The organism is Paracoccus sp. S-4012, from assembly GCF_009674885.1.
In the GTDB taxonomy this organism is placed as follows: Bacteria; Pseudomonadota; Alphaproteobacteria; order Rhodobacterales; family Rhodobacteraceae; genus Paracoccus.
The window spans coordinates 1-57,671 of the sequence record NZ_WKKA01000001.1; the positions used below are offsets into that span (position 1 = coordinate 1).

The 57,671-nt window shown below is 65.0% G+C and carries 49 protein-coding genes and 1 pseudogene (1 of these 50 running past the window's edge); 27 read left to right on the forward strand and 23 right to left on the reverse strand.

The features are described from left to right. Both GI374_RS19730 and GI374_RS00010 read right to left on the reverse strand, forming a co-directional pair. On the reverse strand, positions 1-1,668 hold a 1,668-nt coding region (locus GI374_RS19730), incomplete at its 3' end, for a recombinase family protein (RefSeq protein ID WP_370515063.1). A gap of 767 nt (positions 1,669-2,435) precedes the next feature. Further along, on the reverse strand, positions 2,436-3,296 hold the full coding sequence (locus tag GI374_RS00010; RefSeq protein ID WP_195759781.1) for a DUF3320 domain-containing protein: 861 nt from the start codon (positions 3,294-3,296) through the stop codon (positions 2,436-2,438). A gap of 468 nt (positions 3,297-3,764) precedes the next feature. Between GI374_RS00010 and GI374_RS00015 the strand changes: the two genes are divergently transcribed. Then, complete coding sequence (locus GI374_RS00015; RefSeq protein WP_154334977.1) at positions 3,765-4,064, forward strand: hypothetical protein; 300 nt, start codon at positions 3,765-3,767, stop codon at positions 4,062-4,064. A 221-nt stretch (positions 4,065-4,285) separates the two neighbouring features. Here the strand turns inward: GI374_RS00015 and GI374_RS00020 are convergent, their stop codons facing one another. Both GI374_RS00020 and GI374_RS00025 read right to left on the reverse strand, forming a co-directional pair. Then, a complete protein-coding gene (locus GI374_RS00020; RefSeq protein WP_154334978.1) occupies positions 4,286-4,717 on the reverse strand; it encodes a hypothetical protein in 432 nt (143 codons plus the stop codon). A gap of 108 nt (positions 4,718-4,825) precedes the next feature. After that, on the reverse strand, positions 4,826-5,167 hold the full coding sequence (locus GI374_RS00025; RefSeq protein ID WP_154334979.1) for a hypothetical protein: 342 nt from the start codon (positions 5,165-5,167) through the stop codon (positions 4,826-4,828). Between the two features lie 46 nt (positions 5,168-5,213). Between GI374_RS00025 and GI374_RS00030 the strand changes: the two genes are divergently transcribed. The 11 genes and pseudogenes from GI374_RS00030 to GI374_RS00070 all read left to right on the forward strand — a co-directional run bounded on the left by GI374_RS00030 (position 5,214) and on the right by GI374_RS00070 (position 19,256). Continuing rightward, positions 5,214-5,396, forward strand: coding sequence for a hypothetical protein (locus GI374_RS00030; RefSeq protein WP_154334980.1), 183 nt, complete (start codon positions 5,214-5,216; stop codon positions 5,394-5,396). A 129-nt stretch (positions 5,397-5,525) separates the two neighbouring features. Further along, positions 5,526-5,861, forward strand: coding sequence for a hypothetical protein (locus GI374_RS00035; RefSeq protein ID WP_154334981.1), 336 nt, complete (start codon positions 5,526-5,528; stop codon positions 5,859-5,861). A gap of 35 nt (positions 5,862-5,896) precedes the next feature. Then, positions 5,897-6,139, forward strand: a complete 243-nt coding sequence (locus GI374_RS00040) for a hypothetical protein (RefSeq protein WP_154334982.1) — start codon at positions 5,897-5,899, stop codon at positions 6,137-6,139. Between the two features lie 114 nt (positions 6,140-6,253). Then, positions 6,254-6,853 carry a site-specific DNA-methyltransferase gene (locus GI374_RS18965; RefSeq protein ID WP_229582397.1) on the forward strand — a complete coding sequence of 200 codons (600 nt, stop codon included), beginning with the start codon at positions 6,254-6,256 and terminating at the stop codon, positions 6,851-6,853. A 48-nt stretch (positions 6,854-6,901) separates the two neighbouring features. Next, positions 6,902-7,282 (forward strand): site-specific DNA-methyltransferase, encoded by a 381-nt coding sequence (locus tag GI374_RS18970; protein WP_229582399.1) that lies wholly within the window; start codon positions 6,902-6,904, stop codon positions 7,280-7,282. Between the two features lie 27 nt (positions 7,283-7,309). Further along, positions 7,310-7,885, forward strand: a complete 576-nt coding sequence (locus GI374_RS18975) for a hypothetical protein (protein WP_229582401.1) — start codon at positions 7,310-7,312, stop codon at positions 7,883-7,885. Continuing rightward, positions 7,885-10,590, forward strand: coding sequence for a DEAD/DEAH box helicase (locus GI374_RS00050; protein ID WP_154334983.1), 2,706 nt, complete (start codon positions 7,885-7,887; stop codon positions 10,588-10,590). The genes GI374_RS18975 and GI374_RS00050 overlap by 1 nt, the downstream gene beginning before the upstream one ends. A 508-nt stretch (positions 10,591-11,098) precedes the next feature. Continuing rightward, on the forward strand, positions 11,099-12,208 hold the full coding sequence (locus GI374_RS00055) for a hypothetical protein (RefSeq protein ID WP_195759783.1): 1,110 nt from the start codon (positions 11,099-11,101) through the stop codon (positions 12,206-12,208). 457 nt (positions 12,209-12,665) lie between these two features. Beyond that, a complete protein-coding gene (locus GI374_RS00060) occupies positions 12,666-17,831 on the forward strand; it encodes a RecQ family ATP-dependent DNA helicase (RefSeq protein ID WP_154334985.1) in 5,166 nt (1,721 codons plus the stop codon). A gap of 88 nt (positions 17,832-17,919) precedes the next feature. Further along, positions 17,920-18,472, forward strand: a pseudogene (locus tag GI374_RS00065) (IS110 family transposase); the annotation flags it as partial. Between the two features lie 34 nt (positions 18,473-18,506). Next, positions 18,507-19,256 carry an SDR family oxidoreductase gene (locus GI374_RS00070; protein WP_154334986.1) on the forward strand — a complete coding sequence of 250 codons (750 nt, stop codon included), beginning with the start codon at positions 18,507-18,509 and terminating at the stop codon, positions 19,254-19,256. A 301-nt stretch (positions 19,257-19,557) separates the two neighbouring features. On the opposite strand, the gene GI374_RS00075 is transcribed toward GI374_RS00070, so the two are convergent. The 4 genes from GI374_RS00075 to GI374_RS00090 form a co-directional block, all read right to left on the reverse strand. After that, the gene (locus tag GI374_RS00075; protein WP_154334987.1) at positions 19,558-20,190 is read right to left on the reverse strand and encodes a tyrosine-type recombinase/integrase; all 633 of its coding nucleotides are present in this window, start codon (positions 20,188-20,190) and stop codon (positions 19,558-19,560) included. 312 nt (positions 20,191-20,502) lie between these two features. Continuing rightward, complete coding sequence (locus tag GI374_RS00080; protein WP_370515064.1) at positions 20,503-21,927, reverse strand: UvrD-helicase domain-containing protein; 1,425 nt, start codon at positions 21,925-21,927, stop codon at positions 20,503-20,505. Then, the gene (locus GI374_RS00085) at positions 21,917-23,635 is read right to left on the reverse strand and encodes an ATP-dependent endonuclease (protein WP_154334988.1); all 1,719 of its coding nucleotides are present in this window, start codon (positions 23,633-23,635) and stop codon (positions 21,917-21,919) included. The genes GI374_RS00080 and GI374_RS00085 overlap by 11 nt, the downstream gene beginning before the upstream one ends. Positions 23,636-23,912: 277 nt before the next feature. Continuing rightward, on the reverse strand, positions 23,913-24,545 hold the full coding sequence (locus GI374_RS00090; RefSeq protein ID WP_154334989.1) for a tyrosine-type recombinase/integrase: 633 nt from the start codon (positions 24,543-24,545) through the stop codon (positions 23,913-23,915). Between the two features lie 441 nt (positions 24,546-24,986). Here GI374_RS00090 and GI374_RS00095 point away from each other — a divergent pair, with 441 nt between their 5' ends. Continuing rightward, complete coding sequence (locus GI374_RS00095) at positions 24,987-26,618, forward strand: AAA family ATPase (RefSeq protein WP_154334990.1); 1,632 nt, start codon at positions 24,987-24,989, stop codon at positions 26,616-26,618. A 252-nt stretch (positions 26,619-26,870) separates the two neighbouring features. Here GI374_RS00095 and GI374_RS00100 read toward each other — a convergent pair whose 3' ends face one another. From GI374_RS00100 to GI374_RS00115, 4 genes are all read right to left on the reverse strand, one after another. Next, positions 26,871-27,782 (reverse strand): helix-turn-helix transcriptional regulator, encoded by a 912-nt coding sequence (locus GI374_RS00100; protein ID WP_154334991.1) that lies wholly within the window; start codon positions 27,780-27,782, stop codon positions 26,871-26,873. A gap of 135 nt (positions 27,783-27,917) precedes the next feature. Next, on the reverse strand, positions 27,918-30,110 hold the full coding sequence (locus tag GI374_RS00105) for an AAA family ATPase (RefSeq protein ID WP_154334992.1): 2,193 nt from the start codon (positions 30,108-30,110) through the stop codon (positions 27,918-27,920). A 166-nt stretch (positions 30,111-30,276) separates the two neighbouring features. Further along, a complete protein-coding gene (locus GI374_RS00110) occupies positions 30,277-31,221 on the reverse strand; it encodes a GIY-YIG nuclease family protein (protein WP_154334993.1) in 945 nt (314 codons plus the stop codon). Between the two features lie 167 nt (positions 31,222-31,388). Beyond that, entirely contained in the window at positions 31,389-31,916 is a 528-nt protein-coding gene (locus tag GI374_RS00115; RefSeq protein ID WP_154334994.1) for a hypothetical protein, read from the reverse strand. Between the two features lie 588 nt (positions 31,917-32,504). Between GI374_RS00115 and GI374_RS00120 the strand changes: the two genes are divergently transcribed. Further along, the gene (locus GI374_RS00120; protein WP_154334995.1) at positions 32,505-33,455 is read left to right on the forward strand and encodes a hydroxymethylglutaryl-CoA lyase; all 951 of its coding nucleotides are present in this window, start codon (positions 32,505-32,507) and stop codon (positions 33,453-33,455) included. 49 nt (positions 33,456-33,504) lie between these two features. Here GI374_RS00120 and GI374_RS00125 read toward each other — a convergent pair whose 3' ends face one another. The 5 genes from GI374_RS00125 to GI374_RS00145 are packed head-to-tail and all read right to left on the reverse strand — an operon-like array spanning position 33,505 to position 38,239. Next, on the reverse strand, positions 33,505-34,164 hold the full coding sequence (locus tag GI374_RS00125; RefSeq protein ID WP_370515065.1) for a TetR/AcrR family transcriptional regulator: 660 nt from the start codon (positions 34,162-34,164) through the stop codon (positions 33,505-33,507). Beyond that, positions 34,155-34,922, reverse strand: a complete 768-nt coding sequence (locus tag GI374_RS00130) for an SDR family NAD(P)-dependent oxidoreductase (protein WP_154334997.1) — start codon at positions 34,920-34,922, stop codon at positions 34,155-34,157. Before GI374_RS00130 ends, GI374_RS00125 begins: the two co-directional genes overlap by 10 nt. Then, positions 34,919-36,445 (reverse strand): class I adenylate-forming enzyme family protein, encoded by a 1,527-nt coding sequence (locus GI374_RS00135; RefSeq protein ID WP_229582403.1) that lies wholly within the window; start codon positions 36,443-36,445, stop codon positions 34,919-34,921. The genes GI374_RS00130 and GI374_RS00135 overlap by 4 nt, the downstream gene beginning before the upstream one ends. Positions 36,446-36,470: 25 nt before the next feature. Next, a complete protein-coding gene (locus GI374_RS00140; RefSeq protein WP_154334998.1) occupies positions 36,471-36,686 on the reverse strand; it encodes an acetyl-CoA carboxylase biotin carboxyl carrier protein subunit in 216 nt (71 codons plus the stop codon). A gap of 11 nt (positions 36,687-36,697) precedes the next feature. After that, a complete protein-coding gene (locus GI374_RS00145; protein ID WP_154334999.1) occupies positions 36,698-38,239 on the reverse strand; it encodes an acyl-CoA carboxylase subunit beta in 1,542 nt (513 codons plus the stop codon). Positions 38,240-38,367: 128 nt separating this feature from the next. Here GI374_RS00145 and GI374_RS00150 point away from each other — a divergent pair, with 128 nt between their 5' ends. After that, the gene (locus tag GI374_RS00150) at positions 38,368-39,168 is read left to right on the forward strand and encodes an enoyl-CoA hydratase-related protein (protein WP_154335000.1); all 801 of its coding nucleotides are present in this window, start codon (positions 38,368-38,370) and stop codon (positions 39,166-39,168) included. A gap of 46 nt (positions 39,169-39,214) precedes the next feature. On the opposite strand, the gene GI374_RS00155 is transcribed toward GI374_RS00150, so the two are convergent. From GI374_RS00155 to GI374_RS00170, 4 genes are all read right to left on the reverse strand, one after another. Continuing rightward, entirely contained in the window at positions 39,215-39,715 is a 501-nt protein-coding gene (locus GI374_RS00155) for an isochorismatase family protein (protein WP_370515066.1), read from the reverse strand. A gap of 19 nt (positions 39,716-39,734) precedes the next feature. Next, positions 39,735-41,006: a TRAP transporter large permease gene (locus GI374_RS00160; RefSeq protein ID WP_154335001.1), complete on the reverse strand. Its 1,272-nt coding sequence runs from the start codon at positions 41,004-41,006 to the stop codon at positions 39,735-39,737. Positions 41,007-41,032: 26 nt separating this feature from the next. Beyond that, entirely contained in the window at positions 41,033-41,542 is a 510-nt protein-coding gene (locus GI374_RS00165) for a TRAP transporter small permease (protein ID WP_154335002.1), read from the reverse strand. Between the two features lie 63 nt (positions 41,543-41,605). Next, positions 41,606-42,685, reverse strand: a complete 1,080-nt coding sequence (locus GI374_RS00170; protein ID WP_154335003.1) for a TRAP transporter substrate-binding protein — start codon at positions 42,683-42,685, stop codon at positions 41,606-41,608. Between the two features lie 516 nt (positions 42,686-43,201). Here GI374_RS00170 and GI374_RS00175 point away from each other — a divergent pair. The 5 genes from GI374_RS00175 to GI374_RS00195 are packed head-to-tail and all read left to right on the forward strand — an operon-like array spanning position 43,202 to position 49,188. Then, entirely contained in the window at positions 43,202-44,839 is a 1,638-nt protein-coding gene (locus tag GI374_RS00175; RefSeq protein WP_229582405.1) for a GMC family oxidoreductase, read from the forward strand. Continuing rightward, complete coding sequence (locus GI374_RS00180; protein ID WP_154335005.1) at positions 44,836-46,059, forward strand: CoA transferase; 1,224 nt, start codon at positions 44,836-44,838, stop codon at positions 46,057-46,059. The genes GI374_RS00175 and GI374_RS00180 overlap by 4 nt, the downstream gene beginning before the upstream one ends. 24 nt (positions 46,060-46,083) lie before the next feature. Beyond that, a complete protein-coding gene (locus GI374_RS00185) occupies positions 46,084-47,724 on the forward strand; it encodes a thiamine pyrophosphate-binding protein (protein WP_195759784.1) in 1,641 nt (546 codons plus the stop codon). Between the two features lie 9 nt (positions 47,725-47,733). Then, complete coding sequence (locus GI374_RS00190) at positions 47,734-48,399, forward strand: nitroreductase (protein WP_229582407.1); 666 nt, start codon at positions 47,734-47,736, stop codon at positions 48,397-48,399. A gap of 18 nt (positions 48,400-48,417) precedes the next feature. After that, complete coding sequence (locus GI374_RS00195) at positions 48,418-49,188, forward strand: enoyl-CoA hydratase/isomerase family protein (protein ID WP_154335008.1); 771 nt, start codon at positions 48,418-48,420, stop codon at positions 49,186-49,188. Positions 49,189-49,333: 145 nt separating this feature from the next. Here the strand turns inward: GI374_RS00195 and GI374_RS00200 are convergent, their stop codons facing one another. Together GI374_RS00200 and GI374_RS00205 are read right to left on the reverse strand one after the other, a co-directional pair. Then, the gene (locus GI374_RS00200) at positions 49,334-50,695 is read right to left on the reverse strand and encodes an acetyl/propionyl/methylcrotonyl-CoA carboxylase subunit alpha (RefSeq protein ID WP_154335009.1); all 1,362 of its coding nucleotides are present in this window, start codon (positions 50,693-50,695) and stop codon (positions 49,334-49,336) included. A 9-nt stretch (positions 50,696-50,704) separates the two neighbouring features. Then, positions 50,705-51,865 (reverse strand): acyl-CoA dehydrogenase family protein, encoded by a 1,161-nt coding sequence (locus tag GI374_RS00205; protein ID WP_195759785.1) that lies wholly within the window; start codon positions 51,863-51,865, stop codon positions 50,705-50,707. A gap of 76 nt (positions 51,866-51,941) precedes the next feature. On the opposite strand from GI374_RS00205, the gene GI374_RS00210 reads away from it, so the two are divergent. The 7 genes from GI374_RS00210 to GI374_RS00240 form a co-directional block, all read left to right on the forward strand. Beyond that, positions 51,942-52,337, forward strand: coding sequence for an EthD domain-containing protein (locus GI374_RS00210; RefSeq protein ID WP_195759786.1), 396 nt, complete (start codon positions 51,942-51,944; stop codon positions 52,335-52,337). Further along, a complete protein-coding gene (locus GI374_RS00215) occupies positions 52,334-53,452 on the forward strand; it encodes an alkene reductase (RefSeq protein WP_154335012.1) in 1,119 nt (372 codons plus the stop codon). Before GI374_RS00210 ends, GI374_RS00215 begins: the two co-directional genes overlap by 4 nt. A gap of 16 nt (positions 53,453-53,468) precedes the next feature. Next, the gene (locus GI374_RS00220) at positions 53,469-53,900 is read left to right on the forward strand and encodes a cupin domain-containing protein (protein ID WP_154335013.1); all 432 of its coding nucleotides are present in this window, start codon (positions 53,469-53,471) and stop codon (positions 53,898-53,900) included. A 27-nt stretch (positions 53,901-53,927) separates the two neighbouring features. Then, a complete protein-coding gene (locus GI374_RS00225; RefSeq protein ID WP_154335014.1) occupies positions 53,928-54,515 on the forward strand; it encodes a biotin transporter BioY in 588 nt (195 codons plus the stop codon). Positions 54,516-54,612: 97 nt separating this feature from the next. Beyond that, positions 54,613-56,097: an aldehyde dehydrogenase gene (locus GI374_RS00230; protein WP_154335015.1), complete on the forward strand. Its 1,485-nt coding sequence runs from the start codon at positions 54,613-54,615 to the stop codon at positions 56,095-56,097. Between the two features lie 35 nt (positions 56,098-56,132). Beyond that, positions 56,133-57,239, forward strand: a complete 1,107-nt coding sequence (locus tag GI374_RS00235) for a CaiB/BaiF CoA-transferase family protein (RefSeq protein WP_304611168.1) — start codon at positions 56,133-56,135, stop codon at positions 57,237-57,239. Beyond that, positions 57,236-57,671: the 5' portion of an MBL fold metallo-hydrolase gene (locus tag GI374_RS00240; protein ID WP_154335017.1), read on the forward strand. The gene runs 599 nt beyond the window's last position; 436 of the gene's 1,035 nt are visible here — the first part of the coding sequence; it begins with the start codon at positions 57,236-57,238; the stop codon falls past the right edge of the window. Before GI374_RS00235 ends, GI374_RS00240 begins: the two co-directional genes overlap by 4 nt.

The following is a 57,671-nucleotide window of genomic DNA, read 5'->3' on the forward strand; positions in this document are numbered from 1 at the left end:
AACCACCGTTCCCGACCACGCACCAGCCCCGGCCGCTAGCCGGGGCTTTCTGCCGTCCGGCTCGCCCAGCGCGAGGATGCCCGCGAGCGCGCCCGAGATCTCGATCCGGTGTCCGCCGGGTTCATCCGCGTCTGGCAGCATCCGGATGTCGGAGATGAGCCCGCGCAGCGCCTCGGATGCTTCCAGCCGGAGGCTGGGATCCTGCAGGGATTCGGCCAGATCCTCGATGCGCTCGCGATAGAGCGCGCTCAGACTCGGGTGCAGCCGAAGCGCAGGGGACTCCGGCGCCTCTTCGAGCGCGCGCGTCAGCCTTTCCTTCTCATCTTCGAGCCCGGCCATCTTCGCCTTCATCGACGAGTGATACATGCCGTCCTCGATCGCCGAGAGCATGGCCGCGATCTTCTTCTCGATCTGGGCGAGCTCACGCGTTTGCCTGTCCCGATCCTTGGAGGTATCGGCCGCCGCTTCGTTGAAGGCTCGCCGGTATTCCTCGGCGAAGGCGGCGATGAGGTCCGGATGCAGCAGCCGGTCCTTGAGTCCGGAAAGGACCCGGGCCTCGACCTCCTCGCGGCGGATCGTGGCACCATTCGTGCAGAAGGCCTTACCCTTGTTGCGCATGCCGGCGCAGCCATAGCGGGTCTTGTTGATGAGCGTATAGCTCGCGCCGCAGCAGCCGCACGTCACCAACCCTGACAACAGGTAGCTTGGCCGGCGGGCGCGCTCCGGCCGGTTCGGGCCATCGAGCACGCCGGCAGGGTTGATCTCGGCACGGATCGCGCCCTGGCGGACCTTCACCTCCTGCCAGAGGTCCTCGTCGATGATCCTAAGGTGAGGCACGTCCTCGGTCAGCCATGCCGAGGAGGGATTGAGTCGGGCCTGCCGCTTCTGGGTGACCGGGTCCTTGATGAAGGTCTGCCGGTTCCAGACCAGTTGTCCGATATAGAGCTGGTTGTTCAGGATCCCGGTGCCGCGTTTCCAGTTCCCGGAGATCGTCGAGGGACCCCATGTTCCGTCGCCCTTGCCGCTGTCGGGGCTGGAGATGCCTTCCGCGTTAAGGGCGGCGGCGATGGTTCGCGCGCTCTGGCCGGCGGCGTAGGCGCGGAAGATGCGCTCGACGATCGCCGCCTGCTCCTGCTCGATCTCGCGCTCGCCGGTCGTGACGCTGCCGTCCGCCCTGACGTCACGCCGGACCCGGTATCCGTAGCTCTTTCCACCGGCCGATTTCCCTTCGCGAACCCGTCCTTCCAGACCACGATGGGTCTTCTGCGCCAGGTCCTTCAGGAAAAGCGCCGACATGGTCCCCTTCAAGCCGATATGCAGCTCAGAGATCTCGCCCTCGGCGACCGTGACGATCGGCAGTCCGAGGAAGGTCATGCGCTTGTGGAAGGCAGCAATATGCTCCTGATCGCGGCTGAGCCGGTCCAGACCTTCCGAAACGACGACGTCGAAGCGCCCGCGGCCGGCGTCCTGTTGCAGTTGCTGGAAGCTCGGGCGGAGCAGGAGCGAGCCGGACACGCCCTTGTCAGCGTAGACCTCGGCAATCTCCCAGCCACGGTCCGCGATCAGGCGACGGCAGACGTGCAGCTGGTCCTCGATCGAGGCCTCCCGCTGGAGTTCGGTCGAGTAGCGTGCGTAGATCGCTGCCCGGAGCCGGGTGGTTGCTGTCACGGATCACTCCTCCCGAGCGTTCGACATCTTCTGCGCCGCGACATGCTCGCGCGCGGCTTCGCGTGCCAGAAGCCGGACCAACTGCAGGAGGGAAGGATGGGGGGTCGCGGCGTCTTCGACAAGAGCAGACCCGACGGAGACATGCCGGGCCAGCGACGCCGGCTCGTCCGCTGCCCTCCTCCTGGCATGTGCATTTCCGCCCCGTGCCACTGGCCGAGTTCCTCCGTTCCGCGCAGAGGAGTTCCCCCGGCGGTTGATGATGATCTCGCAATGCTGTGGGGAAGATCCCCCGGCGCTGTCCTGGCCAGTATAGAGGATGACGCGGCATTCGGTTTGGACCGCCCCACGGAAATCCGGTAATCGGGCTCCGAACCTGTGGATTACCACCCCTGCGGGCCTTCGAGAGGCGTATTGCCGCGCCGCCTGCGCCCTGCGACCGGGTGCGGTCATCCGGCCGATAGCCATTCCGGGGCATGAAGACCCCGGAGACCGCCCCGTTGGTTGCGAAAAAGAATATGGCAAACCGCAATACCCGGGTCCGGCCATCAGCCGGCTAGGCAATCGGTGACGTTATCGACGCACGCCCGGCGACGTTCCGGTAGCCAAAGCTCACACTCGGACCATGACCGCTCATCCGAGGCTGACGTCCAGTTGCGTTCCATGCGACCTTCGAGATGAGGGCGCGCGTAATCGGAGGGAACCTTGGCGGTGTCCTTCCACGGGGAAGCGCGTGAGCAACGGAAATCTTTGTCGGCCCCGGATGCAGATCATGAAGGATTGGCGCGCCACCAGGCGAGGCATCCTTCGAGATACTCGCGAATGGCGGGGGTAAGGCGTCCGACACCGGCGAGCCGGGCGCATTCCCGAAGCGGGTCCGCCGCACGGATCAGCGCGGCGGCGTGCTGGTCAAGGAGGTCGGCGAACTCATGTCGAGAGATCTCGCGGATGTCGCGCTCCGGCCTGACGCGATACGGGACACGACTGGTGTAGGCACCTGGCTCCCACACGAAAGCGGTGCCGTCCTCCTCGTGGATCTCGGCGGCACCGAGGCACGCATCGATGCGCGCCGCGATCAGCCCGCCTGCCCGGTGCCAGCCATGGAGCCGAGCCACCTTCCGCCGCAGGAGGTCGAGGGGAAGCGGCGCATCTGTCCGGATGATCTCCGCGATGATCGAGTTGAGCCTGATCGAATAGCCGTCGGAGAAGAAGACCTCCTGAGACCCCGCGAGTTCCGCCTGGTCCCGGCCCGGTTCAGCGCGGTGCGGTGCCGGAGGACTGTTTTCGGCAGGACCGGCACGACCGTTGGACCGGGCATCGAACTGGGAATATCCGTTGGCCGCTGCCGCCAGCACGGCGCTGCCATCCAGCGCCGGCATCGGCACACGCGTGACCTGCAGGGCGTCGCCGGTGCGTCGGGCCGCGACATAGAGCTCGATCAGCAGGCGCAGATCAGGACGGTGTTCCGGTCGGACATCGACCTCCATGCGGACGAGGCCCGCGTGTCTCTTGCGCTCCCGAGAGCGCTGGTTCGCGTCCCGCCGCCGATTCTTCGTGGCCAACCCATATCGGGCGAGGCTCTCCTTCTCCTGCCGGGAGAGGCTGTTCCAGATCAGGTTGTCATCGTTCAATGCGAAATCCCTCGTGCCGCTCCTCCTGACATCAGCAGCGGGCGCCCGGATCGCCAGCCTTGGTCCGGCGATATCCACAGTCTCGCGCCGGCTGCACGCCATGTCGGCCCGGTCGTAGCTCGTCCGAGCTGCACAACGAGCAGCACGGTCAGGGTGGAGGTGAGACCTGTGGGGGTTGCTGGATATCCCGCGTGCTGGTCAGCGTTCCCGACACTGGAGGGTCTGACGGAGTGACTTCGGAAGATGTTCCGGGGCGTCTCCGGAGGCCTGTGACAGCAAGTCTCCGCGACTGGTCACCAGAAAACGCCTGCGGCCGAGACGGGGTCGATCTCGCTGGTTTGGTTTTTTCATCGGGACATCGGAGCCTCTGGGGGCCGAGGCAATCCAGCCGGGCGCGAAATCGTGGAACAGATGGCACGGCCGCGGAAGAACCCAGACGAGAAGCGCCAGCGGTGGGCGGTCCTGAACGTGACCGACGCCGAGCGGTGCGTGATCGAGAAGGCTGCCGCCGCAGCGCGCCAGCCCGTCAACCGGTTCATTCTCGCCCGCACGCTTTCCGGTGCCTCTGTGGTCCGGGCCGATTGGCAGCAGAACGTCGCCAGGCTCGGCACCGCAGTTGGGCTGCTCGAGGAGATCGCCGCCGAGGTCAGGAAGCAGGCGGCTCCCATGGATGCGCTGCGCATCGCGCTTGAGTTGCGCCGCGTCGACGCGGCGCTGATGGAACCGACGCTGTCCTCCTCGGCCGGCGCGGTCAGCTCGGAATGCTGATATCGTTCTCGAAGCATACCGGCGCCGGGGAGGGGGCGCAGGCCGGTCGAGCTCTGACGGACTATATGGACGCGCCCGCGGTCGTGAAGAGTTCCCCGGCCGGTGCTCGCCTTCTCGTGGCTCGCGACCCTGTTCCCGAGATCCTGCTGGGACGCGCTGACCTGCTGCGCGCGTCAATCCGCAGCCTCGCGTTCGTTCATCGCTACAGCTCGGCGGTGATGTCATTCGCCCGCGACGACATCGACATGGCTGCGTTCAACGCGGGTGCCCCCGAGCTCCGCTGGCAGGTCGATGTCGCGCTCCGCCTCCTCTTCATGGTGGCGTTTGCCGGGATCCCCGAACATCGCCGGCCGCCGGCTTATGTCACAACGCACACCCATACCGGCCGGCTCGAGGTGAACCTTGCCGTTTCGCGCGGCCTTCTGATGCCCCGAGGCGCCCTCCGCAGCATCAACCCGCATCCGCCGCGGCGCGGGAGCGCCGAGCTCTGGGCGGCGCTGCAGGACGCTCTGAATCATCGCTTCGGCTGGGCCGACCCCGGTGATCCGTCGCGGGCCCGCCAGCTGATCCTGCCAGACTGGGAACTGAAGCATGCGGCCGAGGCGGCACGCGCCGGACGTCCTCCCCAGCCGGACATCCGGCAGGTGTTTCATGAGCGGGTCCAGAGGATGATCGGCGACACGGCTGTCGGCAGCCGCGAAGCGCTGCTCGAGATCCTTGCCGAGAAGCGCACCGAGCTTGGGTTCTCCGTTGTCCGGATCTCAAGGCGCGCGTTCACGGTGGCCCCACCGGGCTTCGGTCCGGAACATCATGTCCGACTTGAGGGACTGCTCTATGGCGCCACCCCCCGCCCAGCCTTCTTCGAACCGGGCGGGCGAGATATCGACCAACTGAGGGCCGAGCGGCTCCAGCAGATGCGCACCGCGCTGCCGCGGCTTCAACGCGCATGGGAGCGCCGCGCCCTGGAGAACCAGGCTCGCTTCGGCATCGAGGATGACGCCGAGGTATCCGGTGATTTTGAGGGGCTGCTCGGCGCCGTTCCGGCTCGGCCTGCTCTCATTCCCCTCCGACACCACCGCCTTGCGGCCGCCAAGGCGAGGCATCGCACCGAAAGGACGTCAACCTATGAAATCGATGAGATTGTCCCCCATGGACCAGCTCCTGCTCGACACGATCCATCGGATCGAGTCCGACTGGCAGGTCCGCGAGGTCAGGCTTCGCAGGGAGATGGACGCGCTGCGCCAGGAGGTGGCGGCGCGGGACGAAGCCATCGCGAACTTGACCACCTCGCTGGCCGCCTGGCTGGACCCGGCGGCGCCGCCGCAATCCTGAGGTCCCTGGCGCGACGCCTGACATCCCTGGGCGAGCATCTGGCCGAGGTCATGCATGACGCCTGGTTCGGTCTGGTCCTCGAGCGCCCGCAGACATCAACACCCGCGTCCATGTCGCAAGGAGACCAGCATGACGGACGACACGAGCCTGCAGGAGATCAACCGGTGTCTCCGCTCCTTGATCGCGGCCTTCCAGTCCCTCGAAGAGATGCTCAGGGCAGGGACGGATGGCGCGCAGGACCGCAGGGAGGCGTTTCTGCAGATCCTGGGCGGGCTGGCGAACCGGACCGACCGCGCCGTCGAGGTGCTGGAGCGCCAGACAGCGGGAGAGGAGCGGCTGGCCAGGTGCGAGAAGATGCTCGGGATCATCATGGCCCGGCAACTCCACGACCGGGAGCGCGAAGCCCTGCTCCACGACGTGGTCGAGAACCTGATCTCCCGTCTCGACGAACCGCTGGGCGACTGACTCTGATCGACATCATTCGCGAGGTTGCCGCAGCGGTGGATGCGGTCGCGCCCGACGCCCGGTTCAGGGTCAGGAGACAGGGTCGTGGCGCCGAGGTGAGCGTCAACGGCATCCGCCTGCAGCTCCGCGACGGCCAGCTGATGGTTCTCGGCGATGGCGGGCAGCCGGATATCGCCGCGGCGCTGACGGAGAGCCTGTCCGTGCGGCTCCGCCTCAGCACTGGCGAGCCGCGCCCCATGGAAGCGGGAACCTCGTTGACGGATGGGTTGGAACTGTGAGGGCGGGCTCGGCCATGCTCCTCATTGCCTGACAACGCGAGGCATTGTTCGGGCTGGTGGTTCCCTTCCCCTGAATGGCTCGGCTACACCCGACGCAGGACGACGGGGGACGAGATGCCGATATTGCACTGGCTGACGCGGGACGCGGATCTGCGGACGGCCGCGCAGGTGCCGTTCCGGCTGCTGACCGAGGAACCCGCGCTGTCCCACGACGCGGATGGTTCCGGTGGCGCGGACGGGCTGCTGGTGCAGGGCGACAATCTGGAGGCGCTGAAGGCGCTGCTGCCGTTCTATGCGGGGCGGGTGAAATGCATCTATATCGACCCGCCCTATAACACCCGGTCGGCCTTCGAGCATTACGACGACAATCTGGAACATGCGCAATGGCTGGGGATGATCGTGCCCCGGTTGATGCTGCTGCGGGAGTTCTTGTCCGAGGACGGCAGCATCTGGGTCAGCATAGACGACAACGAGGGGCATTACCTCAAGGTCGTGATGGATGAGGTGTTTGGACGGCGGAACTTTGTGACTACCTTCATTTGGCAGAAGGTCGATAGTCCGAACGATAACAAAGTTCCTATTACACCCGATCACGAATTTATTCTTTGCTACGAGCGGAACGCAGAGCAGGCCGGTTTCCGGCAAAAATCTGACGAGAGTCTCTTGGATGCTTACCGCGTCTCAGCGGAGGAGCCGCGCCCACATCGGGACTGACTGATTAAGAAGAACGGAAAGAACTCGCTTCGCGCTGACCGACCCACAATGTTCTTTCCGATCAACGCTCCCGATGGAACTCAGGTATTTCCGATACACGACGATGGACGAGAAGCGAACTGGGCTTTCAGCGAGCGCGGGATTTCTCAGCTTCGGGGTGAAGGTCGCTTAATCTGGAAGAAGCGCACCCGCGATGGGGAGCCTGTATGGGTTCCCTATAGCCGGGAGTTCGCTAAGGATGATCCCACTCGCCCCCACCCGACGATCCTGCTGGATGTAAAAACTACGAGGCAAGCCAAGGCCCATGCACGGGAATTGGACCCGACAGGGGCACCGATAGATACGATCAAACCCGAACAGGTGATCGCACGCGTTTTGGACATCGCCACCAATCCCGGCGATTTGGTTCTCGACAGCTTCCTCGGCTAGGGGACCACCGCCGCCGTCGCCCACAAGATGGGCCGACGCTGGATCGGGGTCGAGATGGGCGAGCATGCCCGCAGCCATTGCGCCACCCGCCTTCGCCGCGTGATCGAGGGCGAACAGGGCGGCATCAGCAAGGATGTGGGCTGGCAAGGCGGCGGGGCTTTCCGCTTCGTGACGCTCGGGCCCCGCGTCTATGACGAGAACGGCGTGATCGCGCCCGAGGTGCGCTTTGCCGACCTCGGCCGCCATGTCTGGTTCTCGGAAACCCGCCGCCCGCTGGACGGGGTGCCCGACAAGCCCCTGCTGGGCATCGTCAGCCCTCCGCCCCGCGTTGAGGTGCCGGAGGATGAGGGCGGGGCGCCTCCGCCCGCGCCCGACCGCGCCGTGGCGCTGCTGTTCAACGGCATCCTCAAGGACCGCAGCCCCCAGGGTGGCAATGTGCTGACCCGCGCCACGCTGGCCCTGATCCGCGAGGCCCTGCCGCAGGGCTTCACCGGCACGCTGACCGTCTATGCCACCGCCTGCCGCCTGTCGCCGGCGACGCTCAAGCGCGAGCGGGTGCAGTTCCGCCAGACCCCCTATGACCTGAACGCGGGGGGTCTGTGATGGAGCTGAAACGCTATCAGCAGGCGACGCTGGACGCGCTTGACCGCTTCCTTACCCGCGTCCCGGCCTCTGGCCCCGCCGAGGCCTTCGTCCACGAGGTCGCGCATCAGGAACGCGCGGCGCGGCTGTCGGGCGAGCCTCTGCCAGCGCGCAAGCCCTATCAGCCGCTGACCGGGCTGCCCCAGGTTCCCTATGTCTGCCTGCGCCTGCCCACCGGCGGCGGCAAGACGCTGCTGGCGGCGGAGTCGGTGCGGCTGTGGTCGCAGGTCGCGGCGCGTCCGCAGCCGCTGGTGCTGTGGTCCGTGTCCTCAACCGCGATCAAGGACCAGACGCTGGATGCGCTGAGTGACCGCACCCACGCCTATCGCCGTCGTCTGGACGCGGCCTTCGGCGGGCGGGTGCGGGTGTTTGATATCGAAGCCTTCGACATGCTGACGCCGGCGGATCTGGCGCAGAACGCCTGCGTGATCGTCTCGACCATCCAGGCGTTCCGGGTCGGCAACACCTCGGGCCGCCGCGTCTATGCCCATCACGAGGCGCTGGAGCCGTTCTTTTCCGCCCTGCCGACCGAAGGGATGGAGCGGGTGTCGCAGGATGAAGCGGCCGAAAGCCCGCTGCTGACCGAAGGCACGGTGAAGTTCAGCCTTGCCAACCTGCTCTATCACCATCGCCCGCTGATGCTGGTGGACGAGGCGCATAACGCCGTCACCGGCCTGTCGCGCGACGTGCAGGCCCGTGTGCGGCCTGCTGCGGTGATCGAGTTCACCGCGACGCCCAAGGACCGCAACAACATCCTGTTCAGCGTGACCGCGACGGCGCTGAAGGACGAGGAGATGATAAAGCTGCCGATCCGCCTGCGCCCGCATGGAGACTGGCGATCCGCCGTCGATGGCGCGCTGCGCACGCGGCGGATGCTGGAAGAAAACGCCAAACGTGACAAGGGCCACATCCGCCCGGTGGTGCTGTATCAGGCGCAGCCGAAGGGTCGAGAACCCACGGTCGAGCAGATCCGCGACTATCTGGTCGGGCGGCTGGTCCCGCCCGGCTGGATCAAGATCGCCACCGGCGACCGGCGCGAGTTGGACGGCGTGAACCTGCGCGACCCATCCGAGCCCACGCGCCATGTCATCACCGTGCAGGCGCTGCGCGAGGGATGGGACTGCCCCTCGGCCTATGTGCTCTGCGCGACGCAGAAGCTGCGCAGCGCCACGGCGGTCGAGCAGCTTCTGGGCCGCGTGCTGCGGATGCCCTATGCCGAGCGGCGCAAGGATCCGGCGCTGAATATGGCCTATGCGCATGTTTCGGAGCCCGAGTTCAACGAGACCGCGCAGGCGCTGACCGACAAGCTGATCGGCATGGGCTTCACCGACGAAGAGGTGAAGGGTTCAGTCCAGCCCGACGGCTTGGCGGCGGAGCAGGGGATGCTGTTCGACCCGACTCCGGTCCGCCCGCAACCGGTGTGGCAGGTGCCGCTGGCGGACAGCGACGAAGTTCGTGCGGTCCTGACGGAGATGGCCGAGGCAGGCGTGGAATGGACCCCTGCGACCGATGGCAGCCTGACCGCAGGGATCAAGGGCGAGGTCGTCGAGGCAGTGGCCGAACGGCTGATTACCATGTCTCCGGAAACAAACCGCCCCACGCTGCGCGCCGCGCTGGAAAAGCACCGCGAGAAGGTCGAGCAGCGCCGCTCGCCCGCCGAAAAGGGCGCGGTGATCGAGGTGCCGCTGCTGTTCGCGTTGGTCGATGGCGAGTTGATCCCCGCTGACACCGATAGCCTGATGGAACTGTCGGACTGGTCGCTGAGCGAGGCCTCGGCTTGTCTGGACGAGGCCGACTTGAAGTTCCGGCGCAGCGACGAGGTGATGGAGATCGACCTCGACGGTGAGAAGCTGGTTTATTCCCGCACGACCGTGACGCAGCCCGCGTTACAGGGGCTGGGCAAGGTCGATGACGACAGCCTGGCGGGGACGCTGGTGCAATGGCTGGAACGCGCCTGCCGGGCTCCGGATCTGCCGCAGGACCACTTGCGCGCCTGGATCAGCGCCGCCGTGGCGCATCTGCGCAGCCGCCGCGGCATCCCGGTCCAGACGCTGGCGGACTGGCAGGACGCGCTGTCCGCCAAGCTGCGCCAGCGCATCGCCGGACAACGCGACGCCGCGCGCCACGCGATCCGCCAGGCAGCGCTGTTCGATGAAGGCGCGGCGCCGACGATATCGCCGCACGGCACGATCCGCTTCGACGCATCGACCTACGCCGATGTCGCCTTGACGCCGTTGAACCGGCTCCGCTTCCAGAAGCACCTGCTGGGCAACGATGCAGTCCCGGCCTTCGATGGCGACGAGACCGGCGAGGAGTTCGCCTGCGCCCAGGCGCTCGACGCGCTGGAGCAGGTCGAGGTCTGGCTGCGCAACATCCCCCGCCACCGTGACAGCTTCTCGCTGCCGCTGCTGAAAGATAACTTTTACCCCGACTTCGTGGCGAAGCTGACCGACGGGCGGCTGTTCATTGTCGAATACAAGGGCGCAGACCGGGCGACCAACGAGGACACCCGCAACAAGACCCAAATCGGCACCTGCTGGGCGCGGGCGTCAGGACATGTCTATGCCACGATAGAGAAGGCGAAGCACGGTCTGGGCATGGCCGAGCAGATGCGGACTGCGCTCAAGCTGGACTCCAGGGAAACCATACTGAGCGGCGAGGGCTGAACCCTGTGCTGCGATGATGTCTGTATGCAACACTTGGCAACCTGTCGCCGTTCGGCGAACTTTTGCGGCCGATAGTGCGGCACGACTATCTACTCGGGGCCAGGCGCTTTTCTGCTCACCTTGGGGAGAGGGCCTCCCTGTGGCCGCCTGCTTCGGGCGGAAAGCGGACGGTTGCAGGCGTCGAGGACCACACATGGCACAATGCGGGAAGCGGTCGTTCCGATGCCGCTCTACTGTGGGAGGACCTAGCCGCGCGTCACGACGAGCCCCAAGCGGACGTTCGAACAACAGCAGCCATTTTAGCGTTTAGAGTAGCGGACTGCAGTCGTGACCGGGACTGCTGCGTGTGCCAGTGCCAGCCCATCCTTGATCTGACCTCGCGTTCTCCTCGCAACAGCGGAGCAGGAACTGTTAGGGAGAGCTCGCTCGCGTCAAGCAGTATTCGGGGGGGTTCATTGTGGGGCTGTCGTCCATCTCTCATCTGATTGCCGGGGCAGCAGCCCTGGGCTTGCCAGCCCTGCCTTCCTCTGCGGCTGATTTTCAGTTCTTCCCGGGCAATGTCGAGATACCGGCGGTGATCCACATCAAGGGTGAAGTCGTCCCGGGCGACTCTGAGAAGTTCTACGATCTCGTCGAGCACGAGGACCGCGCGATCGTCACTCTAGACTCACCCGGCGGCATGGTTCAGGACGGACTATCCATCGCTTCCGAGATTGCTATGCGTGGCTACACTACCACGGTGGCAGGGGGCGACGAATGCTACTCGGTCTGCGCCGTGATGTGGGTGAGCGGTAAGAACCGCGTCATGGACAGGACCTCGTCCATCGGTGTGCATGCAGCGTGGCGGGATATTGCGATGGATGACGGCACGTCCTTGGCGACGGAGTCTGGCGTCGCCAATGCGGACATCGGTTCCTTTCTCACCCATGTCGGGCTCAGCCGGGAAGCGATCCTCTATTTCACGGCGGCCGGCCCCGACGAGTTGCTCCCGATCACTCCCGAGATTGCTCAGCGGCTCGACATCGACACGATGGTCTTTGACGGGGATGACATTCATAGACCCGAAGACCGGCCCACGCCGCGGCGCATCATGCGACAGGTCACCGAATATCTTGGCATTGGGGCCCAGTGCTCCGAGATATTCGGTGTCGATTCCGAGTGGCTGAACGAGCAGGGCGGAAACAGGCTGACGCTGGGCCATGACCTGTTCGGCCCCGAGATCTTCGTCGATCTTGTCGTCGAGTTCACGGCAGTGCAGAAAAACAGGATCTCCACCGTGGGGCTGAGACCCTGGTGCACGGAGGCCGAGCGCAACCTCCGGCTCGACAACCTGCCAACAGGGGTGACTGGGCCAGGGTTCGACTGCTCGAAAGCAACGACGCCTACTGAGCGCGCGATCTGCGACACTCCTGACCTGTGGACGACAGATCGAACCATGGGCACGCTCTTCGGTATTTTCCAGGAGAAGGCCTCTCCAGAGGAGAAGCGCATTCTCAGTGAGAGGCAGCGAGGCTGGATTGGTCGCCGGGACGGTTGCGGTGCAGATGCCGCGTGCATCTCCGACCGCTACAAGGCGTGGTTCCTCGATATCACGAGCCTTACCGCCGACCTGAACTGAGGCCCTCCCGCCGGGGCGGCCCATGTCATCCCTGCCGCTACCCGCCGAGCGGGATCGATCTCCCCGCTGCTGGAAACAGCCGAGGGTAGTAATTTTCCAAAATCTAGAACCCGCACGCGTCGACGTGCTCGTTAGAAGCACGCGCACGCCATCCTGGAGGTCGATTTCCGACCTGAAGCCGAAGAGCTCACCGCCGCACTGCTCGATCTAGAAGATGCCTTGAGTGCGTGGCGCCTCGGTCCGCTTTCCCAACGCTGCGGCAACGACCGCGCACACCACTTCGATCCACCCGATCCTGAACGCAAACATGCGGCGTCCCGAGCGGCGACCGCGGAGAGAACCCAAGAGCCCGGCACGCAGGACGAACGCGGAAGATCAGCGCTTGACCAAGGCGATTAGAGAACCTCATGGGACAGCATCTTGCGCGCTGCGGCCGAACCGTATTTTCTCGTGACAAATGAGTGGACAAGTTAATCGAATCGACGTCGGAAGCCGCCATCGTTCCCTTCTTGATCGGTGTCTCTCGATCGATCTGGAGGTCAACCCCCGGACCGCCGAGACGTTTTCTTTTGCGGCTGTCAGACACGGCGCAGCCGCTGCGCTCCGTTGCCGGGACGGGCACCTTCACGACGGCTTGAACCGGCTCGAAGCGGCGCTCGATGGTGTCGAGCACCCGATCGGGCACAACTTCCTGCGCCATGATTTCGCTCACCTCGTCGCAAACCGGCCACGTCTGTCGCGTATCATGCAGGCGCCGATCGACACGCTATGGCTGAACCCGCTCGCGTTTCCGCGGAACCCATACCACCATCTCGTGAAGCACTACCACGACGCGCGGCTCCATGCGGGGCACGTGAATGATCCCGAGCTCGATGCGAAACTGGTGTTCCAGGTGCTCACCAACCAGCTGGAGGCATTTGAGGAACTCGTCTCTGAGTCGCCGGACGCGGCGGCAGCCTATCACTGGCTGACCACCCGAAGCGACCTCTCGGCCGGGTTCGACGCGGTGTTTCGCCACGTGCGCGGAGCCGGGGCCCCGATGCAGGCCGATGCCTTCGGCGCCATCCGGCGGCTCGTCCAGGAAAAGGTCTGCAGGACGCAGCTCGAGCGCACGCTGGAGCGGCTTTCGGACCCTACGATCGGCTGGCCCATGGCCTACGCGTTGTCGTGGATTCGCGTCGCCGGCGGGGAGTCCGTCATGCCACCTTGGGTTCGGGCGCAGTTCAAAGAGGCATCGCTGATCGTCGGGCATTTGCGGGACACCTCCTGCGACGATCCCTCATGCGGATGGTGCGCGGAGGTGAACGATCCGGTGAAGGCGCTTCAGCGCTGGTTCGGCTTCGACGCCTTCCGGCCACTGCCGGTCGACGAGGTGGGGCGCTCCCTTCAGGAGCGGATCGTCGACGAGGCGATGCACGGGCAGAGCGTGTTGGGCATCCTTCCCACAGGAACCGGCAAGTCCGTTTGTTATCAGATCCCGGCACTGTCGAAGTTCGACAAGACAGGCGCTCTGTCGGTGGTCATTTCACCCCTCGTCGCCCTGATGGCGGACCAGGTCCTGGGAATGGAGCGGGCCGGGATCGCGTCGGCGGTGACGATCAATGGCATGATGTCGATGCCGGAACGCCAAGACGCGCTCGAGAAGGTGCGCATGGGCGATGCCTCGATGCTGATCATCTCTCCGGAGCAGCTTCGCAGCACATCGATCAGGACGACCCTGAAGCAGAGAGAGGTCGGTCTCTGGATACTGGACGAGGCGCACTGCGTCTCTAAGTGGGGTCACGACTTCAGGCCCGACTACCGATATGTCTCGCGCTTCATCAAGGAGTCTTCAGACGACGAGCCGCCGCCGCTCATCTGTCTGACGGCCACGGCGAAGCCCGAGGTAGTGCGTGACATCCGCGAGCACTTCGAGAGCCGCGTCGGGACTAAGTTGATGCTGCTGGATGGAGGCGCGTCCCGGAGCAACCTCGTGTTCGAGGTGCGCCCCACCCGCAAGGAAACGAAGCTGTCGGATGTCTTCGACGTGGTCACGGAGTTGCTCCCGCGAGAAGGTCGTTCCGGCGCTGTGGTTTATTGCGCGTCCAGAAGCACAACCGAGCGCGTGGCCGAGTTCCTGAAGCAGCAGGATCTGTCCGCAGAGCACTTCCACGCCGGGTTGAGTGCAGATGACAAGAAGATCGTTCAGGAGAGATTCCGGACAGGCGAGTTGCGGGTCATCGCGGCTACGAACGCCTTTGGCATGGGGATCGACAAACCCGATATCCGCCTCGTCGTGCATTGCGATATCCCCGGCTCGCTCGAGAATTATCTGCAGGAAGCCGGTCGCGCCGGGCGCGACCGGGCTGACGCGAACTGCGTGCTCCTTTATGCCGTTGACGACGTGGAGCGGCAGTTTCAGCTATCGGCGCGGTCACGTCTGGCCCGGCACGAGATCGGCGCGATCCTCAAGGCGATCCGCCGGATTGACGAACGCACTCGGAAGTCCGGCAAGGTCGTCGCCACATCCGGAGAGATCGTCCGTGAGGAGAGAGATCAGGACTTCCAGCGCGACAGCGCCACTGACGACACGCGGGTGAAGACGGCCGTTTCCTGGCTCGAAGAAGCAACCCTGTTGACGCGTGAGGAGAACCGCGTTCAGGTTTTTCCCTCGTCTCTGACGATCCGCATGATCGAGGAGGCAGAGGCTCGGTTGAAGGCAGCGCAGATCACCGGCTCACGGCGCATGGCCCTCCTGGCCATCGTCCGGCAGCTGATGAATGCTCCCCCCGATCAGGGCATCTCCACTGACGAGCTTTGTAGCGCCAGCGGCCTTGCGCCCGGTCATCTGACCAAGGCGATGGCGGATCTCGAGATCCTGGGAATCGCGCGCAATGACCTGGCCATCACGGTCTTCGTTCATGTCGGCGTCGAGGGCAGCTCCGCCGCTCGGCTCTCAAGGGCGTCCGAGTTGGAGAGGGCCCTTATCGCGGCCATGCGCGAAGCAGCCCCGGACGCCGATCCCGGCGCGGCCGTCCCGCTGCACCTTTCGGAGACCTGCCAGCTCCTGCGCGACCGCGGTCATCTCGAGGCACGCCCGGACGTGGTTGAGAAACTGCTGCGCGGTATGGGCCGGGATGGCCGCGATCAGGAAGGGGGACGCGGCAACATTTTTCTGCGCAAGGCGTCGCGCAACACGCTCGGAGTCACTCTCCAGCGATCCTGGCGGATCGTCGAGCAGACCGCAGAAGTCCGCTGGAAAGCGGCCGCGCGGCTGCTCGACCATCTCGGCGGCAAGGTCGTCAGAGGGACGCGGGGCAAGGACATCCAGGTCGAGACCACCATCGGAGGCCTGTTGAGCGCGTTGGCCCAAGACCTCGAGATCAAGGGGAGTGGTGTCCGCGACATGACCAAGCTGATGGAACGCTCGCTCCTGTGGTTGCACGAACAGGATGTTGCGACGCTCGGCAAGGGGCTGACGGTATTCCGGCCCGCCATGACCGTCCACCTCAACCCTGGAGGCGGACACTTCACGCAGAACCATTTTCTACCGCTCGAGGAACACTACATCGAGCAGACCCTCCAGACCCATGTCATGGCGGCCTATGCCGAGCGTGGGCTGGTTGCCATCGACGAGGCAACGCGCCTGTCTGAGGACTACTTCGTGCTGGAGAAGGATAGCTTCCTGCGGCGATGGATGCCGGGAAAGGGGCAGGAAATCCGGCGACAAACGACGAGCACGTCCTGGAGCGCGATTGTCGACGCACTCGCCAACCCGGTGCAGCAACAGATTGTCAGGGATACGCGCGAGCAGACGAACGTGCTGGTGCTTGCTGGCCCCGGATCGGGCAAAACTCGGGTGCTCGTCCATCGCATCGCATTCCTGCTGCGCATCAGGCGAGAGGATGCGCGCGGCATTCTGGTTCTGACCTACAATCGCCATGCCGCCACCGAGGTTCGGGCGCGCCTGCGCCACCTTGTGGGAGAGGATGCCAACGGGGTCACCGTCTCGACCTGCCATGCATTGGCCATGCGCCTCGTCGGGGCCAGCTTCGCCGGCCAGAAATCCGACGCACATGATTTCGACGGCATCGTCATGGATGCGGTCCGCCAGCTGAACGGGGAGGGCCTGAGCCGGGCTGAAGCCGAGGCGCAGCGGGACGCACTGATCCAAGGCTATCGCTGGATCCTCGTCGATGAATACCAGGACATCGGGCCTGAGGAATATGCGCTGATCTCTGCAGTCGCCGGACGGTCACTCGAAGACCCGGATCTCCGGCTTAGCCTGTTCGCAGTCGGCGATGACGACCAGAACATCTATGCCTTCGCGGGCGCCTCAATCGACTATATCCGCAAGTTCGAGGCCGACTACCGGGCCCGTCCCGAATTTCTGACCGAGAACTATCGCTCCACGCGGAGCATCATCGAGGCGGCGAACAGCGTCATCAAGCCTGCGCGGGACCGTATGAAGGCGGATCAAGACATCACCGTCAACTGCGACAGGACGTTGGAGGCCGCGGGCGGCGACATGGCCCGTCATGATCCGGTCGCACAGGGACGTGTTCAGCTTTTGGACTGCCCGGCCGGTGAGGTTGCACACGCCATGGCAGCCTTAGACGAGTTGGTCCGGCTGTCTCAACTGGACCCGAATTTCCGCTGGAACCGAACAGCGATCATCGCGCGCGAATGGAGGAGGTTGAACCCGGTCCGCGCCTATGCCGAAAGCCTGGGGATCACAGTCGAGCTGGCGAACGAGGACCTTCCCAGCATCTGGCGGTTGCGGGAAATGCAGACGCTCGTCGCCGCCCTGCGAAGCGATCCCGGCCGGCTGCTGTCGATCGCGGATATGGTCGATCTATTGAACACGCAGGTGCCGAACCGATGGGTCGACCTCATCGCCGAAGGTATCGCGGCATTGGCCCGGGAGTTGGGAGCGAGTTTCATGCCAGCTCTCGATGTCGTCGAGTGGCTGGCAGAGTGGTCGCGGGACACCCGGGGTGAACAGCGAGCGTTGCTGTTGCTGACAGCGCATCGCGCCAAGGGACTGGAGTTCGACCACGTCGTAATCCTAGATGGTGGCTGGGAAGCCATTTCTCGAGGGGAAGACGGAGATGCTCCTCGGCGGCTCTTCTACGTGGCCGTCACGCGCGCGAGGAAGTCACTCGCGGTAACCAGCACCGGAGCGCACCGGTTCCTGGCAACGGACGAAAGCGGTGTTATCAGGCGCAAGATCAGCATTGACGAGCCGATTTTCATGGGAGACAGGCGGCACTATGAGTTGCCGACCCTCAGCTCTGTCGATTTGTCGTTCTCCGGTCGCTTGGGGCCCAGCCATCCCGCGCATGTGGCGATCGCCTCTGCCAAGGTGGGAGATGCGCTCCGATTGGTTCGGGACAGCGATCGCTGGGGCCTGCGAGACCGCTTCGGTAGGCCGCTCGGTCGGATGTCCAGTTCTTGGAATTTCCCGGTCGGTATGACTCTGGTCAAGGGAAGCGTGGGAGCCGTCGTTCGTTGGCGAAGAGTGGATGGCGACGAGCGCTACAGGGACTGGATGAAGAGGGACGAGTGGGAGACCGTTCTCCCGGAGTTGGAGTTCGCCAGCGTGGGCGGGCAATTATCGGCCCAGAGCGGACCTCCGATTTAACTAGAACATGGCTTTGATGATGTGACCGCCCCCCGACGGCATCGCTGTGCCAGGGTGGGTCTTTGAGGATCCACAAAGGAGGACGGTCATGTCGGAGATTACCACGTCGGGCTCGATCTGGCGAAGAATGTGTTTCAGGCGCACGGAGCCGACCCCTCGGGACGGGCGGTGCTGCGCAAGAAGCTGCGGCGAGACCAGGTGCTGGCGTTCTTCAGCCAGTTGCCACGCTATGTGATTGCGATGGAAGCCTGCGGCGGTGCCCACTTCTGGAGTCGCGAGATCGGGAAGCTGGGGCACGAGGTTCGGCTGATCCCGCCCGCCTATGTGAAGCCGTTCGGAAGCGACAAAAGAATGATGCCACCGATGCGGAAGCAATCTGTAAAGCTGCGCTGCGCTGGACGATGCGGTTTGTGCCGGTGAAGAGCGAGGAGACCCAGGCGGCGGCAATGGTCTTCCGGGTGCGCGAGCTTCTGATCCGGCAGCGGACGCAGGCGATCAATGCTCTGCGAGGACGACATCTGGCCGAGTTCGGGCAGGTCGTGCCCCAGGGTGCGGCCAACGCTGCGCGGCTGATCGCCATCGTCGAGGATCCCGACAGCGGCCTGCCTGGCAATGCCATCGCCACGCTGAAGGTGCTGGTCACCGCTGGCGGAGGTTTGTTATACGGAGACCGAGATGATCAACATGGAAGGCAAAGTGGTCCTGATCACCGGCGCGAGCCGCGGCATCGGTGCCGCCGCCGTGCGCGTCTTTGCCGAAGCGGGGGCGGTGGTCGGGCTGATGGCGCGGGACGAAGCCGGTGTAACGGCCCTCGCCGCCGAAGTCGGTGGCCTCGCCCTCGCCGGCGACGTCGCCCGGGCAGCCGACATGGACCGGGCGGTGGCGCGGCTGCTCGAGCGCTCGGGACGGCTCGACGTTCTGGTGAACAATGCCGGCGTGATAGGCCCGATTGCGGATCTCTCCGCGGCCGATCCCGCCGAGTGGAGCCAGGCGATCGACATCAACCTCAAGGGCGTCTTTCACGGGATGCGCGCCGCGGTGCCGGTGATGACCGCCCGTGGCGGCGGGACGATCCTGACGGTCGGATCCGGAGCCGCCCACGCCCCGCTGGAGGGCTGGAGTGCCTATTGCGCCAGCAAGGCCGGCGCGCTCATGCTGACTCGCGCGCTCGACCTCGAGGCACGCGCTGCAGGTATCCGCGCGATCAGCCTGTCGCCGGGCACGGTGGCCACCGAGATGCAGGACAGGATCCGGCGCAGCGGGGTCAATCCCGTCAGCCAGCTCGCCTGGTCGACGCATGTTCCGCCCGACTGGCCCGCGCGAGCGCTGCTGTGGCTCTGCGGTCCGGACGGGGACGCCTATCTGGGCGGCGAAGTGTCGCTCCGCGACGAGGCGGTCCGACGGCGCATGGGGCTCGCTGCCTGAAAGAATGCTGCGCGGTGATCCAGTGGTGTTCGCACCGCATCTGCAAGGGCCCACGATCGCGGCGCTCAGCGCACAGTGCCGCGGGCCAATTCTGGCCACCTGTCCATCGTTGCGCGGCTGTCGGCAATCCGGGCGGCCGCATTGGCCTGGATGTCGGTGTCGCCCGCGTTCGTCAGGGCGGGGCACAAAGCTGCCGCGCGCGGTCAGCGTCCGCTTCTGGGAATCTGCCACGCGGCACCGGCGCCAGCCCGGGCGTCTGGTTCGGGCCGACCGGCACGCTGGGAGCCGGTCGGCGGAGCGGCTACAGGTCGATCCCCTCCGAGAGGGACAACGCATCGTCGATGTCGACGCCAAGGTAGCGCACCGTGCTGTCCATCTTCGTATGTCCCAGCAGCAGCTGGACTGCGCGGAGGTTCCCTGTCTTCTTGTAGATCTGCGCTACCTTGGTCCGGCGCATGGAATGCGTGCCGTAGGCGCTCGGCTCCAGGCCAATCGACGAGACCCAGCCCCTTACGATCCTGGCATACTGCCGGGTCGAAAGGTTCCGGCTGCCATGGATGCGGCTCGGCCAAAGGAACTCGAGGCCGATCATCTCGGGGTCGCGGATCCAGCGCTCGAGGGACAGCCTGGTGGACTCGGTGATCTCGAACCGGACCGGCCTGCCCGTTTTGCTCTGGATCATTGACGCGCGTTCCTTCACACGCCCGGCGGCGAAGACATCCCGGACGCGGAGGCCGACCAGGTCGCAACCGCGGAGTTTGCTGTCGACGGCCATATTGAACAGCGCGAGGTCACGGGCATTGCCTGCCATCTCGAGGCGGACCCTGATGGACCAGACGTGCCGCGGCATGAGTGGGCGCTTCTGGCCGATGATGCGGCCCTTGTTCCAGGCTAAGATCGGTTGGCGCGCGGCAGGGAGAAGATCGGTGGACATGGGTATACCTCCTGTCCACCGGGCCCGCCCGTCTTCGGCCACGCCGACCACGACAGGATAGCACGCGGGGAGGCGAGATGTCCTCGCGTCGGGCGGGAAGCGGCCTGACGGCGGTGCGGCAAGGAACTGTGGCATCAGCCCACAGCGGACACTCACTTTGCCCGAGGCCAAGTGAGCGCCGTCCGTGACACGACGAGGGCTTCGCAGCTTCGACATTAGGGGAACCCGGCATGCTCTTCCGCCCCAACGCGCCCTCAGGGCGCTTTTCATACGAATAGTCAGGTCTCCTCACCTGGAATGCTGCCGGCGATATCATCCCACGAGGTGCGTCGGTGAGCAGACCACCAGTTTCCTCGAGCCCCGCGTCATCGCGACGTAGAGGTTCTTCCTGTTCTTTGCTGCATCACGGTCGAAGTCGCTCGCATCCAGGATGACCGCAACATCGCCCTCGAGACCCTTGAGCAGAAGCGGACTTCCCACGGCTTTCGTTGGCAGGAGCCGGCCAAGGACGCGCTGCTGTTCGCGGATGCGCTTTGCGGCCTCCAGAAAGCTGACATCGGGGCGGGACAACCGGAGGGCTTTGATGCAGGCACGCAGGATTTCCGGCCGGAATGTCCGGGCACCCTGCGCGGCCTCAAGCGCATCGAACAGGGCAATGAGGGAGGCGGCATCCCCAACTTCCCGGTATCGGATGGCCGCAAGTTCGTGCGCCTCGGGCGGTGACCGGTGCCGACCCGCGGCGATTGTTGCCGCCCGGACAGCAATGCCCTCCCGATCAACGCCCGTCATTACAGCAAAGGCGAAGTCGAGAGCGGCTTCGAGGTTTCCCGGGGCAACGAGGTCGACCTCGCGTGCGAAGTCCGTGACCTCCGTCAGATCGACGGCTTCGACCGTCACGGCACCAGGTGTCTGCTTTGCCAGCTTCCGCTGCAGATCCTTCTGAGTCCCACCTGTCATGATCAGAACTTCTCCTCCGGCCCGGGGAGATCGAGTGAGGCAGGCAAGTCGCTGGATCTCGTGATCGGTCACACCGTCCAGATGAACCCAGGTGACGTCGGGGGGAGCGGTTCGCAGGTCGATCCGGCCACCCGCCTTCAGCGTGCGACGCGCCTCGAGCAGCCAGGCCCCGAGCTCATGGGCGCCGGCATTTTCCCATCGCCAGGGTCGGGTTAGTTCCGCGACCAATGGAAAATTGCGAACCACGTCGTTGTCCCAATCCGGGTGGTGGCCCCGCCAGTTGAAGATTTCTTGCATCGGATCGCCGAGAACGACGGTCGGCAGAATGGTCGCGAGATGACAGACCACGGCATGCTGACCGGGGTCGCAGTCCTGATACTCGTCGACGATGACCCGGCTGTAGCTTGCGAAAAGCACATCGTCGATATGCCGACCGGCGAGAAAACGCGCGATCGCCGCCTTGATGGCCGGGTAATCCCGTCTTGCATCCTCGAGGTCGAGGTGAGCGGGAGCGATCCCGGATTGCGCAGGGAAGGTCTTCAGGATGCGAAGGGCCCAGCCGTCGATCGTCGACAGCCGGTAACGATCTTGCGGCACCCGATGTCGCGACAACCGATGCCTGAGCGCGGCGACACCCGCGTTGGTGTGGGTCAGGACGAGGGCGGGTTTCGGATCGGAATGGCCTCGGAGAGCGGAGACGATGAGTTCTGTCTTCCCGCAGCCAGCAGGCGCTTCGACCGCACCCATAGCCACTTGAAGCAGATCGACGTCATTTTCCACCGAGACACCATTTTCGAATGGTGTTGATTGATCTGCGAAAGTCCTCGTCCAATGTCTTAGCCCTCGGGGCTATGACATCCCTAGCGACGCGCTCCATGGTCGATATGTTCTTGAACCAACCCTTACCGGATGCTTCTCCGAGCGCGTGACGAGAGGCATGGCTGAGTTCGCTTGCCGCAACTTCGGCTAGGACTGTGGCCAACGTAACTTTGTTTTCGGAGGCCGTTTTCAACTGATCGTTGATCGACCGCTCCTCACGATCTTCCAAGGCGATGTCCAGGAGCGGTCTCACGGCGTCCGGTGGAATTGAGTCGAAGATTTCCACCTCGATCTTCTTGCCATCCCGCCATTTGAAGACGCGCCCCCCGTCCATTTGGAAATTGCCTTCCTTCTCTTCAGGTGGGCGCTTGTCGTCGTCCCGTAAAAGGGCAGATCGGTAGCCGAGGGTGCGGAAGGCCTGCGCTCGGCTGAGCATCTGATCACCACCACCACCGCCATCGACAAGGCATGCCCCGGCCGCGTGCAACGAGCCCTTTCCGTGGCCATCACACCACTGGTCTATACCTCGCACAAACCCGACTTCCGTCGCCCCTTCACAGACCAAGACAGACTTGGCGAGGAACGCCTCCGGGAAGAGCCGTGCCGTTCCCTGCAACTCAGGATGGTCTCTGGCTCGTCTCAGGTCTGGACCATGATTGCCCCGCCGTGCGATTGTCAGAGGCGGCAGCCCGAGCTCCCGAACGACCACAGGACTGTGACTGGTCATGAATACCTGGAGGGAAGGTTCGGGATCCTTCGCGCCGAGCGCGTTCAGGAACTGGATGATCCGGTGCGGCTCGAGCCCGTGCTCGACTTCGTCGACAAGCACGATCGCCGATCCCGCCGCCGCTTCCTTCTGCAGGCCGGCGATCAGGAGGCGCGTCGATCCGATACCCATTCCCTTCAGAGGAATGCCGCCCGCATTGTGGAGGGAGATCGTGCCCGCCGACACGGACACCGAGTGGGCATCCAGTTCGGCGTGAAGATCGTTCCCGTCTCCAATGCCCAACCCGTCTGCGACTTCCTTGACCTTCGCCAGCGCTTCCGAAAGCTGCTCGTCCGCCGTGTCGCCGAATTGTGCCCGGGCGTCACGCGCCGCAGCGAGAAGGATTGCGGATGCGTCGGCCTTCTCTTTGGAGAGCTTGTTCAGGACGGAGCCACGCCTCCAGGAGAGGTTCACGTCCGAAAAGGAGCCGATCCGCGCCGGGGCGATGTCCTGCCGGTCGGACCAAGCGAGGTAACGCTCGCTCCCGAGCGCAGCCGCGCGATCGGAGACGAGCGTCCAGACCGGTTCGAGATCCGCACCCACCGTCAACCTGAGGCACAAAACCGTTTCGAAACTGGCCTGCGGCTCGTCCTCGATCTCCCCGCTCGCGGCATCAAAGCCGCGCAGAAAGAGGCCGTAGGCGTCGAGGGTCTTCAATCGGTCGGACAATGCGCCGAGCGTGATGGTTATCTCGATCGGCGCGTCGACGGCGAGATCGGTGAAGTCGGCGTCGGTGAACTGGATCGTGCGCCTGGCCCCCATGCAGAGATCGATGGCGTCGAGGATGGTCGACTTGCCGCTGTCGCCAGGGCCCACTAGGCAGTTGATGCCCGGCGTCGGGAACCAGGACAGGGTCCTGATGCTCCTGAAATTCAGAACTTCGAGTTTTCGTATCTGGGCCATGCTCGTCCGCGGGTTGTCTCGACTCCTTCTACCGTCCGGATCGAGCCAGTCAATTTTTTCGGTTCTCCACAGGCGATTGCAATCAGCACATGCCTGGACTGATCCACCGGACGTCGTATCAAATGAGGGCACAGATCCCGGGAGGAGACGCTGCCCCCTCAGTTTCGCTGCGGCCTGTCGCAAGGTCCGCTTTTAGGAGGCGGCACTGCAGTGCCGATTTGGGGCTGACCGGCAGTTATGGGCCGACCGGCACGCTGGGAGCCGGCCGGCGGGGCGGCTACAGGTCGATCCCCTCCGAGAGGGACAGCGCATCCTCGATGTCGACGCCAAGGTAGCGGACCGTGCTGTCCATCTTCGTATGTCCCAGCAGCAACTGGACTGCACGGAGGTTCCCTGTCTTCTTGTAGATCTGCGCCACCTTGGTCCGGCGCATGGAGTGCGTGCCGTAGGCACTCGGGTCCAGGCCAATCGACGAGACCCAGCCCCTTACGATCCTGGCATACTGCCGGGTCGAAAGGTGCGGGCTGCCACGGAGTCGGCTCGGCCAAAGGAACTCGAGGCCGATCATCTCGGGGTCGTGGATCCAGCGCTCGAGGGACCGCCTGGTGGACTCGGTGATCTCGAACCGGACCGGCTTGCCCGTCTTGCTCTGGATCATTGACGCGCGTTCCTTCGCACGACCGGCGGCGAAGACATCGCGGACGCGGAGGCCGACCAGGTCGCAACCGCGGAGTTTGCTGTCGACGGCCATATTGAACAGCGCGAGGTCACGGGCGTTGCCTGCCATCTCGAGGCGGACCCTGATGGACCAGACGTGCCGCGGCATGAGTGGGCGCTTCTGGCCGATGATGCGGCCCTTGTTCCAGGCTAAGATTGGTTGGCGCGCGGCAGGGAGTAGATCGTTGGACATGGATATACCTCCTGCCCACCGGGCCCCCCCCCGTCTTCGGCCAAGCCGACCGCGACAGGATACCACGCGGGGAGGCAAGATGTCCTCGCGTTGGGCGGACAGCCGACCTTCGCCGCAGGAGTGAGCCATCCAGGCTGGCAGGTAGGAAGCAGACATTCAGACCACGCCGAACTCGGGCTTGGCGTTGCACCGCCGCAAGGCGGCTTCGAGCTGTATGCGGACCCTGAGACGCGCACGGCGGAAGTGAATTGCCGCACGATCTGCATGTTCGCGGACGACGAGTAAGAGACAATCGCTTGCTGCCGGTTGTCGCTGGATTGGCTGGTCGCTGCACTGGCATCGTCAAACAGTGGTGCGCCGGTATAACAAGGCAACAGCGCCAGTTGTGAAGGCTTCAAGCCCGCGGTAGCATCGCCAGAATATAGCAAATCGCAGAGCACTATGACCTTCAATTTTACTATTCCCACCCCGGGTGAAGCTCTCGCAGTAGAGTTCGACCCGGGCGAGACTGTCATATTCGTCGGCGCGAACGGTGGCGGAAAAACGCGTCTCACAGTTCATATCGAAAATGACCTGCAAGATGCGGCACACCGCGTATCTGCACATCGTGCACTCTTGATGAACCCTGAGGTTCAAAAAATCAGCGAAAGGCAAGCGCTCTCCGGGTTGCGATTTGGATACACCGGCGACGCGTCAAACGATGCTACCGTGCGACATAGGCACGGGCACAGGTGGGGCAATAAAAATGCGACCCATCTGCTGAATGATTTTGATTATCTCATCCAAGCGCTTTTTGCCGATCAGTCCAACACCTCTTTGAAAGCCTATCATCGGCATAAGCCAGGCGCAGATGAAAGCGAAGACAGCTTCGAAATCACCAAGTTCGACAAGCTGCTCGAAATCTGGAACCGCCTTCTCCCTCATCGTCAACTTCACATCTCCGGGGATAACATCACGGTTTCAGCCGGTGGCGTTGGTGGAACCTACCCCGCTTCCGATATGAGTGATGGGGAGAGAGCAATCTTCTACATGATAGGTCAAGCACTGGTTGCAGCGGAAGGAACGGTCTTGATCGTCGATGAACCAGAGCTTCACGTTCATCGTTCGATAATGGCGAAGCTTTGGGACGAAATAGAGGCCACTCGAGGGGATTGTGGATTTATATATATTACTCACGATCTTGATTTTGCGGCAGCACGATCCGCAAAAAAATATGTGATTCGAGATTTTTCACCTCAGCCCCATTGGGTGATTGAAGAGATTCCGGATAACACCGGATTTCCAGAAGAGTTGGTCACACTCATCCTGGGCAGCAGGCGCCCTATCCTCTTTGTTGAAGGCACGCATGATAGCCTTGACTACGCAATATACCGCGCATGCTATCCAGGATGGACAGTTGTTCCAAAGTCTTCTTGCTCCGAAGTAATCCATTCAGTGGTTTCAATGCGGGCCAATTCGAGTTTGACCCGGATAACATGTTCCGGCATCGTGGACGGTGATGACTACAGCGACGAGGATATAGCTTATTTTGAAGGCTTGGGTATCAAGATCATTCCTGTATCGGAGATCGAGAATCTTATCGCACTTCCAGTTGTTTGCTCCGCGATTGCTGAATCTGATGGCTTCACTGGAGCTGACTTGCAAAAAAAGCTCGATGATGTCTCCGACGGAATATTCGGCTTACTCGATAGCGATGAAAATATTGATAAGGTGGTCGCCCGTCATTGCCAAAGGCGTATTGATCGAATGCTGAAGCAGCTCGATTTCTCAGGCTCAACATCGAGCGAAGAGCTGATTCGCGATTACAATGCTCGCACTGCAAATCTGGATATTACTGGAATCGTGGAAACTCGAACACGAGAGATTAAGGCTGCTATAGAGCAGAAAGACTTGGCGGCACTTCTACGCTATTATGACAATAAAAGAGGAATCACCGCAACCTTGGCGTCAGTTTTGAAAGGGACCAGAAGGGAAAACTTTGAATCGTGGGTTATCAGAGTTCTTGCGGCAAATAGCTCAAGCGGCATAGCAAACGCTGTGAAGAGCATCCTTCCAGTTATCGAGCCTCGGTAGCTCGAGTCCGTTCTTTCCGCACAGCTTACTGCCGACGGCACCCGCAGGACGCATGCGCAGCGAAAGTCCGGTTCGACGGGCCGCGCCGCCGCATCCCGGGTATCGCTTCAACGGCAGCTCTGGGCCCGCAAGCTCCCTACCGCGGGCGTCGCCCCGAACGACCGCTTAGGGCCGAAAGCGGCAGGATCAACGATGTGTTGGAGCATTGCCGAGGACGTGGCGGCGCCGGGTGCGCCGTGCCGATACTCCATGTCAGGCAGCGCGTAACCACGAGTTCGAGGCGCTGGCCTCGAGACTCGTGAATCGGCACGCTCCCGCGTGGCCACGCCTGATCCAGGCGGCGACGAGCTGAAATCCCGATTGCGGCCATTCCCGTGGTGTTTCGAACTGCAGCAGCTCGGCGATCCCGAAGCCGGCCTTGTGGATCGTCCGCAGCCGGGCCTTTGTGGTGAGATTGGGAAGGGGCGCCACGAACACGATATTGTCCGCGCAGTTCATCGCCTTCACCATGAAATCGGCCAGCCGTGACCACGGCGGATTGGTGACGATCCAGTCGGCCTGGCCTTGCCAGGCCAGGAAATCGCTCCCATCCGTGATCTCGCACCAGTCTTTGGCGAGGTGACTGGGGAAATGGTCGTAGAACGCGCCATCGCCTCTGGCGGGGTCCAGGATCAGCCCGTGCATATGCGGCGCGAAGTGCTCGCAGATGGCGCGCGCGAGGGCAGGGGGAGTCATGACGCGGTCGCGTTCCGGGGCGTTGGAGGCAGGGATCAGCCGGCGCTTCGAACTGATCGAGGCAATCGGCGCAGCCATGCCGAGAAGCTGGGTGTAAGCCAGGAGCGAAGCCAGTTCGCCGCGCATGCGCTTCTCGATGCCGATGATGACTGGCCGGCTCAGTGATATACGATCGGATACCTGGGCTTGCGTCAGCCCTCTCCGCCGACGCAGCTCCGCCAGCGCAGCGCCGGGATGTATGCTGCCCGGCGGACACCACGCCCAGGTGCAGGCGAGAGGCGGTAGCACCTGGGCGAGACTGGAGATGGTGCCTTTTCCGTTCATGATCTGCCGCAGGGTGGGCCGTGAGAGCCCACTTCTCGCGGCGAGAGATGATTTGTTGAGGCCGAGACGTCGCATGCGATCTTCGATAAGTCGTTCAAGCGGCATGCAGGACTCGTGCAAAGGGATGCTTACAGTTGCGGCAAGCTTCCGTGACATGCCGCGGGGGGGAGATGCAACCTATAGGTGCGTCTTGAGGCGCATACACGGCGCGGAGGGGCGAGCGTGTTTGCCTTGCCGGCCTCAGGCTCCAGTTCTCGGCTCACTCCTCACAGCGGACACCTCGCCATGGTCCACCCGCCGGGTCCATGCGTCTAGCTCCTCGCCTTCAAGCGAGCCGACGGCGGTCAGCGCCTCCGCCATCGCCTCCAGCAGCGCGCGGTTGCGCTGCAGAGTCGCGAGGGCCCGCTCCTCCGCCTGCTCGATACGCAACCGAACACGCGCGCGGCGCTCCGCGTCTTCCAGGTAGCCGTCCAGGTTGCGACCCAGCCATAGCGGGCCCTCGGCGCCGAGCCCCTGGCGCATGTCAATCGATGCGGCAATGCGTGTTGCCTCGGCCAGATCAGAATTCGGCGGACCGCCTGCGCCTGAAGAGATGCCGCCACAGACAAGCCGTTCGGCCGCGCGGCCGGCCATGCAGCGGTCTAGGTCGGCTTCAACCTCGAAGAGAAGTCCGCTCCGGGGACGGGGTTCCGACAATGTCTCCCCTCCGGCGGGGCCAAGCGCCACGCGCAGGACGCGGCTGACGCCCAGCGCGGTCGCGACGATCGCGTGCCCGCATTCGTGAATCGCGGTGCGGTGATAGATCGCGGCATCGGCTTCGTGTCGATTGCCAAGCGCCGCCAAGACGTCGGTGAGTTGAACGGGCCGCCGCTCGGCACGAGCCGCTGCACGCGCCGCACGCAATCCGCCGTCGATCGCCGCGGCGGTGTGTCCCGAGGCTGCACGCGCCAGACGAGCGAGATCCCGGCTGGAGAGCTGACCCGGGTAGCCCTCGCGCAGCATTCGCGAAATTGCGACCTTTCCCGGGAGTGGCACCTCGACGATGGCGTCGATCCGGCCCGGACGCAGAAGGGCTGGATCGATCGTTTCGGGAGCGTTGCATGTGCCGACGACGAGCACGCCCTCCATCCGCTGCAAGCCGTCGAATTCCTCAAGCACCGCGTTGATCACCTGCCGGCGGTAGGACTCGTTGTGCTGATCTTGGCTGGTCCGGCTTCCCACAGAGTCGATCTCGTCGATCACGAGGACGGCTGGCGCCGAGTCCCGAGCTTCAGCGAAACTGGCCCGCATTGCCGCCAGCATCCGGCCCAAATGCCCTGCGGCTTGCCACTGAGCGAGGCTCCCTCGCACCAGCGCAATGCCGGCGCTATTGGCCATTGCGGCGGCGAGAAAGCTCTTGCCGGTTCCCGGCGGGCCAAAGAGCAGCAGCGCCCGCAGGACCTCCGACCACGCGACCTCGCCCGCTTGCCAGGCGAGGAGGTCGGCGACCATACGGCGCGCAATTCTCTCGGCTTCCCCATAGCCTTCGATGTCGTCGAGCGTAGGATGCCTAGGCCGCGCCCGATCGGTCACCTCGTCGGCCGAGACCATGGCTCGAAGGCGCTCGACGACCCTTTCGGCCGAGGGTTCTCGCAGCGCGAGGAGGAGTGCCGGTGTGCTCAGCTTTTCCAGCTCAGCATCGGCCGGAAGGCGTCGAATGAACTCGCCGCGATCGCCGGGCAGATCGTCGCCGTTGTGCGTGATGCCGAGCAGGAACTGCAGGATGTCCCGGTTCACCGGCGGCACGGTGATCGCGGGGGGCAGGGCGGAGCGGAGCTCGACGGCGATGTCTTCCGGATCGGTGACCAGCAGCAGGACCGGGCTCGCGCGGCCCAGCAACGCCGTCAGCTGGCTGTCCGTGCTACCGCGATAGTAACGCTCGGTCGGGCTCCTAAGCGAGAAGACGTTCAGCCCGTCTCCGGGGGCATGGGGCCGCAGGAGATTGTTCGGCGAGCTGACACTCCCCTCCGGCAGCAGGCCATCGACCAGCAGTTCCCGCACGAGCTCGTGTGGGATGTCGCGGTGATCGAGAACCGTGACCGCGTGCGGCTGAATCGTCGCATCCAGCCTTGCGGCGCTGCCGAAGGCTGCACAAAGCCGAAGCAGGACGAGCATCCTGTCGATCGGGATTGCCGGTTGCGGTCGAGCAGGATGGCTTGCGACCAGAACGGCATCGTCCTGCAGTGGGGTGGTGGGGTTACGCTCGTCGCCGGACGTGGCTGCCGGGAGCGTTCGCGCGGGCGCAAGTTGCGGAGGTTGCCGCGGTTGCATCCAGTCAGCCTCGTCGAACCAGTCGGGCGGGCCAGGGTCATCAGTGCTGCGATCGTTGGCCATGCGGGCCTTGACCCGAGCGAGGGCGTCTGCAGCGAGTTCGGTCCAGTTCGGAGTGGTCATGCGGCGGCCTCACCATTTGGAGGGAGGGCCCACCAGCCGAGGTGCCGGTGGGCTGGATGTTCGACAGCGGCTGGATCGAGGGGGACGTGCCTAGCGTCCTCTGTCCGAGGAGACCTCCGGGACGCGACGAACTAAGGCCGCCACGCCCCGGTCTCACGCTGACCGTTCAGCCGCCCTCGTCATCGGAGTCGTCTTCGATGCCGTCGAGCAGCTGCTGAATTTCGGCCTCCAGCCACTCGGCGTAAACCTCCGTCACGACTGTCAGAGCGCCCGCGAAATCCTTCGCGTCGATGACAGCCTCGGGGAAGCGGCGACGGAGGCTAGCGTGAAGCTTCTTCTCGGTGCGGATGGCGTCGTGCCCGCTTGGCATCGCGACGACGCGCAGGACATGGCAAGCGAGATCGCGATCGCCGAGTAGCTGATGCTGCAAGCGGGACCTGGGGTTCTTGGAAAAGCCGAGCTTCAGAACCCTCATCCCGTTGGGCAGGAGCACCCGGAAGAGGTAGATGAAGCTCGGCGCGCTGACCCAGGTGACCCCGCACCCGCCACAGTCAAAGCGCTGAGTCTTGACGTTACCGCGGGCGATGCGCTGCCGGTGGCCACACGAGACATGTCTGTATTCGCGGTAGTTCGTGTCACCCCCCGGATCCGGGCCAACGAGCTCCCAGCCAACGGCTTGGGCCTCGGCTGCCTCGACGGCCTCGTGACACGTCGCGCAGCGCAGTCCCGTCTCGCCCGCGGCGACACGCGTGATCAGCCCAATTTGGCGCCGAGCTTCATGCCCGCAGGGGAGCCGATACCACGCATAAACGGTGCTGTCCGAATCTCGGCGCAGGAAGGCGATGCCGGCGTTCTCGGCTTCCTGCCGCCGCGCCGCTTCGATGCAGTACGAGCAACGCGGCTGATGGTTCATCAGCACGAACAGGCGGGTGCGCGAGAGCTCGCCGCACAGACGGCAAGTGAGCGCGAGAGCGTAGCGGTCGGCAACGCGCGCGGTGATGTCGAAGCCACGCCGGTCAGCCGCGTCGCGCCAGCGAGCGTGGATCGGCATGTCGATGATCGGCAGGGCCTCGCCGGCAATGATGATGCTGTTGTCATGAGCGTGGGGCATGCGCGTGCCTCCCTGGAATGGGTGAAAGCATGAGGGCAGGGGGCTGCCGTCCTGGCAGCGACGACCTGACCCTCAGTTCGGATTTTCGGGTGCGAGCAGCTTCGGGCTGGCCGCGGCCGACCCAGCCCCCGAAGGTGTGCCGGGCCGCTCGCGCCAGCCGTCGGGGCTCAGCTCAGCGCCGGCAGCAGTTCGCCGTCGCGGGGGAGGTCACCCGGATCATCCTCGGGAGAGGAGCCGCGGTAGAGATCCAGCCCCGCGAGTTCGTCGACCAGCGCAAGGCCAGCGACCAGCATGTTGTCGACCCGGCGTGCCGTCGTGCTGCTGCCAGCACACCGGAACAGGGCGGCGTTCGAAGAGGTCAGCCGGTGCAGGCGATCGAAGTCGCGGCGATCGTCGGCGCCCATCAAGCCGTCGAGGACGAGGGCGAGCCACCGCATCGGGACATCTTCGGGCCGCTCCACCCCGGCATCGTGGACGCTGCGCAGAGCATCGACGACCTTGTCCTGTGCAGACTCGGCGTCATGCCGCCAGCGCGAAAAGGCGGGATCCCAGTAATCCACATCGATCAGGTCGCTCTCGGCGCTGACGAAGTTTGCAAGGGCGGTCAGCAAAGCGGAGAAGCAAGACGCGAGCGGGGTCGTGAAGCCGGCCACTTCAGCGGCGTGCAGAGGCATGTTAGGCATGTTGTTAGCCATGGGGATCTCCTACGGATCACTGTGGTCAGAGCCGGCGCGAGGGGTGCAAGCCTTGCGTCGGCTTGCCCATACTGTTACCGTGTAGGCATGAAGTCAACCCCTCAGGATGAGGAATTTCGTGCCGATGCAAAAAAGATGGGCCGACCAGTAGCCGACACTGAGCCCGTGACGATCCGGATGTCTCGAGAGATGATCCGCGAGATCGACGCATATCGCCGCACGCTCGAAGATCTCCCCACGCGCCCCGAGGTCATCCGCCGGGTCATGGCCGACTTCCTCGAGGCTGCGCGGCGCAGAGAGGGTTGAGGCGCGGTGTTCCTAGACCTGAACGGCCCGCGCGGTTCTACGCCCATGGCAGAGGGCAGGCGAGGGCGGTGCATGTCACGTCGGGAACGCGGATTGAGATGCGCAAGCTCTGCTCGTTAGCTGGAGTCAGGGCGGGAGCGTGCCTGCCAGCCCGTGAAGCCCTGCGACCCGCTGCTGACCATCGATGCAGGAAGATGCAGACCGATCCTCCGCCAATCTTGTTTAGGGAGGCTGGGCATGGCATAACAAACGAACGTTAGTTACGCTAGGTGAGGACCGAAGATGTCAGACTATCCCAGCTTCGTCTATCTCCACGAAGAAGGCCCGCGCGAGGGTATCCAGATCGAGCCGCGCCAGCTGACGGTCGCCCAGAAGACCGGCTTCATCGAATCGCTCGCCGAGACCGGGCTGCGACAGATCGACTGCGTGTCCTTCGTGAACCCCAAGCGCGTCCCCAGCATGGCCGACGCCGACGAGGTGGCCCGCACGCTGAAGCGCAAGCCGGGGGTGCGCTACACGGGGCTGTGGTTGAACCACCAAGGCCTGCTGCGTGCGCTGTCATTGCCGCTCGACGTCGTGGGATCGTTGCGCGTGACGGCGTCGGAGCTGTTCTCGATCCGGAACACGAATCGGACCATCGCCCAGACCTTGGACGAGCAGCAGCTCTGGCTCGAGACCTATCGCGAGCACGGGATCGAGCTGGAATGGGGCTATGTGATGACGGCCTTCGGCTGCAGCTACCAGGGCCATGTCCCGCTGGAGCAGGTGCTCACCATGGTGCAGCACGTCGTCGATCTCGCGGCGGAGTTCGAGCAGCCGCTGAAAGGCGTCTACCTGTGCGACACCGTCGGCTTCGCCACTCCCCGCGACATTGAGGAGCGGGTGGGGGCAGTCCGGGAGCGCTACCCGCATCTGCGCATCGGGCTGCATCTGCACGACACGCGTGGCACCGGAATGCCTAACGTTTATGCCGCCCTGCGCATGGGCGTGGATGAGTTCGACAGTTCCGTTGCGGGCCTTGGCGGTTGTCCCTTCGCCAGCCACAAGGGCGCCGCCGGCAATGTCTGCACCGAGGACATCGTCTTCATGTGCCACGAGATGGGGATCGAGACCGGGATCGACCTCGAGGCGCTGATCGACTGCGCCCGTTCGGCCGAGGATCTGTTCGGTCATCCGCTTCCCGGCAAGGTCATGCACGCCGGCAGCCTCGCGCGGTTCCGCAACGCTGCCTAAAGCGAAGCCGCGCGGCTGAGAGCCACGCGGCTTTCCGCAAATCACCGGTTCAGATGTTCGAAAAATTCTCCGGCGGCTCGGCCTGCAGCATGGCGAACGCGAGATACGTGTATTCCTGCGTCAGCTCGGCAATTGTGTTCGGCCCGCGCTTGTCATACCAGTTGGCGACCTGCGTCAGCATGGCGAGCATTGCCAAGCGTGTAATCTTGGGGTTGCGGCAGTGGAAGACTCCGGCGGCGATCCCCTCGTCGAGGATAGCCGCCAGCTGGCGCTCGTAGGCACGCCGCAAGGCTATGATCGCTTTGAGGTTATCGGGGTCGAGACTGCGCAACTCCATGTTGCCGACGAAGACCTCGTCCTTGCGACGGGTGTGGAAGTCGATATGGACGCGGACGAAGACGCACAACTTCTCCCGCGGATCGGTCAGATCGTCCATGGCGGTCGCCATTTCGACGTTCAGATCCTCGATGACCGCCGACATCAGCGTGAAGAGGAATTCCTGCTTGTTGCTGATGTAATTGTAGAGCGAACCAGCCTGAATGCCGACTTCCTTGGCCAGCATCCGCAGGCTCATGGCTTCGAAGCCGTGCTCCGAGATCAACTTGATGCCCCGCGAACGCAGCAGCCGTTCGGTACCTTCGCCCTTAGAACCAAGTGTTCTCAAATCCGACGTCCCGTTCCTTCTGATGCGCCCTTTACTTATATGCAAAGGTATCCGCCGTCCACCGGAAGCATCACACCGGTAACGTAACTCGCCAGTGGTGACGCCAGAAAGATGGCGGCTCCGGCAAGTTCTTCCGGCTCGCCCGGGCGCTTCATCGGGATATGACGGAGCAAGCCGCGCCTGAGTCTCTCGTCCGACAGGGACGCCTCGGTCATGGGGGTGCGCATGACGCCGGGCGCGATGCCGTTCACGCGGATCCCGAAGTCGGCGAGTTCAGCCGCCAGCGCCCGCGTCAACTGCAGCACCGCGCCCTTCGATGCGGTATAGGCGGCGGAGTTGGGTGCCGAGACGAACGACTGGATTGATCCTACATTGATCACCGAACCGTGCGTCGTTTTCAACTGCGGTAGAAAGGCGTGGATCACGTTGTAGGTGCCGTTGACGTTCACACCCATGATCCGGTCCCAGTTGTCGGCCGAATCCGGCGCATCGAAGCCGCCCCGCAGCAAGATCCCCGCGTTGTTCACGACGCAGCTCACCGGCCCCGCCTCGGCCAGAACACGGTCGGCTGCCGAGCGGACGGCCTCGCGATCGGCAATATCCATGTGCAGGGCAAAAGCGCCGTTGCCGCAGGACGACGCCACGGCTTCGGCCGCCTGGAGGTTTACATCGGCAACGATCACCCGGGCACCCGCGCGCGCCATTCCAAGCGCCATGGCGCGACCGTTACCTTGCCCCGCCCCGGTCACTAGAACCAGGCGGCCGGAGAGCAGCTCCGGCACCGCCTCGAGCAGGTCCGTCATTGGACAGCCTCCTGCTCCTCGAACCGCTTGCGCAGCTCCTTCTTGGCAATCTTGCCGCTGTAGTTGATCGGCATCTCGGCATAGTCGATGAAGAAGATCCGCTTCGGGACCTTGTAGCCGGCGAGCTCCCGGCGCGCATGGGCGGTGATGGAGTCCGCATCGCCGGTCACACCCTCGCGGCAGACGATGACGGCGATCACTTCCTCGCCCCATTTCTCGCTCGGCAGACCGAGGATGGCGACCTCGCGCACGTCGGGGTGGCGCAGGATGACCTGTTCGACCTCTTGCGAATAGACGTTCAGGCCGCCGGTCTTGACCATGTCCTTCTTGCGGTCGTGGAACTGCAGGAAGCCGTTCTCATCCAGCGAGCCCATGTCGCCGGTGCGCAGCCAGCCATCGTGGAACGTTGCGCGGGTCGCTTCGGGGTTGTTGAAGTAGCCCTGCATCACGCTCGGGCCGCGCACGGCGATCTCGCCCACCTCGTTAGGGTCGGCATCCGTCAGGTCGTCGCGCAGGATCTTGATGTCGAAGTTGAGGAAGGCCCGGCCGATGGAACCCGGCGGCGCGGCCTCATAATCCTTTTCCTTCAGCACCGAGACGATGACCCCGGCCTCGGAAAGGCCATACTGGAAGAAGATTTCCACACCCGGGATCAGCGCGTGCATCCGGTCGCGGTCGCTGCGCGACAGGGTCGCCCCGCCGACATACCAGCGCTGGAACGAACTCAGGTCGGCCGTTCTGGCTGCGGGATGGTTGAAGATATCGCGCGCCATCGATGGCGGCGTGAAGGCGTTCGTCACCTTGTGCGTCTCGATCGCGCGAATCGCCGCGGCGGTATCGTATTTAGGCATGATCGTGGCCGTCGCGCCGAGATACAGATGCGGCAGCAACCAGCAGTTGAGCGCGGCCGCGTGATGCAGCGGCGTCAGCAGCAGCGTGTTGTCGTCCTCATGCATCCGGGTGTCGATGGTCTCGTGCAGCGTGTTCCAGAACACGTTCTCATGCGAGAGCATGACGCCCTTGGACCGGCCGGTGGTTCCCCCGGTGTAGAGGATGGCCTGGATCGTTTCCCGGCTGACCTCGACCCTGGGTGCGTCTTCGCCCGCGCCGCCCAGGAACGCCGCATAGGCGGCGGCATCGTCGATCAGCACCCTGCGCTCGGGGGTGCTGGCGCCCAGCGTCAATTCCTCCATCCCGCTTGAGGTGAATACCAGCCGTGCGCCGCTGTCGTCGAGCATCATGGCGATCTCGGGCGGCGTCAGGCGGTAGTTCAGCGGAACGGCCGTCATTCCCGCCTTGGCGATGCCGACATAGAGCACCACCCAGTCGATGGTCGACGGCAGGACAAGCGCGATCCGGTCACCCGCGGCCGCGCCCCAGGTCAGCAGGGCATTGGCGACGCGGTTCGAAGCGCGGTCGAGCTCACCATAGGTCAGTTTCCGGTCGCCCTCGATCAGGGCGGTCTTCCGGCCGTGACGGCCGGCATTGTGCGCGACGTGCGCGCCCACATCCATCTGCATCATCGTGCGATCCTCCCCCGGCGGCTCCTCAGGAATAGCTGAAAAGGGGTGCGCCTTCGTCCACGGTATCGCCTTCCGCCGCGACGATCTCGACTACGGTGCCGGAATCGTCCGCCTCGATGTTGATCTCCATCTTCATGGATTCGAGGATCGCGACCGTATCGCCGATGTCGAATTCGTCGCCGGGCTTGACAAGCATCTTCCAGACGGTTCCGGCCATGCTCGATTTGATCGTCTTTGCCATTTCGGACTTCCTCAGACGGGGTGGACGGCGGATCGCCGCGGAATCACGGCAGCCTTGCGGCGCCGGTAGACGCGGAAACGGTTGATCAGGTCGTTTCGCAGCTCGGTGGGCTGGACCACATCCTCGACCGCGAAAGTGTCGGCCGCGGCCTTGTAGACGTCGATATCCTGGGCGTATTCGTCCCGCTTGCTGCGGACGAATTCGTCCCTCTCGTTCTCGGGCAGTTCCATGATCCGGTTGTAATGGATCGCGTTGACCGCAGCCTCTGGCCCGACCAGCGCCGGCAGGGCGGTCGGTAGGGCGAGCATTGCGTCGGGATGGGTCGGCGCACCGGACATCGCCAGATAACCGCCGCCATAGGCCTTGCGGACGAGGACACAGATCCGCGGCACCGTGGACTCGCAGACCGCCGCCAGAAGCTTGGCGCCGTGCCGGATGATCCCGGACTTCTCGACCGCGCTGCCGATCATGTAGCCGCTGACGTCCTGCAGGAACAGCAGCGGGATGTTATAGGCATTGCACATCCAGATGAAGCGCGCCGCCTTGTCGGAACTGTCCGAGAAGATGACGCCGCCTTTGTGCTTGGAGTTGTTCGCGACGAGGCCGACGGCCTGCCCTCCAAGACGCGCGAGCCCGACGGTCATCTCCTTGGCGTAGAGCGCCTTCACCTCATAGAAGCTGCCGACATCGACGAGCGCGTCGATCAGGTCGTGCACGTCGTAGGGCTGGTTTTGCTGCACCGGGACCAGATCCGCGATGCGGGCCGCGGCCGCCGCCTCCGCGGGCGCGGCGGGGCAATCCGGCGGCGTCTCCTCCCAGTTCATCGGCATGTAGGAGAGATAGTCGCGGGTGTTTCTGATCGCTTCGGCATCGTCCTTGGCCAGCACGTCGCCAAGGCCGCTGAGCATGCAGTGCAGCTTGGCGCCGCCCATCTGCTCCTCGGTAACGTCCTCGAAGATGGTCATCTTGGCCATCCGCGGCGAGCCGAGATAGGCCGAGGACTGCTTGTCCACCATGATCACGAGATCGCACAGTCCTGGGACATAGGCAGCCCCCGCGGGCGAGGGTCCGAAGAGGACGCAGATCTGGGGCACGCGCCCCGAGATCCGCACCTGGTTGTACCAGATGTTGCCCCAGCCGTTGCGGCCCAGGAACAGACTCCGCTGCTCGTCGATCCTGGCGCCGGCCGAGTCGACGAGGTAGATCAGGGGAATGCCCGCCTCGAGCGCCAGGTCCTGCATCCGGTTGAACTTGAGCAGCGCCTGAGGCCCCCAGGTGCCGGCCTTCACCGTCATGTCGTTGGCGATCACCGCCACATCCCGGCCGCCGACCTTGCCCACGACCGTGACGATCCCGTCCGCGGGAAGCCCCTGCTCGGTCCCCGCCAGCAGCCCGTCCTCGAACTCGAACCCGTCGTCGAGCAGGAGCCGCAGCCGGTCGCGGACCAGCAGCTTGTTTGCCGCGATGTGCTTCTCCCGCGCCTTGCCTTGCCCGCCTGCAAGCGCCGTGTCCCGGCGCTCGGCCAGGGTTGCGTTGAGTTCTTCGTTTGTCATGCGGCAGCCAATCACTGGTTGAATCGTCCGGTTGGCGCAGTATAAACAAACAGACATTCGTTTGTAAAACGCCAAATGCGGCGGCTGCCCGAGAGTGGCAGGCATCCGCGGGCTGGGAGCAGGAAGCCATGGAATACACCACGGTACGCGTGGAGACCGAGGATCGCGGGGTCGGCAGGCTGACGCTTGCCCGCCCCGAAGTGCGTAACGCCATGAACGGCACCATGTACGACGAGGCCCGCGAGGTGCTGCGCCGTTTCGCCGAGGACGACGCGGTGCGCGTGATCGTCCTGAGCGGCGAGGGCGAGACCTTCTGCGCCGGCGGCGACTTCAAGTACCAGCAGAGCCAGAACGGCCGCCCGCGCGAGGAGCGGATCCGCGAGGCGCAGAAGCTGGCCCTCTGGCTGCGCGAACTCGACCTGATCGGCAAGATCGTGATCGGGCGAATCAACGGGGCCGCGTATGCTGGCGGGATCGGACTGGTCTCGACCTGCGACATCGCCATCGGCCTGAAGGATGAGACCTTCGCCGTCACCGAGGCGCGGATCGGCATGGTCCCGGGCATGATCTCGCCTTACGTCGTCAAGCGGATCGGCGAGGCGAATGCGCGCCGGCTGTTCCTGAACGCCCGCCCCTTCAGCGGCGAGGAGGCGGTCACGTACGGGCTTCTCTCCGCTGCGGTCGCGCCAGACGAGCTGGATGCGGCAGTGGAGCGTGAGGTCGATCTGGCGCTACGGTGTTCGCCAAAGGCGGTCCGGGTCATCAAGGACCTGATCCGGTTTGTCGACCGGCACGGCCATGACGACAACCTCGGATACACGGTAGACCGGGTCGCCGACATGTGGGACTGGGACGAAGCGACCGAAGGCATGGCGAGCTTCTTCGAGAAGCGGCTGCCGCACTGGGACTGGCGGGCGACCAAGGCCTGAGAGGAGACAGCGTCGCCCGGCCGGGCGGCGCCATCACGCGCGGAGCTCACTTGATCAGGCGCGACACCTCGCGGAACTGCGGGTGGTCCGCGCCGCCGATCCATCCGAACAGGATCGCCTCGGCGGTGGAGATCTCCGCCCCCATGCTCCGCATGCCGGTCAGCGCCGTATCGCGGTCCAGCGCCTTGCGCGAGGAGACGGCATCCGCAGCGACCACGACCTTCCGCCCCGCCCTCAGCAGCCCCGCCACGGTCTGAAGGACGCAGATATGCGTCTCGCATCCCGCGACGACCAGCGTGTCGTCGGGCGCAGCGCGGTCGAGGATCAGCGTGGAGGCGTCGAAGTCCATCTTGGCGATGGCCGGCGACGGCAGGGGCAGCGGCGCCACCGTTCCGCCCAGCTTGTTGGGCGACTGTTCGGTGGCGAGGACCGGGCGCCCCAGCAGGTCGCTGCCGGCCATAAGCTTCCGCGCGGCCTCGACCATCTGGTCCCCGTCCAGCATCGCTGGGACCAGACGCTCCTGAAGATCGATCAGAACCAGGGTCACTTTGCTCTCCTCACAAGGGTCATCTCAGCCCGGCCAGCGGGAACAGCGCGACCTGCGGCCAGGTCGCCAGCACCACGACGAACAACAGCAGCCCGATCACGAACGGCACACAGCCAAGGAAGATCTTGCCGAGGGGCACGTCCCGGGCGACCGAGTTGATGACGAAGACGTTGACACCCAGCGGTGGTGTCACCAACGCAATTTCGGCCACGATGATGATGTAGATGCCGAACCATACGGGATCGATGCCGAGCTGGAGCGCCATCGGGAACAGGATCGGCACGGTCAGGATCATCATTCCGAACAAGTCAAGCACGCAGCCCAGGATGAGATACAAAACCGTGACGACGACGATGAAACCGACGTAGCCGAGATCGGCGGCGGCGAACGCCGCGTGGATGCCGGCGGTCATCCCGGTTTGTGCGAGAAACCGGGTGAAAAGATAACCACCGATGATGATCATGAAAAGCATCACGGTCGTGAGTATGCTGTCGACCAGCGCCAGCCTGATCGCCTTGAACGACAGCTTCCCGATTGCCGCGCCGTAGACCAGAACGGCGAGCACCCCGACGGCGGCCGATTCCGTCGGCGTGACGATGCCGAAATACAGGCTGCCAAGAATGAGCGCGAAGATCGAGACGACAGGAACCACATCCCCAAGGGCGGCGACGCGATGGCGCCAGGAAATCTCGCCCCGTTGGCGCCTTGTCCCGACCGCCTCCGGACGAATCAGCGCGATGATCAGGATGATCGTGGCGAAAATCACCGAAACGATGATGCCTGGCACGATGCCGGCAATGAAAAGTGCGCCGATCGATGTTTCGGTCATCAGACCGTAGAAGATCATGATGATGCTGGGTGGGATCAGGATCCCCAACGTGCCCGAGGCGGACAGGACGCCTGTCCCGAGCGACATGTTGTAGCGATAACGGCGCAATTCGGGCACGATGATGGAACCCATTGTGCGGGCCGTCGCAGTGCTTGAACCGCTGACCGCACCGAAGCCGGCGCAGGCGAAGACCGAGGCGATGGCCAGTCCGCCAGGAAGCCAGTTCAGCCAGACCGACGCGCCGTGGAACAGGCGCCGCGCGATGCCGGTCTGGAGGATGAGGTTGCCCATCAGGATGTAGAACGGCAGGGCGAGCAGGATGAAATTGCTGCCCTCGCTCCAGACCACCAGCGTCAGCTGTGTCAGGGCGCTGCCCAGGGTTCCGACCACGATCAGGCCGGCCAGCCCCGCAGCCATCATCGCGATTGCAATAGGAACACCGAGCGCCATCAGCGCGAGCATTCCGGCAAACCCGAGATATGCAATGGTCACTCGATGCCTCCGACGAAATCAGCATCTGCTGGATTGGGGATCGTCCCGGTAACAAAACCCCAGAGGCCGATCAGTCCCGTGACAAGCGCAGAAAAAGCCAGCAGGACCCTGAACCAGACCATGGGAATGTCGAGCTCAACGCTCCTTTCGGCGATCAGGATCATCAGCAGACCGTCGATCCTGGACTGCCAGATGAGGGCGATGGAAAGGATGACAAGCAGCAACCACACGAGCCGTTCGATCACGACCAGCGCTCTCTTCGAGATGGCGCCGCGCAGGAACTCGGCCCGGATGTGGATTCCGACGCGCCAGGATTCCGGCAGGGCCAGGACGACCGAGATGAAGAGCAGCAGCGAACAGGCTTCGGTCGACCAGGTCCAGGGCGCGTTCAAGAAATAACGATTGAACACGTCCACCGACATGATGATGAGGATAAGCGGAAGGCAAATGCAGGCGGCGACGAAGGTCATCCCCTGCGAAAGCCGCATCAGGGCCTTTACTGCCATTTCATGCTCCGTTCGGGATCGGCCGCACCGCGCGCCACGACAGGGCGCGCGGTGCAGGTTTCGTCAATGGAACGAAGCAGTGATCGGCGATTCCTCGTCAAGCGCGAGGATTTCCTCGTCGCTCATCGCGGAGTATTTTTCATCGAGCTCCTTGAGGCGGTCCAGAACTTCCTGGGCCGAGGGGTCGGTGAACGACGCGTTCTTTTCGACAAACGCATCATACATCGGCGCCAGCCGCTCCTGGATTTCCGCACGGTCCTCCGCGGTCGGCTCGACGATCGTCACGCCGGCCTCTGCCATGCCCACCATCGCATCGCTCGTCAGCTGCGTGTACATCTTCGCATAGTTCATGCCGGCATGGCGGCCAGCAACGGCGACGACCTCCTGAAGATCCTCGGGCATCGAGTCATAAAGGTCCTTGCGGAACCCGCTGGGGATCGCCACGCGCCCGACACCGGCGCGGTAGAGGTGCTTGCCGACCTCGTGCAGGCGGTAGGCATAGATGTCAGCCGAGGCCAGCAGGACGCCGTCGAGGATGCCTTGCTGGAACGAGGTGTAGGTCTCGGTGATCTGCATCGAGATCGGGACGCCGCCCAGCCGCTCGAGCATCTCGGTCATCGGACCGGGCGCCGCGCGGATCTTCATGCCCTCCAGATCGGCCAGCGAGTTGATCGGCCTCGTGGAAATGATGTCGTAGGAGGGCGTGACCGCATAGAAGCCAAGGTAGATGCCGACCTTCTCGTACTCGTCCATGTAGTAGTCGGGATACATCTCGTTCACCACGCGGGTGGCCGCGATGTCGCTGTCGGGCAGGATGAACGGCAGGTCGTTGGCGTGCATCAGATGGAAGCTGGACGGCATGTAGGCCGGATAGGCGGCCGTCATGTCCGTGACGTTTCCGAGCAGCGCCTTGAAGGCGTCGCCGATCGGATGCAGCACGGCCGCCGAGTAGTATTCCGGCTTCAGCCTGCCGCCGCTCAGCGCCTCGATCTCCTCGCCATAAGCCTGGAACACCTCGATCCAGGCGGGCGAGGTCGCCGGCTGGTTGTAGGAAATACGAACCTTGAAGTCTTCGGCAAACGCCGCTCCGGCACCGACGACGGCTGACAATGCCACCGCCGCCGCGAACTTCCATCCCTTCATCTCATCCTCCCAGGTTTTCGAGGCCAGCGGCTCTCCCCGCCACCTATCCGGATGGAGAAAACATACAAACAGCCGTTTGTAAAGATTGTTGTGCCTGGCTGTGGGGCGCCCGGTGGTGACGATCGTGAGGGGCCCGCATTAGCTTAATGATTTCAACCTATGGCAATTCCTGCACGGCGCCGCCCGGCGGGTGCGGCTACTGATCGCACCTCGCTCGCAAGCTGCCTCCGAGCGGCGTCCAGCCGGTATTCGACGGCTCCGTTGACCGGATCATCACCTCCCGCTGCATCATGACCGGGCCTGTTCCTCCGTCGAGGCTTCAGGTTTGGGGTTGATAAAAGAACTAATGTTTGTATCGTCACGAGCGCGGCCCGATGCCCCCGAGACGTTGGGAGCGGGCGGCCACGACGGCCGGGAGGGCCCCATGATCGACGAAAGCGTCTGCCACGGCATCGCGGGACCACCCGGCCGATGCGCCGTCGCGGGGTGTTTGAGCCAGTGATTCGGGAACGGTCAATGGAAACCGACTATCTCATCATAGGCGCCGGCACCGCGGGCTGCGTCCTGGCCGATCGGCTGTCGGCGGATGGTGCAAGCAAGGTGCTGCTGCTGGAAGCGGGCGGCTCCGACCGGCGGCTGATGGTCAGGATTCCGGCCGGCTTCTATCATCTGCTGCGCACGCCGGCGGTCGGCTGGGGCTACGAAACCGCCCCAGAGCCCGGGCTCGACGGGCGGCGGGTTCCCTACCCCCGGGGACGCATCGTCGGCGGATGCAGTTCGATCAATGGCCTGTGGCAATCGCGCGGCCTGCCGTCGGACTACGGGGCCTGGGCGGAGGCCGCCGGCGATGAGTGGGGCTACAGCGCCATGTTGCCCTACTTCCAGCGCTCCGAAGCCTACCGGCCGGGGGGCACCACACGAGGCACCTCCGGCAAGATTCGCGTCGAGCCCTCGGAGATCCATCCGCTGACACGTCAGTTCTTCGCCGCCGGGCGCAGACTGCAATTGCCGTGGATCGAGGACTACAACGACACTCCCGGCGAGGGGCTGGCGCCCGTGCAGCAGACCCGGCGCGGCCGCCTGCGCCATTCGGCCGCCGACGCCTACCTGCGCGGGGCGCTGCGCCGCGGGAACCTGCAACTGGTCAGCAATGCGCTGGTCACCCGCATCGCCTTCGACGGCAGCCGCGCCATCGGCGCCCATGTCTCGATCGCCGGGCAGGAGCCGGTCCTGATCCGCGCCAGGCGCGAGGTGATCCTCGCCGCCGGCGCCATCAACTCGCCGCACCTGCTGCATCTGTCGGGCATCGGCCCGGCGGAGGAGCTGCGCCGTGTCGGTATCACCACCGTCCTCGACCTGCCCGCCGTCGGGGAGAACCTGCATGACCACTACAACGCGCGTGTCGCCGGGCGGCTGACCCGGGGAAGCAGCCTGAACCAGGACAGCCGCTTTCCCCGCCTCGTGCCCCACCTTTTCCGATACGCCCTGAGGGGACGGGGAATCCTGACCTACTCGGCCGCCAACGGCACCGGCTTCGTGAAAAGCAGCCCCGACGAGCCCGAGCCGGACCTGCAGCTGGTGTTCACCCCGGCGAGCTATTCGCCCGAGGGAGGCGGCAAGCTGGACAGTTTCGCGGCGGTCAGCTGCGGCGTCTGGCTGATGCGGCCGCAGAGCCGGGGCCGGTTGCGCACCGTCTCCGCAGACCCGCGCGCCAAGCCCTCGTTCCATCTGGGATTCCTCCAGTCGGATTCTGACCGCCGGCGGATGCTGGTCGGCATGCAATGGGCACGCCGACTGCTCGCCGAGGCCTTCGGCGACGAGATCGCCGAGGTTCGTCCCGGCCCCGAGGTTCAGGACGAAGCGGCGTTACTGCGCTACATGCAGCAGACGGGCGCAACCGTCTTCCATCCCGTCGGCTCGTGCCGCATGGGCCGGGATGAGGCGGCCGTTGTCGATCCCCGGCTGCAGGTGAACGGGATCGCAGGCCTGCGGGTGGTCGACGCCTCGGTCATCCCGACAATCCCCTCCTCCAATACCCACGCCCCCGTGGTCGCGCTGGCCGAGAAGGCCGCCGATCTCATCCTCGGCAATCCGCCTGCGCCGCCCGCGACGGCGATCCGAACAACACGAGAACTTTCGAGGCACGATCAATGACCCAGCAAACCCCGCAGGCACTCTCAGGCTGTCGCGTCCTGGATCTGACCCAGTTCGAGGCGGGAACCTCCGTGACCCAGGCCATGGGATGGATGGGCGCCGAGATCCTGAAGATCGAGAACCCCAAGGGCGGCGAACAGGGACGCTATGCCTCCTCCGATCGTCCGGGCTTCGATTCCTATTATTTCCTGGTGCTGAACGCCAACAAGAAGAGCGTGACGGTCAACCTGAAGTCGCCGGAGGGCCGGGAGATCCTCACCGGTCTCGTCCGCGAATGCGACGTGATGGTCGAGAACTTCACCCCCGGATACATGGAGAAGCTGGGCTTCGGCTGGGACGAGGTGCATCGGATCAACCCGCGCATCATCTATGCCCGGATCAAGGGTTTCGGCGCCGGAAGCCCATACGAGAGTTACAAGGCCTTCGACATGATCGCCCAGGCCACCGGCGGCATCATGAGCATCACCGGCGAGGCCGACGGTCGCCCGCTGAAGCCGGGACCGACCATGGGCGACACCGGCGCGGGCCTGCATCTGGTGATCGGCATCCTGGGCGCACTGCTGCAGCGCGCCCAGACCGGCAAGGGGCAGCTCGTCACCGTCGCCATGCAGGACGCCATGGTGAACTTCTGCCGCGTGGCCTTCGCCGCGCAGGCGCGGGACGGTCACGCCGCCCGGCGGGCGGGCAACCAGCTCCTGCTGGGCACCACCGCGCCGAGCGAGGCCTATGCCTGCAAGGGGGGTGGCCTCAACGATTACTGCTACGTCTATTCCAATCGCGCCAACAACGTTCAATGGCAGGCGCTTCTGCGGGTCATCGGCCGCACCGATCTGGCCGAGGACCCGCGCTTCGCCTCGCCCCAAGCGCGGGCGGACAATGCCGACGCGATCAACGTGATCGTCGCCGACTGGATCAAGGATTACGACAAGCACGAAGCCATGCGCCTGCTGGCCGAGGGCGGCGTTCCGGCGGGGGCCGTCCTCGACACGATGGAGCTCTCGGCGGACCGCAGCATGCACGACCGAGGCGTGTTCGTGACGATGGACCACGCCCAGCGCGGCGAACTGACGATCCCGGGCTGGCCCGTGATGATGTCGGAGTCGCCGAACGTGACGACGCCCGCCCCGCTGCTGGGCGCGGACACGGAACAGACCTGCCGCGACCTGCTGGGGATGGACTCCGAACGGATCGCCGAACTGCGCGCCGCCGGCGCGATCTGAGCAAACAGGATGGGAACGAGCGACATGACCACGAATGGCGGCCTGCTGCTGGCCGAAGCCCTCGAACGCTACGGAATCACTCATTTCTACTACATCATGGGCGCCCCCATGCTGCAGGCCGAGAAGGAGGCGATGCGCCGAGGGCTGCGGGGCATCGACGTGCGACACGAACAGGCGGCGGTGATGATGGCCCAGTCGTTCAGCCGCGTGACCGGGCGCGTGGCGGCCTGCATGGCAGCCTCCGGTCCCGGCGTGACGAACCTCGTGACGGGCGCGGCGCATGCCAAGGCGGACTGCGTCCCCGTGCTGATCCTCGGTGGCTCTGCGCCCCGTGACCAGTCGGGCAACGGTGTCTTCCAGGAGGATGTCGACCAGCTGGCCATGATGACGCCCTGCGTCAAATGGGCCGAGCGGGTGACGCATGCCCACCGGGTGCCGGAAATGGTCGTCCGCGCCCTCTCGATCGCGACGACCGGCAAGCCCGGGCCAGTCTACCTCGACCTGCCGGCCGACATGCTCTCGGCCGAAGTCGACCCGGCCAGCGTGCGCTGGCCCGCCTATTCGCCCGAGACCCGCGTCCGCCCGGGGCTGTCCGAAGACGATCTGTCTGCCGTCCGGGCCGAGATCGCCTCCGCCAGCCGCCCGATCATCGTCAGCGGCGGCGGCGCGCTGTGGTCGGGTGCGTCGGAGGAGTTGCGCACATTCGTCGAAACGACCGGCATTCCGTTCTTCACCACGCCGCAGGGCAGGGGGATCGTTCCGGACGACCATCCCCAGTGCCATCTGGCGGCGCGGGCGACCGCGTTCCGCGAGGCCGACCTCGTCCTCGTGCTGGGCACGCGGATGAACTATGTCTCGGGCCATGTCTCGGCGCCGCGCTTTGCCGCGGATGTGCGGGTGGTGCGAATCGACATCGATCCTGCCGAGATCGCCTCCAGCCGCGATCTGGCCTTCGGCGCCGTGGCCGACCTGAAGGTCGCACTGGCCCAGCTGAACGAAGGCGCCGCCTCCGGGAACGAACGATTCGAGGCCTGGAACACGCATCTCGCCCAGGTGAATGCCGAGAAATCCGCCAAGGCCGAGGGCGCACTGGCCTCCGACGCGACCCCGGTCCATCCTCTGCGGCTCTGCGCCGAGGTCCGGGACTTCATGTCGCGTGACACCGTCCTGTGCGTGGATGGACAGGAGATCCTGAACTACGGGCGCCAGTCCATCCCCTGCTTCCGGCCCGGATACCGGCAGAATTCCGGCACCTACGGCACCATGGGGGTCGGCCTGCCGCTCGGCCTCGGCGCGAAATCCGCCCTTCCTGATTCGGAGGTTATCGTCCTTCACGGGGATGGCTCGCTGGGCTTCAACGTGATGGAACTCGACACGGCCGTGCGCCACAACTTGCCGGTGATCGTGGTCGTCAGCCTGAACGGCGGCTGGACCGGGGACCCCGAAAAGGACAAGCCGGGTCGTGATCTGGGCTACACCCGCTACGACAAGCTCGCCGAGGCGCTTGGCTGCCACGGTGAGCTTGTCGAGGAATCGGCGGGCATCGCGGGCGCGTTGCAGCGTGCGCGCGAAGCCGTCCGCGCGGGCAAGCCGGCCCTCGTGAACGTGGTCACCGACTGGCGCGCGCGGGCAACGACGGTGGCCTTCACCCGCTATTCGACCTGACGCCGAATGATGTCGGAGCGGCTTGATACCGTCGCCTCCCTTGCGAACGCGCGGCATAGCTGCCGCGCGTTCCTGCCCGACCCGGTCCCGGAGCCGGTCATCCGCGAGTTGATCGCGATTGCCGGACGCGCACCATCCTGGTGCAACTGCCAGCCCTGGACGTTGCATCTGCTGTCGCTTCAGCAGACTAACGAGCTTCGCCCCCTGCTGCGCGAGGCAGCCGCCACGCCAGCACCCGACATTCCGTTCCCCGCGGAATACACGGGCGTCTATCGCGAACGCCGCCGCGAGACGGCGCGTCAGCTTTACGACGCGGTCGGCGTGGAATGGGGCAACCGGCAGGAAAGCGCCCGGCAGTCGCTGCGGAACTTCGACCTGTTCGATGCGCCTCAGCTCCTGATCCTGTCGACGCCGAAATCGCTCCTGCCCTACTCGCTGGTCGATTGCGGCATCTTCCTGGGCGGCTTCCTGCTCGCGGCCGAGGCCGTCGGGGTCGCGACGATCCCGCAGGCGGCGCTCGCGACCTGCGCGCCGCTGCTGCACCGCCATCTGGATATTGCCGAGGACCTGAGCATCGTCTGCGGCGTATCACTCGGCTATGCGCGCCCGGACGCGCCCGAGAACGCCTTCAGAACCGATCGGGCGGAGCTGAAAGACTTCCTGCACCGGCCATAGCATCTTGAGGGAGAGAGAATGACCATCGATTGCAGCACCCGTGACGGGATCGCCCGGGTTGTGCTCTCCCGCCCCGAGAAGCGCAACGCGATCACGCCGGCGATGCACGAGGCGCTGACCGAGCTGTGGCCGCGCCTCGAGGCGGACCCAAGGGTTCGTGTGATCGTCCTGACCGGCAAGGGAAGCGCGTTCTGCGCCGGGGCCGATGTCCACGAGTTCCTGCCCCACATCGCGCGGCTGATCGCCGAGGGCAAGGACCCCGGCCACTTCTGCGGCCTGACGCGCCGCGTCCCCGGCAAGCCGATGATCGCGGCTGTCAATGGGCCAGCATATGGCGGCGGGATGGAACTGATGCTGGCAAGCGATATCCGCATCGCCTCGGACAAGGCGAGATTTGCGCTGCCCGAGGTCCAGCTGGGCGCCATCGCCGGCGCCGGCGGCATCACCCGGCTGTTTCGCGAACTGCCGACAGCCATCGCCAACGAGATGGTGATAACCGGCAACCCGATCGACGCCGCGCGCGCCTTCCAGCTTGGCCTCGTCTCCGCCGTCCACCCTCCGGACGAACTCGCCCCGGCCGCCGAAGCCCTCGCACGCCGCATCACAAGCAATGCGCCGCTGGCGGTCATGGCCAGCCGGGACCTCGGCGCGATTGCAGGGGACGACCCTCTGGAAGAAGCCTTGGAGCGAGAGCGCGAGGGCTTTCGGCAGATCGTCGAGACCGAGGACTTCCGAATAGGCACGAAGGGCTTCGGAGGGGCCGCGCCGCCGATCTACGTCGGCCGCTAGTCCCAGGGGCAAGCGCTGCTCACGACCTCGACTGCGTGAAATCGCTGCGCGTGATGTTTCGAAATGCGCATTCTGTTCGATCGAGATCCGGGTGATACGTGGTCTGATCGGGGACGGCGCTCCGCCCCCGATCGGACCATTTCGGTCAGACCAGTTCCGCCAGCGACTCCTCGACGAACTTCGTGTGGATCCGGTCGGCCAGGAACTCGGGGTGGCGCACCAGACTGCGCAGGAAGCTCAGGTTGGTGTGCAACCCCTCGATCTGCGTTTCCTGAAGCGCGGCGTCGAGGCGGGCGATGGCTTCGGCGCGGTCGGCCCCGTGGGCGATCACCTTCATCACCAGGCTGTCGTAGAAGGGGGTCACGGCGTCGCCGGCCTCGAAGCCCGTGTCGATCCGCACGCCCGGCAGGTCGGGAAGGGCCAGTCCGGTGAGCGGTCCGGGGCTGGGCAGGAACTGCTTGTCGGGCCGCTCGGCGCAGACGCGGACCTCGATGGCATGGCCCTCGTCGACGATGGTGTCCTGCTGCAGTTCCGCCCCGACATCCTCGCCGAGCGCCTGACGAATCTGCAACGCCACGAGGTCCAGGCCGGTGATCATCTCGGTCACGGGATGCTCGACCTGAAGGCGGGTGTTCATTTCCATGAAGTAGAAGCCGCCGGTCTCATCATCGTAGAGGTACTCGATCGTGCCCGCGCCCCGGTATCCGGTCGCCCGCGCGAGGCTGATCGCCGAGTCGAGCATCGCCTGCGCCGAAGCGGGGTCGAGGCGGCGCGGCCGCGCTTCCTCGATGATCTTCTGATACCGCCGCTGCAGCGAGCATTCGCGGTGCCAGAGATGCACCGCGCCCGCTTCGCCGAGACCGAACAACTGCACCTCGATATGGCGCGCCCGCCGGATCAGCTTCTCGATATAGACCGAGGGATCGGAGAAGGCGCGCTCGGCCTGGGACGAGGTCGTCTGGACGGCCTGGACCAGCTTGGCGGGATCGGTGACCGGGCGCAGCCCGATTCCGCCGCCGCCGCCCGCCGCCTTGACCAGCACGGGAAAGCCGATCTGCTCGCCGGCGGCGAGGATGGCGGCTTCGTCCGCGGGATCGAGCTTGTCGCTCCCGGTCAGGACAGGCACCCTGGCGGCTATGGCCGCCCCCCGCGCCGCGTGCTTGTCACCCATCATCCGGATGGTCTCGGGCGAGGGGCCGACGAAGGCCACGCCCGCCGCAGCGCAGGCCTCGGCAAAGGCCGCATTCTCGGCGAGGAACCCGTATCCCGGATGGATCGCCTCAGCCCGGGTCTCGCGCGCCACATCGAGTATCTTCGTCGCGTCGAGATAGCTCTCGGCTGCGCGCGCGGGGCCGATCGGATGCGCCTCATCCGCCAGGCGGACGTGCCGCGCGGTGGCGTCGGCTTCGGAATAGACGGCAATCGAGTGCATGCCGAGGTCACGGATCGACCGGATGATCCGGCAGGCGATTTCGCCCCGGTTGGCAACGAGGATTCTGGCTGTCATCTCGACCTCTCAGAAGGAACGCGGGAACCCGAGCCACCGCTCGGCGATCATGTTGAGCGCCATGTTCTGGTTCAGCGGCGCGAAGGAGTAGAGCCGGACATCGCGGTAGTAGCGCTGGATCGGCAGGTCGGAGTCGAAACCGGCGCCGGCGAAGATCTCCATTCCGACGTCGGCGCAGTGCACTGCCGCGCGGGCCGAGGACCATTTCGCCATCGACGACAGCACGTCGGTGGCCTCGCCGGCATCGTCCTTGCGGGCGGCTTCCAGCACCATCAGCCAAGCCGATTCGATGCCGATGCCGGCGATAGAAAGCTGGTGCTGCACCGACTGGAACTGGCCGATCGGGCGGTCGAAGGCCGTGCGCTCCATCGCATAGTCCCGCGTCACTTCGACCGCGCCGCGGCCGATGCCCACAGCCACGGCGGCCGCGTTCATGCGCTCGCCGTTCAGCGTGGCGATGACCTGCGGGAAGCCGTTGTCGAGCTGGCCGAGGAGCGCGTCGCCGGGCACCCTGACCTCATCCAGGGCGAGGCTGTTGGTGTCGTAGCCGTTGATCGCCATGGTCGCGACCTCGGTGGCCGTGACCCCCTCGGCCCGGGCGGGCACCACGAACATGGACAGGCCCCGGCTGCGATGTTCCCCGGTGCGTGCCAGAACGATCAGCATGTCGCTGGTCGACGCGCCGCTGATCCACATCTTGTTGCCGTTGATGATCCAGTCGTCGCCGTCACGGCGCGCGCGGGTCTTCATAGCCGACAGGATATCGGTCCCGCCGCTGGCCTCGGTCAGGCAGAACGAGGCCTTTGTCTCGCCGCGCAGCAGCGGCGCCAGATGGGCTGCCATCTGCTCGGGCGTGCCGTTCTCGCGCAGGATCCGGGTCGCCATGAAGTGAACGACCATGAAGACCGCCATCGAGGTTGCCTTGCGGCCCAGCACCTCGAGCACGATCACCTGCTCGACCGCGCCGCCGCCGCTGCCGCCCTGCTCTTCGGGGATGCCGATTCCCATGATTCCCAGTTCGGCCAGCGCAGCATGAAGTGCCGTGTCGAAGGTCTTTGCGTTGTCGAGCTCCTGCACCCGCCCCACGGGCGAGACGCGGTCGATCGCACCTTCCAGTGCGTCGCGCAGCATCTGCTGCTCCTCGGTCAGTGTTGCCATTTGCGGCAGCATCAGGGTCTCCTCATCGATGGGCGCCGTTCCAACCATGGCAGTTGACAAAGGAACGGGCGTTTGTTTTGTAGATGACATGAGCACCCGGATCAAGATCACCTACGCAATCTACGCCCGCCCCGATCTCGAGGCCGAGGAAGTCCGGCGGCTGTGGATGGACGAGCATGGCAACATGCTCCGCCGCCATGCGCGAACGCTGGGCATCGTCCGCTACGTGCAAACCCTGCACACCCCGCATCCCTCCGAGCAGGGCATGGCGGAGGTGCGTGGCGCGACCGCCGAGCTTCCGTTCGGCACGGCCGAACTCTATTGGGAAAGCCTCGAGACATACGAGGCGTCGGTCGCCAGCCGCGAGGGGCGTCAAGCCTATCGCGAACTGCTCGAAGACGAGCGCCGATTCGCGTCGCATGTCGTCAGCAGTCCCTGGTTGGGCAAGGAACGCGAAGTGGATCTTGGATGGAGCGAAGAATGACGCAGTCCACGCTGTTCCAGCCGCTGGAGCTTCCGGCGCTGCGCGTGCCCAATCGCGTGGTGATGGCGCCGATGACCCGGAGCCGGGCCGACTTTCAGGGCAACGTCAGCCCGCTCGCGGCGGACTATTACGGGCAGCGCGCCTCGGCCGGACTGATCGTGACCGAAGCCGTCGCCGTTAACACCCAGGCGCACGGCTATCCGTTCACGCCGGGGATATGGAGCGAGGAGCAGGCCGCGGACTGGAAAGCGGTGGTCGAGCGGGTTCACTTCCGTGGCGGTCGCATTTGCGCGCAGCTCTGGCACGTCGGGCGCGTGGGGGCGGCCGAGAACAATCCGGCGGGGCTCGGCCCGGTCGGTCCCTCCGCGGTCGCCGCCGATTCGGTGATCTTCACCAAGAGCGGACGTCACCCCCTGGGCGTGCCGCGTGCGCTGACGACGGAGGAGGTGCGCGCCACGATCGAGGATTTTGCGACCGCCGCCGAACGCGCACTCAAGGCCGGTTTTGACATGGTCGAACTGCACGGCGCAAACGGCTACCTGATCGAGCAGTTCCTGTCCGACGAGGCCAACCTTCGCACGGACGCCTATGGCGGCTCGCTGTCCGCGCGGCTGCGCTTTCTGGACGAGCTGCTTTCGCTGACGGCCGAGCGGCTGGGTGATTTGCGCCGGATCGGATTACGCCTGTCGCCCCATGGCGACTTCAACGGTATCCGTCATTCGGATCCGGAGGGGCTTTACGCGGCGGTTCTGGGCCTTCTGAAGGGGCGAAGCCTCGGCTACCTGCACATCGTAGAAGCGAACGTCTCAGGCAGCGACAGCCGCCGTGCTGGCGACGACACGATGGCCCCCGACGTGCTCGCCATCGCGCGCGCTGGCTTCGACGGCATTCTGGTCGCCTGCGGCGAATATGACGCGGACCGCGCCGCGCAGACACTCGCCGCCGGACGCGCGGATCTGGTGGCCTTCGGGCGACCCTATATCTCGAACCCCGATCTGGTCGAGAGAATGGCGCAAGGCACCGCCCTCGCCGCCTATGACCGGAGTACTTTCTACACGCGCGGCGCTGCGGGATACACTGACTATCCCTCCGCCTCGGCCCTTGCGGACCATTGATCCAGAGGAACTATCGATGAGCGAAATTCGGCCTGTGATCACTCGCGCGGGCAGCTACGACGCCCAGACCGCCCAGTCGGGAGACTGCGTGCGCGTCTCGGGCGTCAGCCCGCAGCACACACCCGCTACCAAGATCTGGTTCGGGCAGGTGTCGAACGAGCCAGGGCACCGCTCGCCGCCGCATCACCATGACGAGTGCGAGACCGGCGGCTATGTGCTGCGCGGCCACGGCCGGATCTATTTCGGCAAGGACTACAAGGAACATGTCGATCTGGGGCCGGGCGATTTCGTCTTCGTGCCGCCGTTCATGCCGCATGTCGAGGCGAACATGTCGACTACCGAAGAGCTGGTGTGGCTGACCGCCCGCACGCCCGACAACCTTGTCGTGAACTTGCCCGACATCGATGATTCCGGGCTTGAAGGCTATTGCCGGCCCGGAGCCGAGTAACAAACCAACGCGAAAGGACTTCGAGACATGCAGAAGGGCATCCTTGCCGCCACGGCGGATCGCAGCGCGCTGAGCCGAAGCATCGTCATCGTCATCGTCGGCAGCGCGCTCATGGCGCTGGCCGCGCGCATCCAGGTGCCGTTCTATCCGGTGCCGATGTCGCTGCAGACGCTGGTGCCCATCGCGATGGGGCTGGCCTTCGGCCCGGTCGTCGCGGTGTCCGCAATGCTGCTCTACCTGTTCCAGGGTGCGCTCGGCTTCCCGGTCTTTGCCGGAACGCCGGAGCGCGGGCTCGGCTTGCCCTACATGCTCGGCCCGACGGGCGGCTTCCTGATCGGATTCGTCCTGGCCGCCGCGGTTGCCGGCGTCCTAGGACAGTTCGCCCGGCGCCGCCTGGCCGCAACGGTGCTGATCGCCTTCCTGGCAGGGGCGTCGGTCTATCTTCCCGGACTGGCATGGCTCGGTCTCGCGACCGGTTATGGCGAGACCCTGCTCGCCGCTGGCCTCTGGCCGTTCCTGCCGGGCGACGTCTGCAAGGCGCTGATCGCCGGGCTGATCCTCTACCGCTTCCGGCCCGCCCAGCATGCGGTGCCCGGGTCGCGGTTGGACGGATAACAGGACGAACGTCTCGTGGCCGATGTGTCGGAAACGACGCCTCGCCCGCGGCGTCTCCGGCACCGTTGACCGCGAAGGCTCGAAAGGAACATCACCCATGACTCTCGCCCAGACCTTCAACGCGGCGCTTGCCGGGATCGCCTCGACGCCGCGGCAGCTCCTCATCGACGGACGCTGGAGCGATGCCGCCGATGGCGGGACGATGGTGACGATCAATCCGGCGACCGGCCTGCCGCTGGCCGAGCTCGCCTGCGGTCGCGCGGCCGATATCGACCTGGCCGTGACGGCGGCGCGGCGGGCCTTCGAGGGTCCGTGGTCGGCGACCACGCCCTATGACCGTCAGCGAATGCTGCTCCGACTGGCGGATCTGATCGAGGCCAACTACGACACGATCGCGCTGCTCGACTCGCTCGACATGGGCGCGCCCATCACGCGCACGCAGGCCGGTCGTCATACGGCGCCGCAACTGGTGCGCTACTATGCCGGCCTGGTTCCCACCTTGCGGGGCGAGACGATCACCCCCTCGGTTCCCGGCGCCCCCTTCGTCGCGACGCTGCGCGAGCCCGTCGGCGTCGTCGGAGCGATCACACCCTGGAATGCGCCGTTCCGCATGTGCGTCTGGAAGGCTGCGCCGGCGCTGGCGGCGGGATGCACCATCATCCTCAAACCAGCCGAGCAATCGCCCCTCTCGGCGCTGCTGTTCGGCCAACTCTGCCTCGAGGCTGGGGTGCCGCCCGGCGTGGTCAACGTCGTCCCGGGGATGGCCGAGGCCGGCCAGCGGCTGGCCGAGCATCCCGACGTGGACAAGATCACCTTCACCGGCTCCACCCGCACAGGGCAGCACATCATCCGCGCGTCGGCGGGCAACCTGAAGCGCCTCTCGCTCGAGCTGGGCGGCAAGTCCGCTCACATCATCTTGGACGATGCGGATCTGGACCTCGCCGCCCCCGCAGCCGCACATGCGGTGTTCCAGAACTCGGGGCAGATCTGCAGCGCCGGAACGCGGCTGTTCGTCGAGGACGGCATCCACGACGAATTCGTCGAGCGGGTTCTCGCCGAGACGGCGACGCTCAGGATGGGCGATCCGCTCGACCCCGAAACCCAGATCGGGCCGCTGGTCGATCAGACGCAGAAGACGACCGTGCAGCAATATATTTCGACCGGCCTCGCCGAAGGGGCCAGCCTGCTTGCCGGCGGTACGGACGTAGAGGCCGAGGCGCTGGCGGCAGGCAGCTTCGTTTCGCCGACCGTCTTTACCGGTGTGCGCGACGACATGACCATCGCCCGGGAGGAGATCTTCGGCCCAGTGCTGTCGATCCTGCGCTTCAGCGACCGGGACGAGGTGATCCGCCGCGCCAACGCCAGCGAATACGGCCTCGGGGCGGGCCTCTGGACCCAGGATGTCAGTGCGGCTCACGCCCTCGGCCGCAGGCTCCGAGCCGGGACGGTCTGGGTCAACTGCTACCAGCTGATGGACCCCGCGGTGCCCTTCGGCGGCTACAAGCTCAGCGGCTATGGGCGGGAATCGGGATACGATCACGTCCATGAGTTCCTGGAAACAAAGGCGCTCTGGATTCGATGATTGCCGCTTCACATCGCGCCGGCCCGCTCGCCGGGTTGCAGGTCGTCGAGTTGGCCGGCCTCGGCCCCGCGCCCTTGGCGGGGCAGCTTCTCGCCGACCTGGGTGCTGCGGTCACAGTCATCGACCGGGCCTCGGCGGCGCAGGACAGCACTGATGTCAACCGCCGCGGCAAACGTTCCATTGCCCTGAACCTCAAGGCTGACGCCGGTCGCGCGATGGCTCTACGCTTGATCGCGAACGCGGATGCTCTGATCGAGGGATTCCGTCCCGGGGTGATGGAAAAGCTTAGACTTGGGCCAGCCGACTGCCATGCGGTCAACCCGCGCCTGATCTTCACCCGCATCACCGGATGGGGACAGGATGGCCCGCTCGCCCGCCGCGCGGGCCATGACCTGACCTATCTGGCCTTGTCGGGCGCCCTTGCCGCGATCGGCCCGGAGGCGGGTCAGCCGGTGCCGCCGCTCAACCTGGTGGCGGATTACGGCGGCGGCACGATGTTCGCGCTTTTTGGGCTTCTAGCGGCGCTGCATGAGCGGCAGATCTCGGGAAGGGGCCAGGTCGTTGACGCCGCGATGCTGGATGGCGTGGTTGCCATGACCGGCATCTTTCACGCCTTTGCCGCCAGCGGTGAATGGACCTCGCAACGCGCGTCGAACCTGCTGGACGGCGGCGCACCGTTCTATCGCTGCTATGGAACCCGCGACGGCAAGAGCGTGGCCTTCGCCGCCCTCGAACCACAGTTCTTCGCCGAGTTCTGCCGGATCGCGGGCCTCGATCCCGCCTGGACTGGCCGTCAGTATGATCGCGCGCAGTGGCCTGCGCTGGGGGCGCTGCTCGAAAGGCTCTTCGCCAGCCGCGACCGTGACGAATGGGACCGTCTCTTCGCTGACAGCGACGCCTGCGTAGCGCCCGTGCTGACCTTCGACGAGGTGGCCGCCTACCCGCACAATGCGGCGCGCGGCCTTCTGGTGGAAGGGGGCGACATGGCACAACCGGCGCCCGCCCCGCGATTCAGCCGCACGCCAGCCGCTCCGCCGCCGGCGCCCGGCGCGGCCGGGCAGGACCGCGACGCGCTGTTGGCCGAACTGGGCAGTACAGCCGAGCAGATTGGCGCGCTTGTAGACGAAGGGACCCTGACATGACCACGCTCCCCGCCCTCGAATTCCCCTTCGTCGAGATGCCCGCTTATGGCAAGGTGCAGGAGGTTGCCGAGGGGCTGCTGTGGGTCAGGATCCCCCTTCCGTATGTGCTGGATCACGTCAACGTCTTCCTGCTGCAGGATCATGACGGCTGGGCGGTGATCGACACCGGCACCCGCACCCCCGAGGCGATCGGGGTGTGGGAAGCCCTTTTTGCCGGTCCGCTGTCAGGCATGAAAATCAGTCGGGTCGTGGTGACCCATTTCCATCCCGACCACATCGGACTGGCCGGGTGGTTCCATGACCTGCACGGCGCTCGGGTTCAGACCAGTCTCAGCACCCATGCCCTTTGCCGCCTGCTCTCGCAGGGTCGCAGCGAACAGACGATCCAGCAGAACTTCGACTTCTTCCTGCGCCATGGACTGAGCCCGGAGA

What these genes read in the sequence shown, in the direction of transcription:
- GI374_RS00020 (WP_154334978.1), bottom strand. Translation starts at nt 4,717, where the DNA reads ATGAAACACCTGCCGGATGTCCGGCTGGGGAGGACGTCCGGCGCGTGC.
- GI374_RS00025 (WP_154334979.1), bottom strand. Translation starts at nt 5,167, where the DNA reads ATGCCTCGCCTTGGCGGCCGCAAGGCGGTGGTGTCGGAGGGGAATGAG.
- GI374_RS00030 (WP_154334980.1), top strand. Translation starts at nt 5,214, where the DNA reads ATGGACCAGCTCCTGCTCGACACGATCCATCGGATCGAGTCCGACTGG.
- GI374_RS00035 (WP_154334981.1), top strand. Translation starts at nt 5,526, where the DNA reads ATGACGGACGACACGAGCCTGCAGGAGATCAACCGGTGTCTCCGCTCC.
- GI374_RS18965 (WP_229582397.1), top strand. Translation starts at nt 6,254, where the DNA reads ATGCCGATATTGCACTGGCTGACGCGGGACGCGGATCTGCGGACGGCC.
- GI374_RS18970 (WP_229582399.1), top strand. Translation starts at nt 6,902, where the DNA reads ATGTTCTTTCCGATCAACGCTCCCGATGGAACTCAGGTATTTCCGATA.
- GI374_RS18975 (WP_229582401.1), top strand. Translation starts at nt 7,310, where the DNA reads ATGGGCCGACGCTGGATCGGGGTCGAGATGGGCGAGCATGCCCGCAGC.
- GI374_RS00050 (WP_154334983.1), top strand. Translation starts at nt 7,885, where the DNA reads ATGGAGCTGAAACGCTATCAGCAGGCGACGCTGGACGCGCTTGACCGC.
- GI374_RS00060 (WP_154334985.1), top strand. Translation starts at nt 12,666, where the DNA reads ATGAGTGGACAAGTTAATCGAATCGACGTCGGAAGCCGCCATCGTTCC.
- GI374_RS00070 (WP_154334986.1), top strand. Translation starts at nt 18,507, where the DNA reads ATGATCAACATGGAAGGCAAAGTGGTCCTGATCACCGGCGCGAGCCGC.
- GI374_RS00075 (WP_154334987.1), bottom strand. Translation starts at nt 20,190, where the DNA reads ATGTCCACCGATCTTCTCCCTGCCGCGCGCCAACCGATCTTAGCCTGG.
- GI374_RS00085 (WP_154334988.1), bottom strand. Translation starts at nt 23,635, where the DNA reads ATGGCCCAGATACGAAAACTCGAAGTTCTGAATTTCAGGAGCATCAGG.
- GI374_RS00090 (WP_154334989.1), bottom strand. Translation starts at nt 24,545, where the DNA reads ATGTCCAACGATCTACTCCCTGCCGCGCGCCAACCAATCTTAGCCTGG.
- GI374_RS00095 (WP_154334990.1), top strand. Translation starts at nt 24,987, where the DNA reads ATGACCTTCAATTTTACTATTCCCACCCCGGGTGAAGCTCTCGCAGTA.
- GI374_RS00100 (WP_154334991.1), bottom strand. Translation starts at nt 27,782, where the DNA reads ATGCCGCTTGAACGACTTATCGAAGATCGCATGCGACGTCTCGGCCTC.
- GI374_RS00105 (WP_154334992.1), bottom strand. Translation starts at nt 30,110, where the DNA reads ATGACCACTCCGAACTGGACCGAACTCGCTGCAGACGCCCTCGCTCGG.
- GI374_RS00110 (WP_154334993.1), bottom strand. Translation starts at nt 31,221, where the DNA reads ATGCCCCACGCTCATGACAACAGCATCATCATTGCCGGCGAGGCCCTG.
- GI374_RS00115 (WP_154334994.1), bottom strand. Translation starts at nt 31,916, where the DNA reads ATGGCTAACAACATGCCTAACATGCCTCTGCACGCCGCTGAAGTGGCC.
- GI374_RS00120 (WP_154334995.1), top strand. Translation starts at nt 32,505, where the DNA reads ATGTCAGACTATCCCAGCTTCGTCTATCTCCACGAAGAAGGCCCGCGC.
- GI374_RS00130 (WP_154334997.1), bottom strand. Translation starts at nt 34,922, where the DNA reads ATGACGGACCTGCTCGAGGCGGTGCCGGAGCTGCTCTCCGGCCGCCTG.
- GI374_RS00135 (WP_229582403.1), bottom strand. Translation starts at nt 36,445, where the DNA reads ATGATGCAGATGGATGTGGGCGCGCACGTCGCGCACAATGCCGGCCGT.
- GI374_RS00140 (WP_154334998.1), bottom strand. Translation starts at nt 36,686, where the DNA reads ATGGCAAAGACGATCAAATCGAGCATGGCCGGAACCGTCTGGAAGATG.
- GI374_RS00145 (WP_154334999.1), bottom strand. Translation starts at nt 38,239, where the DNA reads ATGACAAACGAAGAACTCAACGCAACCCTGGCCGAGCGCCGGGACACG.
- GI374_RS00150 (WP_154335000.1), top strand. Translation starts at nt 38,368, where the DNA reads ATGGAATACACCACGGTACGCGTGGAGACCGAGGATCGCGGGGTCGGC.
- GI374_RS00160 (WP_154335001.1), bottom strand. Translation starts at nt 41,006, where the DNA reads ATGCTCGCGCTGATGGCGCTCGGTGTTCCTATTGCAATCGCGATGATG.
- GI374_RS00165 (WP_154335002.1), bottom strand. Translation starts at nt 41,542, where the DNA reads ATGGCAGTAAAGGCCCTGATGCGGCTTTCGCAGGGGATGACCTTCGTC.
- GI374_RS00170 (WP_154335003.1), bottom strand. Translation starts at nt 42,685, where the DNA reads ATGAAGGGATGGAAGTTCGCGGCGGCGGTGGCATTGTCAGCCGTCGTC.
- GI374_RS00175 (WP_229582405.1), top strand. Translation starts at nt 43,202, where the DNA reads ATGGAAACCGACTATCTCATCATAGGCGCCGGCACCGCGGGCTGCGTC.
- GI374_RS00180 (WP_154335005.1), top strand. Translation starts at nt 44,836, where the DNA reads ATGACCCAGCAAACCCCGCAGGCACTCTCAGGCTGTCGCGTCCTGGAT.
- GI374_RS00185 (WP_195759784.1), top strand. Translation starts at nt 46,084, where the DNA reads ATGACCACGAATGGCGGCCTGCTGCTGGCCGAAGCCCTCGAACGCTAC.
- GI374_RS00190 (WP_229582407.1), top strand. Translation starts at nt 47,734, where the DNA reads ATGTCGGAGCGGCTTGATACCGTCGCCTCCCTTGCGAACGCGCGGCAT.
- GI374_RS00195 (WP_154335008.1), top strand. Translation starts at nt 48,418, where the DNA reads ATGACCATCGATTGCAGCACCCGTGACGGGATCGCCCGGGTTGTGCTC.
- GI374_RS00200 (WP_154335009.1), bottom strand. Translation starts at nt 50,695, where the DNA reads ATGACAGCCAGAATCCTCGTTGCCAACCGGGGCGAAATCGCCTGCCGG.
- GI374_RS00205 (WP_195759785.1), bottom strand. Translation starts at nt 51,865, where the DNA reads ATGCTGCCGCAAATGGCAACACTGACCGAGGAGCAGCAGATGCTGCGC.
- GI374_RS00210 (WP_195759786.1), top strand. Translation starts at nt 51,942, where the DNA reads ATGAGCACCCGGATCAAGATCACCTACGCAATCTACGCCCGCCCCGAT.
- GI374_RS00215 (WP_154335012.1), top strand. Translation starts at nt 52,334, where the DNA reads ATGACGCAGTCCACGCTGTTCCAGCCGCTGGAGCTTCCGGCGCTGCGC.
- GI374_RS00220 (WP_154335013.1), top strand. Translation starts at nt 53,469, where the DNA reads ATGAGCGAAATTCGGCCTGTGATCACTCGCGCGGGCAGCTACGACGCC.
- GI374_RS00225 (WP_154335014.1), top strand. Translation starts at nt 53,928, where the DNA reads ATGCAGAAGGGCATCCTTGCCGCCACGGCGGATCGCAGCGCGCTGAGC.
- GI374_RS00230 (WP_154335015.1), top strand. Translation starts at nt 54,613, where the DNA reads ATGACTCTCGCCCAGACCTTCAACGCGGCGCTTGCCGGGATCGCCTCG.